This window comes from Curtobacterium sp. MCBA15_005 (assembly GCF_001864855.1).
In the GTDB taxonomy this organism is placed as follows: Bacteria; Actinomycetota; Actinomycetes; order Actinomycetales; family Microbacteriaceae; genus Curtobacterium; species Curtobacterium flaccumfaciens.
Genome location: NZ_MJGL01000003.1, coordinates 260,162 through 317,147, shown reverse-complemented (window position 1 = coordinate 317,147; position 56,986 = coordinate 260,162). Strand labels below are relative to the sequence as shown.

Annotated in this window: 54 protein-coding genes (2 of these 54 cut by a window edge); 21 read left to right on the top strand and 33 right to left on the bottom strand. The window is 72.7% G+C overall.

The window, feature by feature from the left end; all coding sequences use genetic code 11:
• The 3 genes in view from BIU89_RS02740 to BIU89_RS02730 are tightly spaced (each overlapping or abutting the next) and all read right to left on the bottom strand, a layout consistent with a single transcriptional unit that may run on beyond the window.
• A protein-coding gene (locus BIU89_RS02740; RefSeq protein WP_083404122.1) for a DUF6804 family protein crosses the window boundary here: on the bottom strand, nucleotides 1-390 show its 5' portion. 42 nt of this gene lie to the left of the window's left edge; only the first 390 of its 432 coding nucleotides appear in the window; it begins with the start codon at nucleotides 388-390; its stop codon lies beyond the left edge, outside the window.
• Entirely contained in the window at nucleotides 390-974 is a 585-nt protein-coding gene (locus BIU89_RS02735) for a GDSL-type esterase/lipase family protein (RefSeq protein WP_071244688.1), read from the bottom strand. Before BIU89_RS02735 ends, BIU89_RS02740 begins: the two co-directional genes overlap by 1 nt.
• Nucleotides 971-2,503: an SDR family oxidoreductase gene (locus tag BIU89_RS02730; protein WP_083404121.1), complete on the bottom strand. Its 1,533-nt coding sequence runs from the start codon at nucleotides 2,501-2,503 to the stop codon at nucleotides 971-973. Before BIU89_RS02730 ends, BIU89_RS02735 begins: the two co-directional genes overlap by 4 nt.
• Nucleotides 2,504-2,546: 43 nt before the next feature.
• Here BIU89_RS02730 and deoC point away from each other — a divergent pair, with 43 nt between their 5' ends.
• From deoC to BIU89_RS02715, 3 genes are all read left to right on the top strand, one after another.
• Entirely contained in the window at nucleotides 2,547-3,278 is a 732-nt protein-coding gene (gene deoC, locus BIU89_RS02725) for a deoxyribose-phosphate aldolase (protein WP_083404120.1), read from the top strand.
• Nucleotides 3,279-3,425: 147 nt separating this feature from the next.
• Nucleotides 3,426-4,379 (top strand): ROK family protein, encoded by a 954-nt coding sequence (locus BIU89_RS02720; protein ID WP_071244902.1) that lies wholly within the window; start codon nucleotides 3,426-3,428, stop codon nucleotides 4,377-4,379.
• Nucleotides 4,380-4,574: 195 nt separating this feature from the next.
• Nucleotides 4,575-5,174, top strand: coding sequence for a type IV toxin-antitoxin system AbiEi family antitoxin (locus BIU89_RS02715; RefSeq protein ID WP_071244686.1), 600 nt, complete (start codon nucleotides 4,575-4,577; stop codon nucleotides 5,172-5,174).
• A gap of 686 nt (nucleotides 5,175-5,860) precedes the next feature.
• On the opposite strand, the gene BIU89_RS02710 is transcribed toward BIU89_RS02715, so the two are convergent.
• From BIU89_RS02710 to ybaK, 17 genes are all read right to left on the bottom strand, one after another.
• Entirely contained in the window at nucleotides 5,861-8,185 is a 2,325-nt protein-coding gene (locus BIU89_RS02710) for a RelA/SpoT family protein (RefSeq protein WP_231495664.1), read from the bottom strand.
• A gap of 69 nt (nucleotides 8,186-8,254) precedes the next feature.
• On the bottom strand, nucleotides 8,255-8,602 hold the full coding sequence (locus BIU89_RS02705) for a rhodanese-like domain-containing protein (protein ID WP_027465606.1): 348 nt from the start codon (nucleotides 8,600-8,602) through the stop codon (nucleotides 8,255-8,257).
• Nucleotides 8,602-9,606, bottom strand: a complete 1,005-nt coding sequence (gene secF / locus BIU89_RS02700) for a protein translocase subunit SecF (RefSeq protein WP_027465605.1) — start codon at nucleotides 9,604-9,606, stop codon at nucleotides 8,602-8,604. The genes BIU89_RS02705 and secF overlap by 1 nt, the downstream gene beginning before the upstream one ends.
• Nucleotides 9,606-11,357 (bottom strand): protein translocase subunit SecD, encoded by a 1,752-nt coding sequence (secD, locus tag BIU89_RS02695; protein ID WP_071244685.1) that lies wholly within the window; start codon nucleotides 11,355-11,357, stop codon nucleotides 9,606-9,608. Before secD ends, secF begins: the two co-directional genes overlap by 1 nt.
• A gap of 91 nt (nucleotides 11,358-11,448) precedes the next feature.
• A complete protein-coding gene (locus tag BIU89_RS02690; protein WP_051596726.1) occupies nucleotides 11,449-11,850 on the bottom strand; it encodes a preprotein translocase subunit YajC in 402 nt (133 codons plus the stop codon).
• A gap of 90 nt (nucleotides 11,851-11,940) precedes the next feature.
• A complete protein-coding gene (ruvB, locus tag BIU89_RS02685) occupies nucleotides 11,941-12,984 on the bottom strand; it encodes a Holliday junction branch migration DNA helicase RuvB (RefSeq protein WP_027465603.1) in 1,044 nt (347 codons plus the stop codon).
• Entirely contained in the window at nucleotides 12,981-13,601 is a 621-nt protein-coding gene (gene ruvA, locus BIU89_RS02680) for a Holliday junction branch migration protein RuvA (RefSeq protein WP_071244684.1), read from the bottom strand. Before ruvA ends, ruvB begins: the two co-directional genes overlap by 4 nt.
• Complete coding sequence (gene ruvC / locus BIU89_RS02675) at nucleotides 13,598-14,245, bottom strand: crossover junction endodeoxyribonuclease RuvC (protein ID WP_035808297.1); 648 nt, start codon at nucleotides 14,243-14,245, stop codon at nucleotides 13,598-13,600. The genes ruvA and ruvC overlap by 4 nt, the downstream gene beginning before the upstream one ends.
• A 2-nt stretch (nucleotides 14,246-14,247) precedes the next feature.
• On the bottom strand, nucleotides 14,248-15,015 hold the full coding sequence (locus tag BIU89_RS02670) for a YebC/PmpR family DNA-binding transcriptional regulator (RefSeq protein ID WP_017887357.1): 768 nt from the start codon (nucleotides 15,013-15,015) through the stop codon (nucleotides 14,248-14,250).
• A gap of 119 nt (nucleotides 15,016-15,134) precedes the next feature.
• A complete protein-coding gene (gene pdxT, locus BIU89_RS02665) occupies nucleotides 15,135-15,746 on the bottom strand; it encodes a pyridoxal 5'-phosphate synthase glutaminase subunit PdxT (protein ID WP_071244683.1) in 612 nt (203 codons plus the stop codon).
• Entirely contained in the window at nucleotides 15,736-16,656 is a 921-nt protein-coding gene (gene pdxS / locus BIU89_RS02660; RefSeq protein WP_027465600.1) for a pyridoxal 5'-phosphate synthase lyase subunit PdxS, read from the bottom strand. Before pdxS ends, pdxT begins: the two co-directional genes overlap by 11 nt.
• A 13-nt stretch (nucleotides 16,657-16,669) precedes the next feature.
• Nucleotides 16,670-17,323 (bottom strand): HIT family protein, encoded by a 654-nt coding sequence (locus BIU89_RS02655; RefSeq protein WP_083404118.1) that lies wholly within the window; start codon nucleotides 17,321-17,323, stop codon nucleotides 16,670-16,672.
• On the bottom strand, nucleotides 17,323-19,344 hold the full coding sequence (gene thrS / locus BIU89_RS02650; RefSeq protein WP_083404117.1) for a threonine--tRNA ligase: 2,022 nt from the start codon (nucleotides 19,342-19,344) through the stop codon (nucleotides 17,323-17,325). The genes BIU89_RS02655 and thrS overlap by 1 nt, the downstream gene beginning before the upstream one ends.
• 124 nt (nucleotides 19,345-19,468) lie before the next feature.
• A complete protein-coding gene (locus BIU89_RS18855) occupies nucleotides 19,469-20,011 on the bottom strand; it encodes an adenine phosphoribosyltransferase (RefSeq protein ID WP_017887364.1) in 543 nt (180 codons plus the stop codon).
• Between the two features lie 170 nt (nucleotides 20,012-20,181).
• Nucleotides 20,182-20,415: a hypothetical protein gene (locus tag BIU89_RS18850; protein ID WP_146238520.1), complete on the bottom strand. Its 234-nt coding sequence runs from the start codon at nucleotides 20,413-20,415 to the stop codon at nucleotides 20,182-20,184.
• A 615-nt stretch (nucleotides 20,416-21,030) separates the two neighbouring features.
• A complete protein-coding gene (locus tag BIU89_RS02635; RefSeq protein ID WP_071244682.1) occupies nucleotides 21,031-23,637 on the bottom strand; it encodes an ATP-dependent Clp protease ATP-binding subunit in 2,607 nt (868 codons plus the stop codon).
• Between the two features lie 96 nt (nucleotides 23,638-23,733).
• Entirely contained in the window at nucleotides 23,734-24,219 is a 486-nt protein-coding gene (ybaK, locus tag BIU89_RS02630; RefSeq protein ID WP_071244681.1) for a Cys-tRNA(Pro) deacylase, read from the bottom strand.
• Nucleotides 24,220-24,285: 66 nt separating this feature from the next.
• Between ybaK and BIU89_RS02625 the strand changes: the two genes are divergently transcribed.
• Together BIU89_RS02625 and BIU89_RS02620 are read left to right on the top strand one after the other, a co-directional pair.
• Complete coding sequence (locus tag BIU89_RS02625) at nucleotides 24,286-24,579, top strand: hypothetical protein (protein ID WP_071244680.1); 294 nt, start codon at nucleotides 24,286-24,288, stop codon at nucleotides 24,577-24,579.
• Nucleotides 24,580-24,640: 61 nt separating this feature from the next.
• Nucleotides 24,641-25,378 carry a YidC/Oxa1 family membrane protein insertase gene (locus tag BIU89_RS02620; RefSeq protein WP_071244679.1) on the top strand — a complete coding sequence of 246 codons (738 nt, stop codon included), beginning with the start codon at nucleotides 24,641-24,643 and terminating at the stop codon, nucleotides 25,376-25,378.
• On the opposite strand, the gene BIU89_RS02615 is transcribed toward BIU89_RS02620, so the two are convergent.
• Nucleotides 25,375-25,590: a hypothetical protein gene (locus BIU89_RS02615; RefSeq protein WP_027465592.1), complete on the bottom strand. Its 216-nt coding sequence runs from the start codon at nucleotides 25,588-25,590 to the stop codon at nucleotides 25,375-25,377. The genes BIU89_RS02620 and BIU89_RS02615 overlap by 4 nt on opposite strands.
• A 93-nt stretch (nucleotides 25,591-25,683) precedes the next feature.
• Between BIU89_RS02615 and BIU89_RS02610 the strand changes: the two genes are divergently transcribed.
• A complete protein-coding gene (locus BIU89_RS02610) occupies nucleotides 25,684-26,613 on the top strand; it encodes a hypothetical protein (RefSeq protein ID WP_071244678.1) in 930 nt (309 codons plus the stop codon).
• A 229-nt stretch (nucleotides 26,614-26,842) separates the two neighbouring features.
• Nucleotides 26,843-28,204: an MFS transporter gene (locus tag BIU89_RS02605; protein ID WP_071244677.1), complete on the top strand. Its 1,362-nt coding sequence runs from the start codon at nucleotides 26,843-26,845 to the stop codon at nucleotides 28,202-28,204.
• A 589-nt stretch (nucleotides 28,205-28,793) separates the two neighbouring features.
• Here BIU89_RS02605 and BIU89_RS02600 read toward each other — a convergent pair.
• Complete coding sequence (locus BIU89_RS02600) at nucleotides 28,794-30,842, bottom strand: MSCRAMM family protein (RefSeq protein WP_071244676.1); 2,049 nt, start codon at nucleotides 30,840-30,842, stop codon at nucleotides 28,794-28,796.
• A gap of 241 nt (nucleotides 30,843-31,083) precedes the next feature.
• Nucleotides 31,084-31,563, bottom strand: coding sequence for an NUDIX domain-containing protein (locus BIU89_RS02595; RefSeq protein WP_071244675.1), 480 nt, complete (start codon nucleotides 31,561-31,563; stop codon nucleotides 31,084-31,086).
• 176 nt (nucleotides 31,564-31,739) lie between these two features.
• On the opposite strand from BIU89_RS02595, the gene BIU89_RS02590 reads away from it, so the two are divergent.
• Entirely contained in the window at nucleotides 31,740-32,609 is an 870-nt protein-coding gene (locus BIU89_RS02590) for a universal stress protein (protein WP_071244674.1), read from the top strand.
• On the opposite strand, the gene BIU89_RS02585 is transcribed toward BIU89_RS02590, so the two are convergent.
• From BIU89_RS02585 to BIU89_RS02575, 3 genes are all read right to left on the bottom strand, one after another.
• Nucleotides 32,566-33,546, bottom strand: a complete 981-nt coding sequence (locus BIU89_RS02585; protein WP_217642810.1) for an SGNH/GDSL hydrolase family protein — start codon at nucleotides 33,544-33,546, stop codon at nucleotides 32,566-32,568. The genes BIU89_RS02590 and BIU89_RS02585 overlap by 44 nt on opposite strands.
• A 148-nt stretch (nucleotides 33,547-33,694) precedes the next feature.
• A complete protein-coding gene (locus BIU89_RS02580; protein WP_027465587.1) occupies nucleotides 33,695-34,051 on the bottom strand; it encodes a PRC-barrel domain-containing protein in 357 nt (118 codons plus the stop codon).
• 50 nt (nucleotides 34,052-34,101) lie between these two features.
• Nucleotides 34,102-35,085: a glycosyltransferase family 9 protein gene (locus BIU89_RS02575; RefSeq protein WP_071244672.1), complete on the bottom strand. Its 984-nt coding sequence runs from the start codon at nucleotides 35,083-35,085 to the stop codon at nucleotides 34,102-34,104.
• A gap of 100 nt (nucleotides 35,086-35,185) precedes the next feature.
• On the opposite strand from BIU89_RS02575, the gene BIU89_RS02570 reads away from it, so the two are divergent.
• The 7 genes from BIU89_RS02570 to BIU89_RS02540 all read left to right on the top strand — a co-directional run bounded on the left by BIU89_RS02570 (nucleotide 35,186) and on the right by BIU89_RS02540 (nucleotide 42,050).
• On the top strand, nucleotides 35,186-35,743 hold the full coding sequence (locus BIU89_RS02570) for a D-glycero-alpha-D-manno-heptose-1,7-bisphosphate 7-phosphatase (protein ID WP_071244671.1): 558 nt from the start codon (nucleotides 35,186-35,188) through the stop codon (nucleotides 35,741-35,743).
• Complete coding sequence (locus BIU89_RS02565; RefSeq protein WP_071244670.1) at nucleotides 35,740-36,819, top strand: glycosyltransferase family 9 protein; 1,080 nt, start codon at nucleotides 35,740-35,742, stop codon at nucleotides 36,817-36,819. Before BIU89_RS02570 ends, BIU89_RS02565 begins: the two co-directional genes overlap by 4 nt.
• 87 nt (nucleotides 36,820-36,906) lie before the next feature.
• Nucleotides 36,907-37,908: a glycosyltransferase gene (locus BIU89_RS02560; protein ID WP_071244669.1), complete on the top strand. Its 1,002-nt coding sequence runs from the start codon at nucleotides 36,907-36,909 to the stop codon at nucleotides 37,906-37,908.
• Nucleotides 37,905-39,233 (top strand): glycosyltransferase, encoded by a 1,329-nt coding sequence (locus BIU89_RS02555; protein ID WP_071244668.1) that lies wholly within the window; start codon nucleotides 37,905-37,907, stop codon nucleotides 39,231-39,233. The genes BIU89_RS02560 and BIU89_RS02555 overlap by 4 nt, the downstream gene beginning before the upstream one ends.
• Nucleotides 39,230-39,853 (top strand): D-sedoheptulose-7-phosphate isomerase, encoded by a 624-nt coding sequence (locus tag BIU89_RS02550; protein ID WP_035808290.1) that lies wholly within the window; start codon nucleotides 39,230-39,232, stop codon nucleotides 39,851-39,853. Before BIU89_RS02555 ends, BIU89_RS02550 begins: the two co-directional genes overlap by 4 nt.
• Complete coding sequence (locus BIU89_RS02545; protein ID WP_232536471.1) at nucleotides 39,850-41,283, top strand: PfkB family carbohydrate kinase; 1,434 nt, start codon at nucleotides 39,850-39,852, stop codon at nucleotides 41,281-41,283. The genes BIU89_RS02550 and BIU89_RS02545 overlap by 4 nt, the downstream gene beginning before the upstream one ends.
• 62 nt (nucleotides 41,284-41,345) lie before the next feature.
• Nucleotides 41,346-42,050, top strand: coding sequence for an SDR family oxidoreductase (locus tag BIU89_RS02540; RefSeq protein ID WP_027465581.1), 705 nt, complete (start codon nucleotides 41,346-41,348; stop codon nucleotides 42,048-42,050).
• Between the two features lie 779 nt (nucleotides 42,051-42,829).
• Here the strand turns inward: BIU89_RS02540 and BIU89_RS02535 are convergent.
• A complete protein-coding gene (locus BIU89_RS02535) occupies nucleotides 42,830-43,918 on the bottom strand; it encodes a glycosyltransferase family 9 protein (RefSeq protein WP_071244667.1) in 1,089 nt (362 codons plus the stop codon).
• A 134-nt stretch (nucleotides 43,919-44,052) separates the two neighbouring features.
• On the opposite strand from BIU89_RS02535, the gene BIU89_RS02530 reads away from it, so the two are divergent.
• The 6 genes from BIU89_RS02530 to BIU89_RS02505 all read left to right on the top strand — a co-directional run bounded on the left by BIU89_RS02530 (nucleotide 44,053) and on the right by BIU89_RS02505 (nucleotide 50,657).
• A complete protein-coding gene (locus tag BIU89_RS02530) occupies nucleotides 44,053-45,579 on the top strand; it encodes an aldehyde dehydrogenase family protein (RefSeq protein ID WP_071244666.1) in 1,527 nt (508 codons plus the stop codon).
• Complete coding sequence (rfaE2, locus tag BIU89_RS02525) at nucleotides 45,576-47,069, top strand: D-glycero-beta-D-manno-heptose 1-phosphate adenylyltransferase (protein WP_071244665.1); 1,494 nt, start codon at nucleotides 45,576-45,578, stop codon at nucleotides 47,067-47,069. Before BIU89_RS02530 ends, rfaE2 begins: the two co-directional genes overlap by 4 nt.
• Nucleotides 47,066-47,950: a glycosyltransferase family 2 protein gene (locus BIU89_RS02520; RefSeq protein WP_071244664.1), complete on the top strand. Its 885-nt coding sequence runs from the start codon at nucleotides 47,066-47,068 to the stop codon at nucleotides 47,948-47,950. The genes rfaE2 and BIU89_RS02520 overlap by 4 nt, the downstream gene beginning before the upstream one ends.
• Nucleotides 47,951-48,043: 93 nt before the next feature.
• Nucleotides 48,044-48,754 (top strand): DedA family protein, encoded by a 711-nt coding sequence (locus tag BIU89_RS02515; protein WP_071244900.1) that lies wholly within the window; start codon nucleotides 48,044-48,046, stop codon nucleotides 48,752-48,754.
• Complete coding sequence (locus tag BIU89_RS02510) at nucleotides 48,751-49,998, top strand: sensor histidine kinase (RefSeq protein ID WP_071244663.1); 1,248 nt, start codon at nucleotides 48,751-48,753, stop codon at nucleotides 49,996-49,998. The genes BIU89_RS02515 and BIU89_RS02510 overlap by 4 nt, the downstream gene beginning before the upstream one ends.
• The gene (locus tag BIU89_RS02505) at nucleotides 49,995-50,657 is read left to right on the top strand and encodes a response regulator (RefSeq protein WP_071244662.1); all 663 of its coding nucleotides are present in this window, start codon (nucleotides 49,995-49,997) and stop codon (nucleotides 50,655-50,657) included. The genes BIU89_RS02510 and BIU89_RS02505 overlap by 4 nt, the downstream gene beginning before the upstream one ends.
• Before the next feature lie 86 nt (nucleotides 50,658-50,743).
• On the opposite strand, the gene BIU89_RS02500 is transcribed toward BIU89_RS02505, so the two are convergent.
• The 6 genes from BIU89_RS02500 to BIU89_RS02475 all read right to left on the bottom strand — a co-directional run.
• Complete coding sequence (locus tag BIU89_RS02500) at nucleotides 50,744-51,247, bottom strand: Dps family protein (RefSeq protein ID WP_071244661.1); 504 nt, start codon at nucleotides 51,245-51,247, stop codon at nucleotides 50,744-50,746.
• A gap of 123 nt (nucleotides 51,248-51,370) precedes the next feature.
• Nucleotides 51,371-51,793, bottom strand: a complete 423-nt coding sequence (locus BIU89_RS02495) for an SIP domain-containing protein (protein WP_071244660.1) — start codon at nucleotides 51,791-51,793, stop codon at nucleotides 51,371-51,373.
• A gap of 29 nt (nucleotides 51,794-51,822) precedes the next feature.
• Complete coding sequence (locus tag BIU89_RS02490) at nucleotides 51,823-52,467, bottom strand: TetR/AcrR family transcriptional regulator (protein ID WP_071244659.1); 645 nt, start codon at nucleotides 52,465-52,467, stop codon at nucleotides 51,823-51,825.
• Nucleotides 52,464-54,560: a CocE/NonD family hydrolase gene (locus BIU89_RS02485; RefSeq protein WP_071244658.1), complete on the bottom strand. Its 2,097-nt coding sequence runs from the start codon at nucleotides 54,558-54,560 to the stop codon at nucleotides 52,464-52,466. Before BIU89_RS02485 ends, BIU89_RS02490 begins: the two co-directional genes overlap by 4 nt.
• Entirely contained in the window at nucleotides 54,557-56,344 is a 1,788-nt protein-coding gene (locus tag BIU89_RS02480; RefSeq protein ID WP_071244657.1) for a dipeptide ABC transporter ATP-binding protein, read from the bottom strand. Before BIU89_RS02480 ends, BIU89_RS02485 begins: the two co-directional genes overlap by 4 nt.
• Nucleotides 56,341-56,986 carry the 3' portion of an ABC transporter permease gene (locus BIU89_RS02475; RefSeq protein ID WP_071244656.1) on the bottom strand. Its footprint extends 242 nt past the window's final position, so 646 of the gene's 888 nt are visible here — the last part of the coding sequence; its start codon lies beyond the right edge, outside the window; it ends in the stop codon at nucleotides 56,341-56,343. Before BIU89_RS02475 ends, BIU89_RS02480 begins: the two co-directional genes overlap by 4 nt.

The window sequence follows — 56,986 nt, the reverse complement described above, 5'->3', positions numbered from 1 at the left end:
CACCACGATGAAGAGCGCGGCGGCGACCAGTTGCAGGGCCGCCCACACCTGTCCGGGGATCGGCACCGTGACGAGCGGGTTCCAGCAGACGGCGACGGCGGCCATGAGGAGGGCTGCCCACCAGACCTTCCCGCGCACGCTGAAGACGAGCACGATCAGCGCGAGCACCGTGACGCCCCAGCGGGCGAAGACGAAGCCCGACGAGTCGACGATGGCGACGCAGGCCAGCAGCACGATCGCCGCGATCATCGACGGTGCCAGCGCCGGGCGGGTGAAGGGCGGCGTGGCACGGGCACCGCTGGCCGGTGCGGCCGGTGCGGGTCGAGGGGACCCTGCGGGCACGCCGTGCTGGGACGACCCCACCGGGGGCCGCCCCTTGCGTGCGGCCATCAGTCCGAGGAACCGTCGAGGTCGATCGCCTGGATCGACCGCGACATCGGCGGCAGGTCGCGGACGCGCTCGAGCGCCGGCACCAGTTCACCGACCAGCGCGCGGTAGCCCTCTTCGGTCAGGTGCAGGCCGTCCTCGGTGAAGCGCGCGTCCAGGTGGTCGCCGTCGGCCAGGGCGGGCCAGGCGTCGAGGTACTGCGCGTGGCAGGTGGCGACGAACTGCCGGAGGTGCCGGTTGGCCTGCTCGATCTTCGTGGCGTACTCGGCCTGCCGGGGCAGGATCGACACGAGCAGCAGCCGTACGCCCGGCAGCTCGCGGCGGAGCGTGACGAGGATGGTCTCGACGTTGCGGACCACGTGCTCGGCGCTGGCGCGGTGGTTGCCGAAGTCGTTCGTGCCGATGAGCAGCACGATCACCTCGGGCTGCTCGGCGACGACGGCGTCGAGGCGCGTCAGCACGCCGTCGGTCGTGTCGCCGCCGATGCCCTGGTTCAGGGTGTGCTCGTCGGGGAGCCACGTGTCCCAGTCACCCTGTTCGGTGATGCTGTCCCCCAGGAAGAGGACGGGGCTGCGGTCGTCGGTCATGCTGCCTCCTCGTGCGCCGGCTCGGGGGTCTCGGTCTGCTGCGTCCGGTTGCGCTGCGTGGACCCGGTGTGGTCGGACTCCCGCTCGGCGGCGGCGGTGATGCGCTCGACCATACCGGGGAAGATGATGCCGTGGAACGGGAGGATGCCGTACCAGTACAGCCGGCCGGCGAGTCCCTGCGGGAAGTAGATCGCCCGCTGGTGGTAGTCGCTGCCGCCGTCGGGGTTCGGTGTGACGGTCATCTCGAGCCACGCACGACCGGGCGACTTGAACTCGGCGCGGAGCCGCAGGTACCGGCCGCGCTCCAGCCGTTCGACGCGCCACCAGTCGAGCGCGTCGCCCTGCTCCAGGCGCTGCTGGTCACGACGCCCGCGGTTCAGGCCGACGCCGCCGGCGATCTTGTCCATCCAGCCGCGGGCGACCCAGGCGAGCGGGAACGAGTACCAGCCGTTGTCGCCACCGATCGACTCGACGACGCGCCAGACGTCCTCGGCGGAGGCACTGGAGTGCCGCTTCCGGTCGTCGACGTAGACCGTGTGCCCGGCCCAGTCGGGGTCGTTCGGCATCGGGTCGGCCGAGGCGCTCGAGAGGGTCGCGCTGCGCCAGCTCGTCTGGACCTGACCGCTGCGCATCTTGTTGAGCGCGAGGCGGACGGCCCGACGGTACGAGGTGAGCCCGCCCTCGGGCTGCGGCACGACGTCGTCGATGTCGTGCTCGCGCTGCACGCACTCGAACTGCAGCGACTCGATGATCGGCGTCGCGAGCTTGCGCGGGATCGGGGTGACGGCGTTGAACCAGTGTGCGGCGAGGCGCGGGGTGAGCACCGGCAGGACCGTGATCGGGCGCTGGGGCAGCTTCGCCTCGACCGCGTAGCCGTTCAGCATCTGGCCGTACCGCAGGACGTCGGGGCCGCCGATGTCGAAGGTGCGGTTGACGTCGGCGGGGACGTCGAGCGCGGCCACCAGGTAGTACAGGACGTCGCGGACCGCGATCGGCTGGATGTGGTTGCGGACCCAGCGCGGCGCGGGCATCCACGGCAGGACGTCGGTCAGGTGCCGGATCATCTCGAACGAGGTGCTGCCCGAGCCGATCACGACCCCGGCCTGGTACGCCACCGTCGGCACGCCCGAGCCGAGGAGGATCTCCCCCACCTCCTTGCGGCTGCGGAGGTGCTTCGACAGCTCACCGTCCGGGTGCAGCCCGCCCAGGTAGACGAACCGGCTGACGCCGGCCACCTTCGCCTCGCGCGCCATGGTCTCGGCGGCCTCGCGCTCGGCCGACTCGAAGTCGCCGTCGGCCCCCATCGCGTGGGCCAGGTAGTAGACCGCCTCGATCCCGTCGACGGCGGCGCGCACCGCCTCGGCGTCCTGGAGATCGCCCTCCGCGACGTCGACCTCACTGCTCCACGGGACGTCCTGGAGCTTCCGGGGGTTGCGCACGAACACCCGGACGGAGTGGCCGGCTTCGAGGAGACGAGGGACGAGACGACCACCTATGTACCCGGTGGCGCCGGTGACGAGGACCTGCATGCCCTGCACGCTACGCGGCACGCCTGACGGGTAGGCTTACCGGGTGGACAACGCAGCCTTCCCCGTCACCGTCGATGCCGTCCGCGGCCTCATCGACCACGCGATCCTGAAGCCCGAACTCACCCGTGCGGACGTCGACGCCCAGCTCGACGAAGCCGCCGCCCACCGCGTCTTCAGCGTCTGCGTCCGTCCGAGCGACGTCGCCCACGCCGTCGAACGCCTCACGGGCACCGGTGTCGGCGTCGGCACCGTGATCGGCTTCCCGCACGGCACCACGTCCACCGCGGCGAAGGTCGCCGAGTCGCTGCAGGCCCTGGCCGACGGCGCGTTCGAGCTCGACATGGTGCAGAACATCGGCGCCGCGAAGTCGGGTGACTGGCAGCGCGTCGAGCAGGACGTCCGCGCGGTCGTCGACGCCGCAGGCGACACCGTCGTCAAGGTGATCCTCGAGACCGCGTTCCTGACCGACGACGAGATCGTCGCGGCCTCGCGTGCGGCACAGACCGCCGGCGCGGCCTTCGTGAAGACCTCGACCGGGTTCGCCGGCGGCGGCGCGACGGCCGAGCACATCGCCCTCATGCGCCGCACGGTCGGTGCCGACACCGGCGTGAAGGCCTCCGGCGGCGTCCGCGGGCTCGACACCCTGCTCGAGATGGTCGAGGCTGGCGCGAACCGCATCGGCACGAGCGCCTCGGCCCGCATCCTCGACGAGGTCGCGCACCGCGCGGAGACGGGTGCTGCCTCGGCGCTCGGCGACGACACGACGTCCTACTGAACCCACGGGCTGAGCCGACCTGGCTGAGCCCACCGGGCTGAGCCCACGCGCCCAGCACGACCCACCACGACCAGGCCGGTGCCCACCGGACGCGACGACGCGTCGGTGACCCGCACCGTGCCTCCAGACCGCCGCATCGGAGCGCGCATGTCCAGCACCGCACCCCAGTCCCCCGCCCTCGCCCTGGCCGTCGACCTCGGCGGCACGAAGGTCGAGGCCGCGCTCGTCACCGACCAGGGCGTCGTGCTGCCGGCGACCCGGTTCCGCAGCCCCACCGGGCCCCAGCGCACCTCGGACGAGCTGCAGGCCGCCGTCGACGAGGTCGTCACGGCCGCGCTCGGCGCGCTGCCGGCCGACGCGACGCTCGTGGGTGTCGGCGTCGGTTCCGCCGGGCCCGTCGACGAGGAGCACGGCCTCGTCTCCCCGCTCAACATGCCGGTCTGGCGTGGCCACCCGCTGCGCGACCGGATCGCGGCGCTCGTGCCGTACGACGTCCCGGTGACGCTCCGCATGGACGGCCTGGCGATCACCCTCGCCGAGCACTGGGTCGGCGCGGCCCAGGGGTACGAGCACGTCATGGGCATGATCGTCTCCACCGGCGTCGGCGGCGGGCTCATCCTGCACGGTCGCACCGTCAGCGGACCGACGGGCAACGCCGGCCACATCGGGCACGTCGAGTGCGGCGGCTACGACGACCCCTGCGCCTGCGGGGGCACCGGTTGCCTCGAGGCGATCGCCAGCGGCCCGAAGACCGTGGCCTGGGCACGTCGTCAGGGCTTCGCGGGCACGACCGGTGAGGGGCTCTCGGCCGCCTACGCCGCCGGCGACGAGATCGCCGTCGCCGCGGTGCAGCGGAGCGGCCGTGCCCTCGGGCAGGCCATCGCCGCCGCCACGAGCCTGGTCGACCTCGAGATCGTCGCCATCGGCGGCGGGTTCTCGCACGTCACGCCGGACCTGTTCGAGTACGCCCGGCAGGCCGTGGCCGAGCGTGTCGAGTTCGGGTTCGTCACGAAGGTGCAGATCGTGCCGACCGGGTTGTCCCAGGACGGTCCACTCATCGGTGCCGCTGCGCTCGTGCACCGCGCCGACGTCCTGCGCTGAACGCGCGCGTCCCGTCCGGCCGGGCCCGATCCGGCGCGCGGGCGCGGCTGGTCGCGTCGTCGACGCGGCCCACGCCGTGGACGTGACCGGCGACGGCCTGGAGGCGCGGTGCGGGCCCGCCACGAGCCTCCCGGCCGGTCGGTGGCTTGTCCACAGGCCTGTCGGTCGCCCGCGCAGGTCGGGCAGGATGTGCGGGTGCCCCGCCCGCGACTGCTGACCAGTGACGACTGGCCGGAACCCGAGCTGCGTGCGGCGGTCCTGGCCGGCGAGCTGGTCGCCGTCGGTCCCTGCTGGGCCTCCCCCACCGAACCGCAGACGCCGTGGTTGCGCGCCGCCGCTGCCGCATGGGTCCTGCGGGACGCGCGCCTGATCGCCTGTACTCTGACCGCCGCGTGGATCTGGGGTGCGGTGTCCCGGCCGCCGGCGCCGCTCGAGGCCTGCATCCCGCCGCAGGTGCGGGTGCACGTCGGGCCGGACGTCCGCCTGCGAGAGGTCCGGATCGACGTCGCCGACACCGTCGAGCTCTCGCGGCTGCGGGTCACGCTGCCGGCGCGGACCGCGGTCGACCTGCTCCGGACGCCGGGGCCGACGGCCGGTGCTTTCGGGGTGGCCGAGGCGACGGCCGTGCAGGGGCTGCTCGCGATCGGGGCGGTCACGGCTGCCGAGTTGCAGGGGCGCCTGAGGTCGCTCGGAACGATCCCGATGGTGCGGCAGGCTGAGCGGCGGTTGTGGGGGCTGCCGGGGTTGCCGGGGCTGCAGGGGCTGCAGGACGCGGCCGGCAGCGCTGGCGGCTAGTGCGTCGTGCGCGCGTTCGCCGAGCGGTCAGGACACCCCGCTCACGTCCGCCGAGTGGTCGCGGACTGTCGGTTGGCCGGGCCCCGGCCGACGGTTTGTGACCGGTCGACGGTGCCCGTGCGACGTGTCGTGACCGGCGGACGGGCCTGAGTCACGGGAGGCGCGGGGCGGGGCTGCCGTGGGCCTCCGGTCGGGCGCGTGGGGGCGTAGCGGCGGTCAAGACGCCCCGCTCGCTTCCGCCGAGTGGTCGCGAACCGTCGGTTGGCCGCGCCGCGGCCGACGGTTCGTGACCTGTCGACGGTGCCCGTGCGACGGGTGGTGACCGGTCGACAGGCGGGAGGCGCGGGAGGCGCGGGGCGGGGCTGCCACGGGCCTCCGGTCGGGCGCGTGGGGGTGGTCAGGACACCCCGCTCGCGTCCGCCGAGTGGTCGCGAACCGTCGGTTGGCCGGGCCGCGGCCGACGGTTCGTGACCTGTCGACGGTGCCCGTGCGACGAGTCGTGACCGGTCGACGGGCCTGAGTCACGGGAGGCGCGGGGCGGGGCTGCCGTGGGCCTCCGGTCGGGCGCGTGGGGGCGGTCAGGACACCCCGCTCGCGTCTGCTGAGTGGTCGCGAACTGTCGGTTGGCCGGCTCGCAGCCAACGGTTCGTGACCGGTCGACGGACGGGCCGCGCGGGGCCCTGCCGCTAGCCGGCGCTGACGCGGTAGACGTCGTAGACGGCGTCGATGCGTCGCACCGCGTTCAGCACGCGGTCGAGGTGGATGGTGTCGCCCATCTCGAACACGAACCGGCTGAGCGCGAGACGGTCGGACGAGGTCGACACCGTCGCGGACAGGATGTTCACGTGGTGGTCGGTCAGCACCCGGGTGACATCGCTGAGCAGGCCTGACCGATCGAGCGCCTCGATCTGGATCTGCACCAGGAACACCGACTTCGACGACGGGGCCCACTCGACCTCGATCATCCGGTCGGGTTCGTTCATGAGCGACTTCACGTTGGTGCACGACGACTGGTGCACGGAGACGCCCTGGCCACGGGTGATGAAACCCACGATCTGGTCGCCGGGCACCGGTGTGCAGCACTTCGCGAGCTTCACGAGGATGTCGGGCGCACCGCGGACGAGCACGCCACTGTCGCTCGTGCGCAGCTGACGACTGGTGACCTGGCGCGGGAACGCGAGTTCGGGCTCGTCCGTCTCGGTCTCGGTCTGGACGTTGCCGAGGACCTTCTCGATGACCGACTGCGTCGAGACGTGGCCCTCGCCGATGGCGGCGTACAGGGCGGAGACGTCCTCGTACCGCATCGACGAGGCGACCTCGGCGATGCTGTCCTGGCTCATGATGCGCTGGAGCGGCAGGTTCTGCTTGCGCATCGCCCGGGCGATGGCGTCACGACCCTGCTCGATCGCCTCTTCGCGGCGCTCCTTGGTGAACCACTGCTTGATCTTGTTGCGCGCGCGGGGACTGCGGACGAACTGCAGCCAGTCCTGCGAGGGGCCGGAGTCGGGGTTCTTCGACGTGAAGATCTCGACGACGTCGCCGCTGGACAGCTGGCTCTCGAGCGGGACGAGGCGGCCGTTGACCTTCGCACCCATCGTGCGGTGGCCGATCTCGGTGTGCACCGCGTAGGCGAAGTCGACCGGGGTGGCTCCGGCGGGGAGACCGATGACCTTGCCCTGCGGCGTGAAGACGTAGGTCTCCTTGGCGCCGATCTCGTAGCGCAGGGAGTCGAGGAACTCGCCCGGGTCGCTGGTCTCGGCCTGCCAGTCGGTGATGTGGGCGAGCCACGCCATGTCCTGGTCGTCCGTGGTCGACGAGGTCCCGGCGTCACGGCCGGCAGCGCGCTGCTTGTACTTCCAGTGGGCGGCGACACCGAACTCGGCGCGCTGGTGCATCTCGTGTGTGCGGATCTGGATCTCGACCGCACGACCCTGCGGGCCGAGCACCGTGGTGTGCAACGACTGGTACAGGTTGAACTTGGGGGTTGCGATGTAGTCCTTGAACCGACCGGGCAGCGGGGTCCACCGTGCGTGCACCGAGCCGAGCATGGCGTAGCAGTCGCGGACGGTCGGCACGAGCACGCGGATGCCGACGAGGTCGTAGATCTCGTCGAACTCGCGACCCCGCACGATCATCTTCTGGTAGATCGAGTAGTACTGCTTCGGCCGGCCCATGACGTCGCCACGGACCTTGGCGGCCTTCAGGTCCTTCTTCAGGGTCCCGATGACGTTCTGGACGAACTGCTCGCGCTTCGGCTGGCGTTCCTTGACCAGGCTGTCGATCTCGACGTAGAGCTTCGGGTGCAGGACCGCGAACGACAGGTCCTCGAGCTCGAGCTTGATCATCTGGATGCCGAGCCGGTGCGCGAGCGGCGCGTAGATCTCGAGCGTCTCCTTCGCCTTGCGCGTGGCGGAGGCGGACTCGACGAAGCCCCACGTGCGGGCGTTGTGCAGGCGGTCGGCGAGCTTGATGACGAGGACGCGGATGTCCTTCGACATGGCGATGACCATCTTGCGGACGGTCTCGGCCTGCGCGCTGTCGCCGTACTTGACCTTGTCGAGCTTGGTGACGCCGTCGACGAGCATCGCGATCTCGTCGCCGAAGTCGGCCCGCAGCTGGTCGAGCTGGTAATCGGTGTCCTCGACCGTGTCGTGCAGGAGCGCCGCCGCGATGGTGATCGTCCCGATGCCGAGGTCGGCCAGGATCTGCGCGACCGCGACGGGATGCGTGATGTACGGCTCACCGGACTTGCGCTTCTGACCGTCGTGTGCGCGCTCGGCGACCGAGTACGCACGCTCGATGAGCGTCACGTCGGCCTTGGGGTGGTGCGAGCGGACCGTGCGGATCAGCGTGTCCACCGCGCCGGCCGGCTGGGCCCGCGAGAACAGGCGCGGCAGCAGTGAGCGGAGGGAACCGAGGTTGCCGGTGGTGTTCGGACCGATCGGGCTCGAGGGCCGCGGGGCGGAACCCGGGCGGCTCGGCGCGGACGGCTCTTCGCGGGTGTCCGTCATGATGCGCCTCCCAGGACTCGGTCCGAGAGCTCGATCCGAGCTCGATCCGACAAGACTACGCGTCCCCGGTCAGTGCCCGTGACGTGGTTCGCCCTGGGCGTCGCGCTCCACCGGCGCCCCCGCCTGCTCCCACGCGAGCATGCCGCCGGAGAGGTTGACGGCCGGCACGCCCGACTGTTCGAGCGCCGCGACGATGCGCGATGACCGGCCGCCGGAGTGGCAGACGATGATGGCCGGCTGGTCGCCGCCGTCGATCTCCTGCCAGCGGTCCACGAACTCCGACATCGGCACGAGCGTGGCCTGGGGAGCGTGGACCTCGTCCCACTCCCCCTGCTCACGGACGTCGAACAGGCGGGCTCCGGCGTCGAGGCGGCGCTGCGCCTCGGCGACGTCGATCTCCTGGATCTCGATGGGCATCAGACGCTCGCCTCTGCCGCGTCGACCTCACGCCGGCGCTTCTCGGCCGCCGCGGTCTTCTTGGCGTCGGACTCCTTGATCTTCGGCTCGTTCTCGCGCAGCTGCGCGTACATCGGCGACGCGATGAAGATCGTCGAGTAGGTGCCGACGATGATGCCGATGAACAGTGCGAGCGAGATGTCGCGCAGGGTGCCGGCGCCGAGCACGTACGACCCGATGAAGAGGATCGCCGCGACCGGCAGCAGTGCCACGACCGAGGTGTTGATCGACCGGACGAGGGTCTGGTTCACCGCGAGGTTGACCGACTGCTTGAACGTCCGGATGGATTCCTGGGCGGTGTTCTCACGCACCTTGTCGAAGACCACCACGGTGTCGTAGAGCGAGTACCCGAGGATCGTCAGGAACCCGATGACCGCCGCGGGCGTGACCTCGAGTCCGACGATGCCGTACACGCCGGCCGTGATGAGCAGGTCGTGCAGCAGCGCCGCCATCGCGGACAGCGACATCTTCCAGGTGCGGAAGTACAGCGTCATGAAGACCGCGGCGAGGGCGAGGAAGATCACGAGACCACGGATGGCCTGCGCGAGCACGTCGGCACCCCACGTCGCGCCGATGAAGGTCGCGGCGACCTGGCTCTCCGGGACGTCGTAGGCCTTCGCCAGGGCATCCTGCACCTCGGTCGTCTGCCGGTCGGTGAGCTGCCCGGTCTGCACGCGGATGCCGTGCGTGCCGAGCTGCGAGACGCGCGGGATCGACTCCGGGACGACGCCCTCGACGGTCTCGGTGGCGAGGTTCTGGTCGAGCGTCTTGACGTCGGAGATCGTGAACTCCGAGCCACCGGTGAACTCGATGCCGAGCTGGTACCCGCCACGGAGCCACGGGGTGACGAGCGAGATCACGATCATCACGAGGGCGATCAGGTACCAGGTCTTCCGGCGCCCGATGATGTCGTACGACCGCTTCCCCGTGTAGAGGTCGCTGCCGAACTGGCTGAAGCTGGCCATCAGTCGTCCTTCCCGTCCGGCGTCGAGCCGTTTTCGCCGGAGGCCTGCTGGGCCTTCCGCTCCGCGATCGTCTGTCGGCGCTGTGCCTCACCGGCACTGCGCTGGCGCTTGCCGTCCACGACGGGTGCGCGGAACTGGGCGCGCCCTCGGTAGACGGCACCGAGTGCTGCCGGGTCGAGACCACTGAACCGGTGCCCCTCGCCGAAGAACCGGCTGCGGGCGATGAGCTGCATCATCGGGTGGGTGAAGAGCGCGACCACCACGATGTCGATCAGGGTCGTGAGGAGCAGCGTGAACGCGAAGCCCTTCACGTCGGCGACCGCGAGCACGTAGAGCGTGACGGCGGCGAGGAAGTTCACCGCGTCCGACGCCAGGATCGTGCGGAGAGCACGCTTCCAGCCGGACTCGACCGCGCTCTCGAGGGCACGGCCGTCGCGGAGTTCGTCACGGATGCGCTCGAAGTAGACGATGAACGAGTCCGCCGTGATGCCGATCGCGACGATCAGGCCCGCCACACCCGCCAAGGACAGGCGGTAGTCGACGCGCCACGACATGATCGCGATCACCAGGTAGGTGAGGACCGCGGCGATCCCGAGCGACAGCACGGTGACGAACGCCAGGGCCCGGTACTGGATGACCGAGTAGATGATCACCAGGATCAGCCCGATCAGACCGGCGACGAGGCCACCGATGAGCTGCGCGGTGCCGAGCGTCGCCGAGATGTTCTCGTTCGACTGCACCTGGAAGTTGATCGGCAGCGCACCGTACTTGAGCTGGTCCGCCAGGGTCTTCGACGACTCGGCCGTGAACGAGCCGGTGATCTGCGCCTTGCCGTTCGTGATCGCGGAGTTCGTCGTCGGTGCGGTGATGACCGAACCGTCGAGCACGATCGCGAACTGGTTCTGCGGCTGCTGGAGCGAGACGAGACGGTTCGTGACGGTGCGGAAGTCCTTCGAACCTTCGCCGTTGAACGTCAGGTTGACTGCCCACTGGCCGGTCGACGTGCCCTGCGAGTCGGTGGCGAGACCCGAGGTGGCGTTGCTGATGTCGGCACCGGAGACCTCGACCGGTCCGAGGATGTACTTCCCCGCGCCGTCCTGGTCACAGGTGACCAGGGGCTCGTCGTCGGGCGCCGTGGTGACGTCGTCCGGAGCAGCGCAGTTGTAGTTGGTGTACAGGTCCTGCAGCTTCGGCGTGACCCAGTTCAGGTCGCTCGCGTTCGTCGGCTTCGCGCTCGGGGTCGCGGCGAGCGAGGCCGGCGGCGAGTACGGCGTGGCCGATGCGGTGCCCTTGCCGTCGTCACCGACGGCGGAGTTCGTCGCGGCCTCGGTGAAGAGCACCGGACGGAAGGTCAGCTTCGCGGCTGCCTCGATGCGGTCGATCGTGGCCTTGTCGGGACGACCCGGGATCGAGACGACGATGTTGTTCGCGCCCTGGGTGTTGATCTCGGACTCGGAGACACCGGTGGCGTCGATGCGCTGGCGGATGATGTTCACCGCCTGCTGCAGCTGCTGCGAGGTGACGGAGTCGCCCTCGGTGTTCTGCGCCGCGAGGGTCAGCTGCGTGCCGCCCTGCAGGTCCAGAGCCAGCTCCGGCACCCAGCTCGCGCCCTGGTACCACTTGTCGGTGTCGTCCTTCGAAGAGCCGGCGAGGATCGACGCGGCGGTGTTCACGCCGGCGAGGATCGCCATCAGGATCACCAACCAGGTGAGCGAGCGCAGCGCCTTCTTGACGGGTGTCGATCGTGCCACCGGTCGTCTCGTCTTTCTGTTCAGGACCGTCGACACACCGTGCGACGGCAGAGGGAAGCCGCCGGGTCAGACGACCCGGCGGCCGAGGGCGTCAGTCGTCGGACTTGCGCTTCGTGGCGTCGGTCTCGTCGACACGGTCGGTGTCGACCCGCTCGCCGTAGACCGGCTCACCGTTGAGCTCGGCCACCGGCTTCGGCTCGTCCTCGGTGGTCGTGGTGGTCTCGACGTCGGACGCGTTGTCGTCGACGACGCGCGACAGGGTCTGACGGTGCACGGTGACGATGGTCCCCGGCGCGATCTCGACGTCAGCGGTGACCTTCTCCTCGTTCACGGAGAGGAGCGTGCCGTAGAGGCCGAAGGACAGCATGACCTTGGCGCCCGGGACCATTTTGTCCACGAGTTCGGCCTGCTGCTTCTTGCGCTTGCGGCTGTTGTAGAACATGAAGGCCGCGAACGCCACGACGATGACGATGAGGATGACTTCTTGACCCATGATGCGTTGCCTTCTCTGGTTGCTCGGTTTCGGGCCGTAGCAGTCTAGGGCACGCCGGTGTCCGTGGCATGTCACCCGACTGATCGGCGGTCAGGCGGTGGGTTCCGGGTCGTCGAAGAGCCCCGGCTGCCCGCCGTCGCCCTGCCCCGGGGTGAGGCCGAGGTGTCGCCAGGCCCGCGGTGTCGCGATGCGCCCGCGGGGGGTGCGGGTCACGAGTCCGACGCGGACGAGGAACGGTTCGACGACCGACTCGATGGTCTCGGATTCCTCGCCGACCGAGACCGCGAGGGTGTTCAGGCCGACCGGGCCCCCGTCGAACCTGGTCAGCATGGTCTCGACGACGGCTCGGTCGAGCCGGTCCAGGCCGAGTTCGTCGACGTCGTACAGGTCGAGCGCGCCCTGGACCGCGGCCATGCCGTCGGTGGTGCGGTGCACGAGGGCGTAGTCGCGCACCCGGCGGAGCAGGCGGTTCGCGATGCGCGGGGTGCCACGGGAGCGTCCGGCGATCTCGCGCAGGGCGGTCCGGTCGATGTCGAGTTCGAGCAGGTGGGCCGCACGGATCAGGACCTGCTCGAGCTCGTCCTTCTCGTAGAACTCGAGGTGGGCGGTGAACCCGAAGCGGTCGCGCAGCGGGTTCGGCAGCAGGCCGGCCCGGGTGGTGGCCCCGACGAGCGTGAACGGCGCGAGGTCGAGCGGGATGCTCGTGGCACCGGCACCCTTGCCCACCATCACGTCGATGCGGAAGTCCTCCATCGCCAGGTAGAGCATCTCTTCTGCCGAGCGGGCCATGCGGTGGATCTCGTCGATGAACAGCACTTCGCCCGGGACCAGGGACGACAGCACGGCGGCGAGGTCACCGGCGTGCTGGATGGCCGGGCCGCTCGACATGCGCAGCGGTCGCCCCGTCTCGTGCGCGACGATCATCGCGAGCGTGGTCTTGCCGAGGCCGGGAGGACCCGCCATCAGGATGTGGTCGGGCGTGCGCTCCTGCATGCCGGCGGCCTTGAGGAGCAGGTCGAGCTGCCCGCGGACCTTGCGCTGCCCGACGAACTCGTCGAGCGAGCGCGGACGGAGCGCACCTTCGAACGCGAGTTCTTCCTGCGACTCGGCGCCGGCGGACGTGATGCCGCTCACCGGCCGGCTGCCGCGGGTCGGAGCGCACCGAGGGCGGCGCGGAGCAGGGCCTGGGTGCCCATCGCGGCGGCACCGGGCTCGTTGGCGACGGCGTCGTCGACCGCGGTCTGCGCCGCGTCTTCGCGCCAGCCGAGGCCGATGAGCGCCGAGACGACGTCGACCGCGGCGGGGTGGACTGCGGTCCCCCGTGCGGCGGCGACCACGGCAGCCTGCTCGAAGGCCACGAGCTTGCCGGAGAGCGCGACGATGATGAGCTTGGCGGTCTTCGGGCCGATGCCGGAGACCTTGCGGAACGCGCCATCGTCCTCGTTCGCGACGGCGTTCGCGATCTGTGCAGGGTCCATGTGGGCCAGGACGCCCATCGCGGACTTTGGGCCGACGCCGGAGACCCCGCGGAGCAGGTCGAACACCTGCAGCGCGTCGGTCGACTCGAAGCCGAAGAGCAGGTGCTCGTCCTCGCGCACGATCATGGCGGTCCGCACGAACACCTCGGACCCGTGGCGCATCGTCAGCGCGTGCGCGGGGGTCACGGTGACGGCGTACCCGAGTCCCCCGACCTCGATCACCACGGCCGAGCCGGCGATGTCGATGCAGGTGCCCCGGAGACTCGCGATCATGCTCCGAGCCTAGGGCCGCCCACCGACGACGCCGACCTGCCACGCTGCGGGCGGGCCGCGGCGGCGGCCGCGCGGGCCAGCGGCGAGTCGACGGTGCCGCCCTGCGCGTCCCGCCAGGCGCGCTGTGCGGGGGTGAGGTTCGTGGCACGCGAGCCGGCGGCATCGGGTGATCCGAGCCTCCAGGCATGGCACACGGCCAACGCGAGCGCGTCGGCGGCGTCGGCCGGCTTCGGGGCCTCGTCGAGCCCGAGCACGCGCGCGATCATGGTCTGCACCTGACGCTTGTCGGCGTTGCCGTAGCCGGTGACGGCGGCCTTGACCTCGGACGGCGTGTGCAGCCCGACGGGCAGGCCGCGGGCCGCCGCGGCGTGCAGCGCCAGGCCGGCCGCCTGCGCGGTCCCCATCACGGTCCGGACGTTCGCCTGCGCGAACACCCGCTCGACGGCCACCGCATCGGGGTGGTGTTCGTCGATCTCGGCGGCGATGCCGTCGGCGATGCGGAGCAGCCGCTGTTCGAGCGGCATGTCCGGCGGGGTGCGCACGACCGTCACGTGGACGAGTCGTGCCCGCCGGTTCGGTGCGACCTCGACGACGCCGACGCCGCACCGGGTGAGCCCGGGGTCCACCCCGAGCACACGGAGCACGGCTACTCGCCCTCGTCCTCGTCGAGCTCGGCCTGGACGTCCGCGGGGATGTCGAAGTTCGAGTAGACGTTCTGCACGTCGTCGGAGTCCTCGAGCGCGTCGATCAGGCGGAACACCTTGCGGGCGGTCTCGGCGTCGACCGGGACCTTGAGGCCGGGGACGAACTCGGCGTCGGCGGAGTCGTAGTCGATGCCGGCGTCCTGCAGTGCGGTGCGGGCGGCGACCAGGTCGCTCGCCTCGGTGATGATCTCGAAGCCGCCGCCCTGGTCGATGACGTCCTCGACCCCGGCGTCCAGCACCGCGGTCATCACGGTGTCCTCGTCGAGGCCGTCGGTCTTCGTGACCGAGATGACGCCCTTGCGCGAGAAGTTGTAGGCGACGCTGCCCGGGTCGGCCATGGTGCCGCCGTTGCGCGACATCGCGGTCCGGACCTCGGCCGCGGCACGGTTCTTGTTGTCCGTGAGGCACTCGATGAGCATCGCGACGCCGTTGGGGCCGTAGCCCTCGTACATGATCGTCGTGTACTCGATGGTCTCGCCCGTGAGACCCGCACCGCGCTTGACGGCGCGGTCGATGTTGTCGTTGGGGACCGAGGTCTTCTTCGCCTTCTGCACGGCGTCGACCAGGGTCGGGTTGCCGGACATGTCGGCACCGCCCATCTTCGCGGCGACCTCGATGTTCTTGATCAGCTTGGCGAACGACTTGGCACGGCGCTGGTCGATGACCGCCTTCTTGTGCTTGGTCGTTGCCCACTTGGAATGCCCGGACACGGTTCTCCTTGCGTCTTGCGGAAAGTCCCGCTCAGTTTAGCGGCCCTGTGGGCCGAACACCGGCCTGGAGGCGCGGCGCGGCTTCCGTCCCGTCGGTGCGGCGGGTGGGCGGTCACGCCTCAGGCGCTGCGCACCAGGTCGAGGAACCGGCGGTGGAAGCGGTCCTCGCCGGCGACCTCGGGGTGGAACGCGCTGGCGATGACGTTGCCCTGCTGCACCGCCACGACCTGCCCGTCCGGCAGCGCACCGAGGACGTGGACGTCGTCGCCGCGCTGCTCCACGACGGGGGCCCGGATGAACACCGCGTGCACCGGGGCCTCGCCGAGGTCGGGCATCGGGATGTCGATCTCGAACGAGTCGTTCTGCGTTCCGAACGCGTTGCGGCGCACGGTGGTGTCGAGCACGTCGAGGGTCCGCTGCCCGTTGATGCCGTCGGTGATCCGCGACGACAGCATGATCATGCCGGCGCAGGTGCCGTAGGTGGGCAGGCCACCGCGGATCGCGTCGGCGAGGGGCTCGGCGACGCCGAACGCGCGGGACAGCTTGTCCATCACACTGGACTCGCCCCCGGGGATCACGACACCGTCGAGGGTCTCGATCTCCTCCGGGCGACGGAGCGGCACCACGTCGGCGCCGAGCTCGGTCAGCGAGGCGATGTGCTCGCGGAAGTCACCCTGCAGCGCCAGGACCCCGATGCGGGGCCGAGCGCCGCTCGTCGGACTACCAGCCACGCTCGGCGAGGCGGTGCGGTGCGGGGACGTCGGCGACGTTGATGCCGACCATCGCCTCGCCCAGACCACGGGAGACCTCGGCGATGACCCGGGGGTCGTCGTGGAAGGTCGTCGCCTTGACGATCGCGGCGGCACGGGCCGCCGGGTCGCCGGACTTGAAGATGCCGGACCCGACGAAGACACCGTCGGCGCCGAGCTGCATCATCATCGCGGCGTCGGCCGGGGTGGCGACACCACCGGCGGTGAACAGGACGACGGGGAGCTTGCCGGTGCGGGCGACTTCCTGCACGACGTCGATCGGTGCCTGGAGCTCCTTGGCGGCGACGTAGAGCTCGTCGTCACGCAGGTTGCGGAGCGCCGCGATCTCCTTGGTGATGGTGCGGATGTGCTTGGTGGCCTCGGACACGTCGCCCGTGCCGGCCTCGCCCTTGGAACGGATCATGGCCGCACCCTCGGTGATGCGACGGAGCGCCTCGCCCAGGTTGGTGGCACCGCAGACGAAGGGGGTGGTGAACTTCCACTTGTCGATGTGGTTCACGTAGTCGGCCGGCGACAGCACCTCGGACTCGTCGATGTAGTCGACACCGAGCTCCTGCAGCACCTGCGCCTCGACGAAGTGGCCGATGCGGGCCTTCGCCATGACGGGGATCGACACCGCGGCGATGATCTCCTCGATCATCGAGGGGTCGGACATGCGGGCGACGCCGCCCTGCGCACGGATGTCGGCGGGGACGCGCTCGAGGGCCATGACGGCGGTCGCACCGGCTTCTTCCGCGATGCGGGCCTGCTCGGCGTCGACGACGTCCATGATCACGCCGCCCTTGAGCATCTCGGCGAGTCCGCGCTTGACGCGGTCGGAGCCGGTGATCGAGGTGCCAGGGGTGCCGGAGGTGCTGGTGCTGTCGCTCATGATGCCGACCAGTCTAGTGCGCCCGGGGCCACCCGTCGGCGACGAGTCGACGGGTCTCGCCGAGCAACTGCGACATGGACTTGGTCCGGGCAATGATCGGGAAGAAGTTCGCGTCCGACTGCCACCGCGGGACGATGTGCTGGTGCAGGTGTGCGGCCACGCCGGCACCGGCGACCTCGCCCTGGTTCATGCCGATGTTGAAGCCGTCGCAGTGCGACACCTCGCGCAGGACCCGCATGGCGGTCTGGGTCAGCTCGCCGATCTCGCGCAGCTCGTCCGGCGTGGCCTCGTCGTAGAGCGGGACGTGACGGTACGGGCAGACGAGCAGGTGCCCGTTGTTGTACGGGAACAGGTTGAGCAGCACGTAGGCGTGCTCGCCGCGGGCCACGATCAGGGCGTCCTCGTCGGACATCCGCGGGGCTTCGCAGAACGGGCAGTCGTCGTCGTGCCCGCGACCTCGGCCTTCGCGGCCGGCGTCGATGTAGGCCATCCGGTGCGGGTTCCAGAGCCGCTGGAACGCGTCCGGGACGGCTGCGCCGGTGGCCGCGTCGCGGATCACCAGCGGATCGGTGTCCGCGCCCTCGGTGTCCGCGGCCGCGGTGGGGCCGGCCACGTCGTCGACGTGACCGGTCCCACCGGCCTGCTCCGGGCCTCCCGACGGTGTCATCAGACCTGCGCGCGCTCGCGGATCGCGGTGAGGATGCGGTCCACGGCCTCGTCGACGGGCACCGCGTTGTCCTGGCGGCCGTCGCGGAAGCGGAAGCTGACGGCGCCGGCGTCGCGGTCGTCGCCACCGGCGATGAGCTGGAACGGCACCTTCGCCTTGGTGTGCGTGCGGATCTTCTTCTGCATGCGGTCGTCCGAGTGGTCGACCTCGGCGCGGACGCCGTGGGCACGGAGCTTCGCGATGACCTCGTCGAGGTAGTCGCCGTACTCGGCCGCGACCGGGATGCCGACGACCTGGACGGGCGACAGCCACGCCGGGAACGCGCCCGCGTAGTGCTCGGTGAGGACCCCGAAGAAGCGCTCGATCGAGCCGAACAGCGCGCGGTGGATCATCACCGGACGCTGGCGCGAGCCGTCGGCCGCGGTGTAGTCGATGCCGAAGCGCTCGGGCAGGTTGAAGTCGAGCTGCACGGTCGACATCTGCCACGTGCGGCCGATGGCGTCGCGGGCCTGCACCGAGATCTTCGGGCCGTAGAACGCCGCACCGGCTGGGTCCGGCACCAGCTCGAGGCCGGACTCCTCGGCGACCTGGCGCAGGGTCTCCGTCGCGACGTCCCAGACCTCGTCGTCACCGACGTACTTCTCCGGGTCCTTCGTCGACAGCTCGAGGTAGAAGTCGTCGAGGCCGTAGTCGCGCAGGAGCGAGAGCACGAACGCGAGGGTCGTGGTCAGCTCCTCCTTCATCTTCTCCTGCGTGGTGAAGATGTGCGCGTCGTCCTGGGTCAGGCCGCGCACGCGCGTGAGGCCGTGGATGACGCCGGACTTCTCGTTGCGGTACACCGTGCCGAACTCGAACATCCGGAGCGGCAGGTCGCGGTAGGAGCGGGGCTGCGACCGGTAAGCCAGGATGTGCATCGGGCAGTTCATCGGCTTGAGGTAGTAGTCGGCGCCCTGCCGGGTGACGTTGCCGTCCTCGTCCTTGGCCTCGTCCATGTGCATGGCCGGGAACATGCCGTCCTTGTACCAGCCGAGGTGCCCGGAGGTCTCGAACAGGTCGCCCTTGGTGATGTGGGGCGTGTAGACGAACGAGTAGCCGTTCTCCTCGTGCCGACGGCGCGAGTAGTCCTCCATCTCGCGGCGGATGATGCCGCCCTTCGGGTGGAAGATCGCCAGGCCGGAACCGATCTCGTCGGGGAACGAGAACAGGTCGAGTTCGGCGCCGAGCTTGCGGTGGTCGCGCTTGGCGGCTTCCTCGAGGCGCACCAGGTACGCCTTGAGCTGGTCCTTGTCGGGCCAGGCGGTGCCGTAAATGCGCTGCAGCTGCGGGTTCTTCTCGGAGCCGCGCCAGTACGCGGCGGCGACGCGCATGAGCTTGGCGGCGTTGCCGATCCAGCGGGTGTGCGGGACGTGCGGGCCGCGGCAGAGGTCCTGCCAGAGCACCTCGCCCGACTTCGGGTCGACGTTCTCGTACACGGTCAGCTCGCCGGCGCCGACCTCGACGCTCTCGCCGGAGTCGCCGTCGGACGCCGCACCCTTGAGGCCGATGAGCTCCTGCTTGTAGGGCTCCCCCGCCATCAGCTCGCGTGCCTGCTCGTCGGTGACGACCACGCGACGGAAGCGCTGGGCCTGCTTGACGATGCGGTCCATGCCCTTCTCGATCGCCTTGAGGTCTTCGGGGGTGAAGGGCTCGGCGACGTCGAAGTCGTAGTAGAAGCCGTCGGTGACGGGCGGCCCGATGCCGAGCTTGGCGTCCGGGTTGATCTGCTGCACGGCCTGCGCCAGCACGTGGGCGGCCGAGTGCCGGAGGATGTCGAGCCCGTCCTGCTCCTGCAGGGTGACGGCCTCGGCGGTCTCGCCGGCCTGCACGTCCGCCGCGAGGTCCTTCAGCACACCGTCGACGCGGATCGCGACGACGCCGCGCTCACCGTCGAAGAGCTCGGTGCCGGTCGTGGTCGTCGTCGCGGTCCGGGGCTCGGGTGCCTGGGGAAGCTCGGCGGGCGCGGGTGCGACTGACTCGGTCACGATGATGGGACTCCTCGATCGAAATGGTGCGTCAAGACTAGTGCGAGACGTGCTCGCGTGCGGACGCCGGGGATGCGCCTGTGGAGAGAACGGATGGGCGCCCCGGCCGGGCGGTTGCCCGCGCTCAGGCCGGGACGGCGCCGAGCGTCGCGACGGGCAGCCGCGGCTCGAGACGCTCGCGCCCGTTCAGGCCGTCGAGCTCGAGCAGGGCGGCGAAGCCGATGGCCTGGTACCCGGCGCGCTCGAGCAGCGTGATGGTGGCGGCGCCGGTCCCGCCGGTGGCCAGGACGTCGTCGACGACGAGCACCCGGGTGCCGGCGGGCAGCTGACCCGGCCGCAGTTCGAGTTCGGCCTCGCCGTACTCGAGCGCGTACTGCTCGCTGAGGACCTCGCCGGGGAGCTTGCCCGCCTTGCGCACGGTGAGCACGCCGACCTGGTGCTGGGCGGCGATGCCCCCGGCCAGTGCGAAGCCCCGGGCCTCGATGCCGGCGACCGCGTCGAACCCGGCTCCGACCGCGAACGGTGCCGCGAGTGCTTCGCACACGCGGCCGAACGCGACGGCGTCGGAGAACACCGGCGTCACGTCACGGAAGAGCACCCCCGGCTTCGGGAAGTCCGGGACGAGGGCGGTGAGGCGTTCGACGAGTGCAGCTGCGGTTTCGGTCACCCGCCAACGGTACGGGAGGCCCGGGGTGCGTCCGGACGCCCCGCACGGTGCGAGGGGTGCCCGGCATGGTGCGAGGTTCCGGACGTGGTGCCACCCCGAGGGGCGGCCACCGAGTAGGGAACCTCGACCATGCGTGCGAGCGTGTGGCGCCGCCGACGCAGCGCCGTGGGTCAGCGCCACATCCGCATGGCGGCACCCTGGGTGATCCAGTCGGCCTCGCGCTGCTGGCGTTCGCGCTCGAGGCGGGCCAGCGTGGCGAGGTCGACCTCGGGCCGCTCCTTGCGGGTGCGTCGGCTCCAGATGATGAGCGACATCCCGACCCGGAGTGCGATGCGGTCGGCGAGTGAGACCCGGCGGCGCACCGCGCGGGTATCGGGTGGACGGGTGGTGGTCTTCGTGGACACGGTGTTCCCCTTCAGGGCACGGCAGAGCTGCCCGGGTGTCGGGCAGGACGAATCCGCCCGGGTTGCGGGCAGCAGGAATTGAATACGTGAGAATGCACTCCGGGATGGTCCGGAAATGTTCGGACAACGATCGCGGAATGCTCGTCGACACCGAGAGCGTCGCACTGTCCACCGACATTCTTCCGGCGTCGTCCGCGCAGATCGGACGGCACGCATCGACGAGTCGACGAGCCGTTCAGCAGACGAACGAACCGGTGCTGCGCGAGCCTGATCGGCTCAGCGCACGGTGCCCGGAGGCACAGGTGTCAGGAGAGTGGGACGCCCCGGGTCAGCGGACGCGGAACGGGGTACCGACGCGTCCACGGATTCCACGGAACGGAGTGGTCGTTGTGATCATCATGGGTCGGCCCCCTTTCGGTCTCGAGCTGGCGGAGTCGTCCGGGTCGAATGTTCGACCGTTCGCGACGAGTGAACACTATCGGCACCGCAATTCGGAGCGCAACCCCTTTTCCGGAAAACATCCGGAATTGCATTCCCGAACACCGCGGCGGTCCGTGCAGGCCGAAGGCCCGGTACCGAATCGGTACCGGGCCCTCGTGTGTGCGTGCGACCGGACTAGACCGCCGCGTGCTCCGCGACGCTCGCCGTCAGGGCATCGCCCTCGACGTCGATCCGCACGGTGTCACCCGCGGTGACCCCGCCCTCGACCACCAGGGTCGCGATGCGGTCGTCGACCTCGCGCTGGATGAGCCGACGGAGCGGGCGGGCACCGTACTCCGGCTCGTACCCTTGCTCGGCGAGCCAGTCGACCGCCGCGTCGGAGACCGACAGGAGCATGTCCTGTGCGACCAGCCGGAGCGCCGTGTCCTGCAGCAGCAGCGACACGATCGACGCGATCTGGGATCGGTCGAGCTTGCGGAACAGCACGATCTCGTCGATGCGGTTGATGAACTCGGGCCGCATCGCCTCGCGCAGCTTGCCCATGACGCGGGCCCGCAGGTCGTCTTCCGCGTAGCCGTGCGTCGCGCCGACCGGGGAGAACCCGAGCGCTCCCGAGCGGGAGGCCAGGAACTCCGAGCCGATGTTCGACGTCATGATGACGACGGTGTTCCGGAAGTCGACCGTCCGCCCCTGCCCGTCGGTGAGCCGGCCGTCGTCGAGGACCTGCAGCAGCAGGTTGAAGACGTCCGGGTGGGCCTTCTCGACCTCGTCGAGCAGGATCACCGAGTACGGGTTGCGGCGGACTCGCTCGGTGAGCTGGCCGGCCTCGTCGTGGCCGACGTACCCGGGAGGGGCACCGACCAGGCGGGACACGGTGTGGCGTTCGCCGAACTCGCTCATGTCGAAGCGGAGCATCGCGGACTCGTCACCGAACAGCGACGACGCCAGGGCCTTCGCGAGTTCGGTCTTGCCGACGCCCGTCGGGCCGAGGAACAGGAAGCTGCCCACCGGACGACGCGGGTCGCCCATGCCGGTCCGGCTGCGTCGTACCGCCTTCGCGATCGCCCGCACGGCGTCGTCCTGGCCGACGACTCGGTCGTGCAGCTCGGACTCGAGCGCGGCGAGCCGCGTCTTGTCGGCCGAGCCGAGGCGGGTCACCGGGATCCCGGTGGCACGCGACACGACGGCGGCGATGTCGGCCTCCGTGATCGAGGTGTCCGCGGACTCCTGACGGGAGGGGCGGCTGGCGTCCGCCGACGAGGCGGCGGTGATCCGGGCCTCCAGTCCGACGATCTCGTCGCGCAGGTCGGACGCTTCCTCGTAGTGCTCCTCGGCGACCGCGCGGTCCTTGCGGGCCGTCAGGTCGGTGACCTGGGCACGCAGCGCCTCGACGTCGACGTCGCCCGACAGGGCGAGGCGACGGCGTGCACCGGCCTGGTCGATGAGGTCGATGGCCTTGTCCGGCAGGTGCCGGTCGGTCACGTAGCGGTGCGAGAGCTCGACGGCGGCGCGGAGCGCCTCGGGCGTGTAGGCGACGCCGTGGTGCTCCTCGTAGCGCGGGGCGAGGCCGGTCAGGATCGCGACGGCGTCCTCGACGTTCGGCTCCCCCACCGTGACGGGCTGGAACCGGCGCTCGAGCGCGGCGTCCTTCTCGATCCGGCGGTACTCGTTGAGCGTCGTCGCGCCGACCAGGTGCAGGTCGCCGCGGGCGAGCCGGGGTTTGAGGATGTTGCCGGCGTCCATCGAGCCGCCTTCTCCGCCGCCACCGGCGCCGACGACGGTGTGGAGCTCGTCGACGAAGACGATGAGCTCGTCGGCGTGCGCCGCGATCTCGTCCATCGCCTTGGTGAGGCGCTCCTCGAAGTCGCCGCGGTAGCGGGTGCCGGAGAGCATGCCGGGCAGGTCGAGCGCGACGACCCGCTTGCCCTGCAACAGGGCGGGGACGTCACCGTCGACGATCCGCTGGGCGAGGCCCTCGACGATCGCGGTCTTGCCGACGCCGGGCTCACCGATCAGCACCGGGTTGTTCTTGGTGCGGCGGAGCAGGATCTCGACGGTCTGCTCGATCTCGTCGGCGCGGCCGATCACCGGGTCGACGTGCCCGTCACGGGCGCGCTCGGTCAGGTCGGTGCCGAACTGGTCGAGCGTCGGGGTGTCGCTGTCGGTGGCCTGGTCGGCGCCGACGGCATCGGGTGTTCCGGGCATGGGGCGCCCCTCTCGTGCTGCTGCCGCGGCCTGCTGGGCGTAGTCCTGCATGAGCTGCGGGGTGATCCCGGCGCTGGCGAGCAGCTGGCCGGTCACGGTCTCCTGGTCCATCACGAGCGCGAAGAAGACGTGCTCGGGGTCGGTGTAGGTGCTGCCGAAGCCCCGCGCTGCCTGCGTCGCCTCGACGAGGATGCGCTGGGCGGTGCCGGTCAGTGCCGGGCGGCCGGTCTGCTCGGCCAGTGGCTCGTGCGCCATCGGCAGGCGCTGCTCGATCTCCTCGGCGAGTCGCCGGGGGTCGACCCCGGCGGAACGCACGACGGCGTCGAACGGTTCGGTGCGGACGAGCACGTGCAGGATGTGCAGTGCGTCGATCTCGCGCTGCCCCTGCGCGACCGCGTACTCGGCGGTGTGCTGGAGCAGCTCGTGGGTCCGGCGGCTGAGCAGCCGGGTGATGTCGACCGGTCGACCGAACGCGCGGACGCGCTGCTGGTCACCGGTGCGCTGTGCCGCGAGCAGGCGGGCGAGGAACTCGTCGAACGAGTCATTGCTACCGGTCGGGCCGAACGTCTCTGGCAAAGGGACCTCCTGGGGAACTTGAGTGCCTTCGACTCAATGCAACGCAGGAGGGCCCGGGTCATTCCCGGGTCCGGAAAAAACTTGCGGCGACTCGACTCAGGTCCGCGCGATGGGTGCGGCGACCGCCTCGGTGATCCGCGCGAGGTCCGTCGGTGCCACCTCGACGTCGAATCCGCGACGACCGCCGGACACGAAGATGCTCGCGTACGACAGCGCCGATTCGTCGAGCACGGTGCGGAGCCGGGTCTTCTGGCCGACCGGGCTGATCCCGCCGACCACGTAGCCCGTGCGCTTCTCGGCGAGGGCGGGATCGGCCAGCGTCGCCTTCTTGCCCCCGACGGCCGCGGCGATCGCCTTGAGGTCGAGCCGGTTCGCCACCGGCACGATCGCGACGGCGAGGGTGCCGTCGACGGAGACGACCAGGGTCTTGAAGACCTGCTCCTCGCGCAGCCCGAGGGCGGCGGCCGCCTCTTCTCCGAAGTTGGTGGCGCTCTCGTGGTGCTCGTACACGTGCGGCGTGTACGGGACCCCGGCCGCCTCGAGCGCGACGGTCGCTGGGGTGCTCGGCGAACCTGCGGTCATGCCGTGATCCTCCCCCGCCGCACCTTCCGGTCCTCGACGGCACGCGGGCGTTACGCTGAACGGACCATGACCGCCGTCCTGCTGCTGCTCCGCGCCACCGCCGCGCTGGTGCTCGGCGACCCGGCCGCCGGGGTGCTGCCCCTGCTGGCCGTGGCGGCACTCGGGCTGACCGCGGTCGCCGTGACCGTCGTCGTCGCCCGGCTGCTCGTCGCGGTGCTCGCGGCCGTCCTCGGGGTCGGATCGACATCCGTGTCGGATCGGTCGGCGGTGCCCGACCTGGCCACCCGGATCGGGTGGAGCCACCCCGACGCCGACGGCCACGTCCGCTCACGGGCACCGGGGGTCGCGACCCCGGCCTGACCACCGACCGGTGGCCGGGCCGCTCGCGAACCCCGCTGACCCACCACCGATCGGAACCGTCATGGACCTGTCCACCCTGCCCCTCGTCGGCCCGCTGCTGCACGGCGGCGCGGACCTCGTCACCGCCCTCACCGCGGCGCTCTCCCCCGTCGCCGGCTCGTTCGCCGCGGCGATCGCCGTCGTGCTCCTCACCCTGGCCGTCCGCCTGGTGCTCGTCCCGCTGTCCGTGCTGCAGGTGCGGGCCGAGCGGGACCGCCGGCGCCTCGCACCACAGCTCGCGGCGCTCCGGAAGCGCCACGGCCGCGACACCCAGCGCCTGCAGCGGGCGGTGCAGCAGCTGTACACCGACGAGAAGGTCTCGCCGCTGGCCGGCTGCCTGCCCGTCCTGGCGCAGGCACCCGTGGTGTCGCTCGTCTACGCGCTTTTCACGCACGCCTCGATCGACGGCACCGCGAACGCCCTGCTGGAGGCGACGCTCGTCGGGGTCCCGCTCGGCCACTCGCTCGTCGTCACGCTCACGTCGCCGCTGTGGGTGCACGCCTGGGTGGTGCTGGTCCTGCTGGCGGTGCTGGCGGTCGTCGTCGAGCTCAGCCGCCGGTCGAACGCCCACTGGAACCCGGTGCCGGCGCCGGAACCGGGGGTCCCCGGGGCCGCCGCGACCGCCGCCGTGGGGCGGTACGTGCCGTTCATCACGGTCGTGTTCGCGGCGATCGCACCACTCGCCGCCGCGCTCTACGTCGTGACGAGTGCGGCCTGGACGTACGGGGAACGCGCCGTGCTGCGTCGGGTGGTCCGCTAGCCGCCCTGGCCCTCCTGCTGCGGTCCCTGGTCGACCGGGTCGTACTCGGTGCCGCGGCCCTGCTCCTCGTCGGCGGTCGGCACATGACGTTCCGTGCCAGCGCCGCCGGGGCTGGTCGCGACGTAGTCGGCCTCGCCGGACTGGGTGTCGTGGCTCAGCGGCTCGAGGGTCTCGGCGTCGGCGTCGTGCTGCGGCATGGGGTCGGTGCTCATGCACCACGCCTACTCCCTCGTTCTGGGTGCGCGCGCACGGCTCGGCGGTGCCACGATGGACCTGTCCACGCGACCGGCAGAGCGGGAGTGCGCATGGCCCACGACGACGTGGCAGCGGAACGGGCACGGCTCGAGGCCGTCGCCTGGGGAGCAGGATCGAGCCCGGCGGACGCGGCGCGCGCCCGGATCGCGCTGCAGGACCTGGAACGCGGACGGCGACCCCGTGCGCGTGCGGTCGCGACGGCGCGGGATCCCCTGCCGGGAGGCCCGGAGCCGGTCCGCACGTCCGTCCCGTCCGCGACGCGATCGGGTCCAGGGCCCGTGCCGGTGCCGGTGGCGGTGCCCGTGTCCTCGCCCGCTGGCGCGGCGGTCGTGTCCTTGCCCGCTGGTTCGGCGGCGGTGCCTGCCGGAGCCGACGTGTCGGAGGCGACCGACGGCGGTGGGGGCGACCACGTCGACGACGCGAGGGGCGGCGGCGGGGACGAGCGGATCCTCCAGGCCGAGCCGACCGGACGGACCCGGTGGCGGCGGTGGTTGTGGACGGAGCGGCCACTCGCCTGGATCGCGGGCGGCGCGGCAGCGGCGGTGGGCGTCGCGTTCGCCGCCGGGACGCTCGTCGGGACGGCGCGACCGGACGTCGCCGCAGCGCCGAGCGTCACGCCGACCGCGGGGACGATCACGCTCGAGCAGCTGCTCGACGTCCCGCAGACGTACGCCGACCAGTTGCCGGGGCCGGTCGCTGCGCCGGTGAGTCTCCACACGACGCGACTGGTCTTCACGAACCGCGCGCTCGACGGCGGGACCGCGGAGACACCCTGGAACGTCTGGGCCGGCATCGGGACGGACCGGTCGACGATCTGCCTGGTGGCGACGGCGGACCGCATCGAGTCGTCGACGGCATGCTTCCCGCGGCAGGCGGCGCTGCACGGATCGGTGTCGATGTCCGCGCAGTCCAGGAGCGGCACGTTGACCATCGAGCTGCGCGGCGGTGGGGTCCAGGGCCGGGTGACGAACGAGTACTGAGCGAGCGACCCGGAGCTGAGTGTTTCGTTGGAGCGCTCCGATGTATTTGCTGGATGCCCTCGCGAGAGTCGTTCCATCGTGCAACACTGGATGAGCGCACTCGTCGTGGAGTCGTACCCACATCATCCACATCCGCCAGCGAGCGCGCCCCGCAGACCCTCCCGGTCACCGCCGTCAGAACGATCGGCATCGTCGCGCGCTCCACCGTGCCTCGGAGGAGGTCAGCAGCGTGTCCACCAACACCACCACCTCGGCCGTGTCGACCCACACGCGGCCGATCACCGTCACCAGCCAGTCGATCGTCGGCATCGCCGTGCTCGGACTGGCCACGTTCTTCGCCATCACCACCGAGCTCATGCCCGTCGGGCTGCTCGGCACGATGAGCGCCGACCTCGGCGTGACCGAGGCCACCATGGGCATCGTCATCACCGTGTACGCCGCGGCCGTCGCGCTCCTCGCGCTGCCGCTCACCGCGTTCACCGCGAAGCTGCCCCGCAAGACCGTGCTCGTCGCCACGCTCGTCGGCTACACCGTGTCGAACCTGATGGTCGCGCTCGCACCGTCGTTCGCCGTCGTCTGTGCCGGACGCGTCGTCGGCGGAATCGCGCACGCACTGTTCTTCTCGGTCGCCTCGGCGTACGCCACCCGGATCGTGCCGCCGCGGCTGGCCGGGCGGGCGATCGCGTTCGTGTACTCGGGCAGCTCGCTCGGGTTCGTGCTCGGCGTGCCCGTCGCGACCTGGGTCGCGCAGCACATCGGCTGGCGCCAGGCCGTGTTCTCCGTCGGTGTGGCCGCAGCGGCACTCGCGGTCGTCGCCCTGCTGTTCCTGCCCGCCGTCCGCGGTGCCTCGTCGCCGCACATCGGGTCGCCGAAGGCCTGGGCACGCACCGGACTGCTGTCCGTCGTGATCGCCGACATGCTGCTGTTCGGCGGGCACTACGTCGTCTACACGTACATCGGGCCGTACGCGATCGACGCGGGGCTCGACGCCGGCATGGTGAGCGGGGCACTGCTCGTGCTCGGTGGCACCGGTGTCGTCGGGCTCGGGCTCGCCGGCATGTTCGTCGACCGTGCGCCCCGGCAGACGCTGATCGCCTCGGTCGCCGTGATGGTCGTGGCCTTCGCGACGATGCCGTTCGTGCACGGCTCCCTGATGGGGACGATGGTCGTCGCCGGGGTCTGGATGGCCGCGAACGGCACGACCGGCACGCTCTTCATGGCCGCGGCGATCCGTGCCGGAGGCGTCTCCCCCGACATCGCCGGCGCGCTGGTCAACGGCGCGTCGAACATCGGCATCGCCGGTGGTGCGGCGTTCGGCGGGCAGGCCCTCGGGATCGTCGGGCTGCAGTACCTGCCGTTCGCCGGTGCCGCGGTGCTGGTCGGGGCACTCGGGGTCGTCGTGCTGGCGCGTCGCGGGTTCCCGGTGCACACGCACACGCAGGAGCACCTGTCGACGTCGTCCATCGAGGCCATCACGTCGTCGCTCGCGGTCGTCACCACGTCGGTGCCGGTCGTCGGGCGGGCGATCCAGACGGTCACGGGGTCGATCGGCGTCGTCACGGGTTCGGTGCGGCGGCCGCGGACGCGCTAGGGGCGGCGCGGGCGCGGTCGGCGCGTCGAGTGGTCACGACATGCCGTTGGCGGGGCGTCGAGGGTGCTCGAACTGTTGTCTGCGGGGGCGGCGGGCGACGGTTCGTGACCGCTCGGCGTACCCGCGGCGGCGTGTTGTGCGGCTGCGGGGGACGCGCGCGGTGCCCGGGCCTCGAGTGGTCACGACTTGCCGTCGGCGGGGCGTCGGGGGCGCTCGAACTGTCGTCTGACGGGGCGGCGGGCGACGGTTTGTGACCCCTCGGCGGACCCGGGCGGCGTGTTGTGCGGCGGCGGGGACGCGCGCGGTGCCCGGGCCCCGAGTGGTCACGACATGCTGTTGCCGGGGCGTCGGGGGCGCTCGAACTGTCGTCTGACGGGTCGGCGGGCGACGGTTCGTGACCCCTCGGCGTCCCCGCGGCGCCGTGTTGTGCGGGTGCGGGGGACGCGCGCGGTGCCCGGGCCTCGAGTGGTCACGACATGCTGTCGGCGGGGCGTCGGGGGCGCTCGAACTGTCGTCTGACGGGGCGGCGGGCGACGGTTCGTGACCCCTCGGCGTACCCGCGGCGCCGTGTCCTGCGCCCGCCGCTCGGTCAGTCCTGCAGGTGGTCGGTGCGGCGGCGGTTGCGCACCGCGCGGTAGGTCAGCAGCGCCGCACCGAGCAGCACGAGCACCCCGGCGGCGATGAGTCCCGGGCCGAGGTCCGCGCCCGTGTAGGCGAGCGGTCCCCCGTCCCCCGCATCGCCCTGGCCCGAGACCGGCGCGGAGCCGGAGCCCGACCCGGCGGCGGGGCCGGTCGGGGCCGCCGAAGGAGAACCGCTCGGCGACTCCGACGGCGATGGTGCGGGAGCCGGAGCCGCCGCAGCCCGCACCACGAACGCCAGCGGCGTCGCAGCCCCGGACTCCGGGGTGACGACGGTCGCCGTCTCTGCCCCCTCGACGTCGACCGAGACGGAGTACTCCGTCGTGGGCTCCAGTCCGGTCAGGTCGAACGCACCGTCGTCGTCCGTGACGACCGACACGGGATCGCCGGACTGTGGGTCCGTCGGAGTCGCGACGACCTCGGCGTCGGGAACGGGTTCGCCGTTCGTGTCGACGACCGTGCCGGGCTGGTCGGTGGTGACCTCGGCGGCGGGGGCTGCGGAGGCGAACGGCAGGTCGGACGAAGCACGCTCGCCAGCGACGGCCGGCACACCGGTGTTCGACGTCGCCCCGGTCGCCCCTGGCTCGGGTCGTTCGGTCCGGACGGTGTACGTGCCCGCCGCAGTGGCGAAGACGTACCGACCGTCAGCGTCGGTCTCCGTCGATGCGACCACGCCGCCCGTGCCGTCGACGAGTTCGACCACCGCTCCAGCGGGCACGGGTGAACCGTCGAGCGAGACCACACCGGCGACCGTCGCGACGACGGCGGCCGGGGCTTCGACCTCGTCGGGGACTGCCGGTGCCGCGTCGTCGTCGCCGGTGGTGATGGTCACGGGCGGCTCGTCGGCGACGGACACGTCGAGGTCGGTGTCCGCCGGCAGATCCGAGCCGGTGTAGACGCCGTCGCTGTTCGTCGTCGTGTCGACGAGGACGTCCCCGGAGTCCGGGTCGGTGATGACGACCTCGAGGTTCGAGACCGGTCGGCCGTCCTCGTCGACCACGGTGCCGATGACCGACACGGTGTCCTCCGGCGACGTGAACGCGAAGTCGGCCTGCTGGTCCACGCCGCCCGGCGAGCCGGTCTGCGCGAGGGAGACCCTCGTGGGCTGGTCAGGGCCCTCGGCACCGTCCGGCGGGGTGATCTCGACGCGGTAGTTCGCGATGACCGGCAGCTGCGGGAACGCGTAGGTGCCGTCGGCGTTGGTCGTCGTCGTGTACACGGTGCCGCGCGGAGCGGTGACGCGGACGATCGCCCCGGGGATCGGCGCTCCGTCGACGGTCGCCGTGCCGGTGATCGCAGCGGTGCGGTTGGCGAACCAGGTCTGGTACACCGGGAATCCGCTGCGCTGCTGGTACGTGATCGTCAGGCTGGTGAGCGAGACGGTCGGCGTGAACCAGGCCGTGGCGCCGGCGGTGTCGACCGCGCCGGTGTTGCCCGTCAGGGTCCGGGTGGCTGGGTCCCAGGAGGGCAGGTCCTGCCCGATCGTGCCGTCGGGGTCAGCGGTGCACGACGGCCCTCCGGCGACGGCGGCCGAGCAGGAGTTGTAGGAGCTCACGTACCCGAGCTGCTCCGCGGTCGCGGCGCCGCCACCGGAGACGGTGGCCGAGATGGTCGCCCGATCGGCGTCGACGTCGCCGAGCACGAACGACCAGCTCTGGGCGCCCGGGGTCGGCTCGGCGAACGTGTAGGTGGTCGTCGATGCGCCAGACGTGGGCGAGTCGACGTTCGGCCGCTGGTTCATGTAGGTCTGGCCACGGCTCGTCCCGTAGACCGCGCCCGACGGGGTCGACGCCGACTGCCAGGTCGATGCCCCGCTGACGACGGTCGACTGCCGGGAGTCCGACGTGAAGGTCGTCTCGGGGAACCCGGCGAGCGTCATCGTGCCGGTGTAGGCCCGGCTCGCTCCGCTGAGGGTGAAGGTCCCCCAGTTGCCGACCGGCTCCGCCGACGCACTGGTCGCGCCGCCGATCGAGAGTCCTGCTCCGAGTGCGAGGGCCATCAGTCCAGCCGTGATCGCGCGCCAGCGCCGCATGCGTACTCCCCTGGTGTGGCGCCGGAGAACCCGACACCCCCTCAGACTATCCAGCGGGCGTGGCTCGTGTCCGGGGCACAACACGAGCAAGAAGGTCCCGCCGAGTGGTCACGACCTGCCGCACGCCGATCGCCGAGCGGCCGAGAAGTGTCGCCTGGAGGCCCGCCGGACGACAGTTCGTGACCGCTCGACCGACACGAGCGGCGCGTCAGGAACCGCCAGCACCCCAACCGAGCGCGACCAGGGCGTCGAGCGCTGCGACCTGCCCGGCCACCACCAGCTCCCGCGCCTCGTCGAGGCCGAACCACCGCGCGTCGTCCACCTCGGGCACCTCCACGAACCGCCCCGACCCGCGCGGCAGCTCGAGCCGCACGGTGTTGCTCCGCACGGTGTCGACCGAGAACCCCGACGCCCGTGCCGCGAAGACCCGCACACGTTTGCCCGACGCCTGCCGGAACTCCCCCAGGTCGGTCAGGTCCGCGGCGCTCACCGGTGCGGGCACCCCGATCTCCTCGGCGAACTCGCGCAGCGCGGTGCCGAGCGGCTCCTCGCCCGCCTCGACCAGCCCCTTCGGGATCGACCAGCCACGCGGCCGGTTCCGCCAGAACGGTCCGCCCATGTGCGCGAGGAAGACCTCGGGCCCGGACGGACCGGTCCGGTGCAGCAACAGTCCGGCGCTCACGACCACGCCCCGAGACTACGCAGACCCGGCCGGGAGGCCCGGATCACCACACACGCGCCACGCACCACCCGACGTGCCCGGTTCCACCGCCGGTTCCCCACGTGCGCGCCGGGAGTACCGTGTGGCGCACGGAGCGCCGTGTGACGCCCCCGGAGGACCTGCGATGGAGGAGGCCGATCGGGATGGACGAACGATGGACGACGGTGACGCTGGCCGCGGACGCCGCGATGCCGCACGACGAGGCGCTGCGGTGGATCGCCGCCCGCGCGGACAGCGGGATCGAGCGGATCCGGATCATCGGTGCCGACCCGGCGATCGAGGGCCCCGGACCGGTCGCCGACCGCCTGGCCCAGGCCGCTCGCGCCGCCCTGCCCGGAGCCACCGTCGAGGTGCACCGGCACGCCGGGCCGTTCGCCAGTGCCCTGGTCGAGGAGTCCGACGGCGGTGACCTCCTGGTGATCGGGACCTTCCGGAGCCGACGGGGTTCGACCGCCGGCGGCGACCCGGCGCGGGTCGCGGTCCGTGCGGCCGTACCGACCGTGATCGTCCCCGAGGGTCCGCACCCGATCGACGGCGACGTGGTGCTGGCGGTCGAGGAACCGATCGACGAGCGGGCCGTCTCGATCGCCGTGGCCGAGGCCGTCCGGCTGCACCGACGACTGACGCTGCTCCGGGCGTGGGAGATGCCCGTGCTGACCCGGACCGGACTCACCGACTTCGCCGAGGACCCCCTGCGGTGGCGCGCCCGGAACGCCGAACTGCTGCAGCGGGTCACCGAGGACCTGACCGCGCGGTTCCCGGCGGTGCGGATCCGGCCGCTGCTCGTCGAGGGACACCCGGGGCACGCCATCGCATCGCGCACCCGGCGGGCGTCGCTCGTGGTGCTCGGACGGGGCCACGTGCGGGTGCTGTCCGGCGCGCTCCTGCACGACGTCGTCCGTGAGACGGCGGCACCGGTCTGCGTCGTCCCACCGGCGGCCCACACGGACAGCGCGGGGTCCGGACGGGTCAGCCGGCGAGTTCCCGGATCGCGTCGGCCATCTGGTCGGTGAGGTACGCGACTCCGCGGCCGTTCGGGTGCAGGGCGCCGGCCCGCAGGTCGATGCGTCGCAGGTCGCTCGAGCCGGTCAGGCTGACACCCGCGACGTAGCGCTCGTCCCGCGGGGCGCAGGCCGAGTGGGCCTCGGTGCGTTCGAGGACGTCGACGAACCGCACCCCGGCGGCGTCGGCGGCGGATGCGGACACGGCGTCGAGCTCCTCCTGCACACCGTGCAGGTACGCCACGTCGTCATCGGTGAACGGGAAGGTGTCCGAGGGGAACGACCCCGCGAGCGTGCCGAGGTCGAGCGCCGACCGGAAGCAGCCCTTCGCGGGGGTGTGCTCGGCGTCCGGGAAGATCGCCGGGTACCCGAGGAACACGACGACGGCGTTCGGCGCGGCCCGTTGCACCGCTGCGAGGGTGTCGGCGATCCCGAGCGCGACCCGCGACTGGATCTTCAGGCTGAGCTGGTCCTCACCGTCCTGCACGAGCGTGCTCTTGCACGACGGCGCGTCACGTCCGGAGAACACCGGGCCGTCGGCCGAGATCGCCAGGCACGACGCGGCCGTGCCGAACAGGTCCGCGTCGTTGCCGCCGATGGTCAGGGTCACGAGCCGGGTACGCGAGGACAGCGACTCGATCTGCGGGGGGACGCCCGTGAACTGGTGTCCGGTCGTGACGTCCTCGCTGGTGGCGCCCGCACACGTGACGTCGGTCAGGTCGAGGCCGAACCGCGCCGCGAGCCGGTGCGGGTAGTCACGGGCCGACTGCACGCACGCGCTCGTGGGCAGCCGGGTCCGGTCGCCGAGGCCGTAGCCGGCGGAGTACGAGTCACCGAGGGCGACGTACTCGCTGCCGGGCGGGAGGTCGGCGAGCGGCTCGGCCGGATCGTCCGGCACCGGGTAGGGCTGCGGGACGGGCCACATCGGCGCGGCCGACGCCCGTTCCACCGGCCCCGGTGCCGCGACCCCGGCCACCACCAGCCCGACGACGGCGACCGCCGCCAGGGCGGCGAGCAGCGTCGTACGGGCGGTGCGGAGCAGTTGCGGCCTCCGGGCGGGTGCGGCGGATCGGTCGGTCGGGTGGGGCGGGACGGGCTCAGCGGCGTCCGAGTCGGCGTTCGCCGCCGCTGCCGGTGCGGTACTCCAGCCCGTAGTGCTGGAACAGCTCGGGCTCGGTCGCGGCGTCGAGCTCCCCGTCGGTCGAGATCGACGGGGCGTCCTTGACGAGCTTCTTCGGGAACGTGACCCGCAGGTGCTTCGGGGCGACGGTGGCGCCGAACAGCGGGACGAAGACGAGCTTCTGGAACCCGACCATGCCGGTGGTCAGGGCGCCGAACGCAGGCTCGGACGTGGCGGTGTCGTAGTAGATGCTCTCGAGCGTGCCGACCTTGTCGTCGGCCTCGTCGACGACCGGCAGACCGATCCAGTCACGGATGTTCGCGGCTTCGAACACGAAGGACTCCCTCCGAGCGTCCGGCAGGTCCGGGTGGCTCTCGGTCGACGCTACCGCCCGGCCGCCTGAGCGGTCACCCGGAGCCGGTCCACCGCGGCCAGCACGTCGTCCGCGGTCACGGCCAGGATCGCCGGGTCCGGGTCCTCGGCGAAGACGTCGCCGCGACGGACCGAGGCGTCGGTGAGCACGATGTGCGGGCCGGTCGACGGCGGCCCCCACGCCTCGGGCGGTGCCGGGCCGAACAGCACGACCGAGGGCACCCCGTAGGCGGACGCCAGGTGCGCAGCACCGGTGTCGACCGTGACGACGAGCCGTGCCGCGGCGATCACCGCGGCGAAGGCCTGCAGGTCCAGGGTGCCGGCCAGGACCGCCTCCGGCGCCAGGCCGGCCGCGTCGGCGACGGCACGGGCGCGCACGACGTCGTCCGAGCCTCCTGTCAGGACCACGTCGGCACCGCGCGCCCGGAGCCCGCGCACCACGTCGGCGAAGCGGTCCGTCGGCCAGTGCCGCGCACCGTGGAAGGCGCCCACGTGCACGACGGCCGCGTCGGCGACCACCGGCGGCTCGGCGGGGCGGTCGATGTGGACCTCGGTCGCATCCGCCGGGATGCCGTGCCACGTGAGCAGGTCCGCCCAACGGTCGCGCTCGTGCACGTCGTCCGGCCACTCCGGGCCCTCGTAACCGTGGGTCGGGTCGGCGTGCCCGATGACCCGGCGCGGGGCGAGCGCGGCGACGAGGTCCGAGGACTCCGGGCCGGCGCCGTGCAGGTTGACGGCGATGTCGACGGCACCGTGCGGCACCGCGATCGGGTGGTCGAGACCGTGCTGGGCCAGGTGGACGTCCACCGCCGGCACGAGTTCGACGACCGGCGCCAGCCACGCCGTGGTGGCCAGGGTGATGCGGTGGTCGGGGAACGCGCGACGGAGCGCGTGCAGCGCGGGGACGGCGACGAGCAGGTCGCCGAGCTTGATGGCACGGAGGACGAGCAGTTCCGGGCGTCCGTCGGGGTCGGGCAGGTTCTCGAGGGCGGTCACCGCGGCGACGGTAGACCCGACACGCTGACGGTCCTGCCGGGACCGCGCTCCGCGGCTCTTCCTGGGGCGGCCCCCGGCCGTCGACCGGTAGTCACGGAGCATGGCCCTCGCACCGGACCGCGTCATCCGCGGCCTGCTCCTCGACCGCGACGACACCCTCGTGGTGGACGTCCCGTACAACGCCGACCCGCACCTGGTCGTCCCCGTCCCCGGTGCGCGCCGCGCCGTCGAACGGGCGCGCGCCGCCGGGTTGCAGCTCGGTGTCGTCACGAACCAGTCGGTGATCGCGAAGGGCATGGCCACACGCGAACAGGTCGATGCCACCAACGCCCGGGTCGACGAGCTCGTCGGCCCGTTCGACGTGTGGTGCGTCTGCCCGCACGACGCCGGTGACGACTGCGCGTGCCGGAAACCCCGGCCCGGGATGGTCCTCGACGCCGCCGAGCGGCTCGGCATCCCGCCGGAGTCGATCGTCGTCGTCGGTGACATCGGCGCCGACGTGCAGGCAGCCCGGAACGCCGGCGCGCAGGGGATCCTCGTGCCCACCCCGCGCACCCGCCGTCAGGAGGTCGACGAGGCCGACACCGTCGCCGCGGACCTGGACGAGGCCGTCACCCTGGTGCTCGAGCACGTCGGCAGCGTGGCGGACCGGGCGTGAGCGCCGGTCGGCGCGTCCTCGTCGCCCGACTCGACTCCTTCGGCGACGTCCTGGTCGCCGGGCCCGCGGTCCGCGCGGTCGCCGCCGGTGCCGCGCACGTGACGATGCTGTGCGGTCCGCAGGGGGCGCCGGCCGCCGACCTGCTGCTCGGCATCGACCGGGTGCGGGTGTGGGCGGCACCGTGGGTCACCGAGACCGCACGCCCGATCGACGACGCCCTGCTCGCCGAGTTCCGCGCGCTGGTCGCCGAGGAACAGCCCGACGAGGCCGTCGTCCTGACGTCCTTCCACCAGTCGTCCCTGCCCCTCGCGCTGCTCCTGCGGCTGGCCGGGGTCCCCCGGGTCTCCGGGGCCTCGGTCGACCACCCCGGGTCACTGCTCGACGTGCGGCTGCGCCCCGGCGAGGACCTGCCCGAGGACCTCCCCGAGCCCGAACGCGCGCTGCGGATCGCCGAGGCGGCCGGGTTCCGGCTGCCGCCGGACGACGACGGGAGGCTCGCGGTGCGCCACGACGCCGTCCTGCCTCCGCCCGTGGCCGGCCTCGACCGCTACGTGGTCGTCCACCCCGGAGCCAGCGTCCCCGCACGGTCGTGGCCGGAGTCGCACCACCGTGCGCTCGTCGCCGCCTACGCCGAGCGCGGCGTCCCCGTCGTCGTCACCGGCTCCCCCGGCGAACGCGCACTGACCGCCGCCGTGGCGGGCGACACCGGCATCGACCTCGGCGGCCGCACCAGCCCCGCCGAACTCGCGGCCGTCCTCGCCGGCGCCGAGGTCGTCGTCGTCGGGAACACCGGCCCGGCCCACCTCGCCGCGGCGGTCGGAGCGCCCATCGTGAGCCTGTTCTCGCCCGTCGTCCCCGCCGTGAAGTGGGCGCCGTACGCCCCGCTCGTCGAACTGCTCGGCGACCAGGCCGCACCGTGCCGTCTCAGCCGCGCTCGCGAGTGCCCGGTCCCCGGCCACCCGTGCCTGTCCGGAGTGCGCATCGCGGACGTCCTGGAGGCCCACGGACGGCTCCTCGACCGCGTTTCGCGGACTGATCCGAGAAGTCTGCGGGGCGGCCCAGAAGGCGCTGCGTAGCGTGCGCCACTGCTTCTCCTGCTCCTTCTCCTGCTGCTCCGGCAGCGGCGGGGAGCGAGCCCATCGACACCGACCGGAAGGCCCTGCATGCGGATCCTCGTGTGGCACGTGCACGGCGGCTGGATGGACGCCTTCGTCCGCGGCCCCCACGAGTACCTCATCCCGACCACCCCGGCTCGCGACGCCTGGGGACTCGGCCGCGGTGGGCGCGACTGGCCGGACTCCGCGATCGAGATCGACCCGGCCGACGTCGCCGAGGCCGAGGTCGACGTGGTCGTCCTGCAGCGCACCGAGGAGCTCGACGAAGCCCGTCGTCTGCTCGGTGGTCGCGACGTACCGATCGTCTTCGTGGAGCACAACGCCCCCCGGGTCGACGTGCCGAACAGCCTGCACCCGATGCGCGACCGCGACGACCTGACGATCGCGCACGTGACGCACTGGAACGCCCTGATGTGGGACTGCGGCACCACCCGGACCACCGTCGTCGAGCACGGCGTCGTCGACCCCGGCCCGCTGTACACCGGTGCGCTCGAGCGCCTCGGCGTCGTCATCAACGAACCCGTCCGGCGCAACCGTGTCGTCGGCACCGACCTGCTCCCCCGATTCGCCGAGGTCGCCCCGGTCGACGTCTGGGGCATCGGCACCGAGCGGCTGCCGGAGCTCGGCTTCGGCGACCGCGTGGTCGCGCAGGGCGACGTGCAGGCCGACCCCATGCACGCGGCGCTGGCCGAACGGCGGGCCTACGTGCACCCGAACCGCTGGACCTCGCTCGGCCTGTCGCTCATCGAGTCGATGCACATGGCCATGCCGGTCCTGGTGCTCGCGACGACGGACGCTGCCCGCACGGTCCCGGGTGAGGCCGGGGCGATCGCGACCGACGTCGAGGAGCTGGTGCGGGCCTCCAGGCTGCTGCTGGAGGACCCGGACGAGGCGCGTCGACGGGGACTCGTGGCGCGGGAGGCCGTGCTCGCACGGCACGCGCTCGGTCGTTTCCTGGCCGACTGGGACGACCTGCTCGACGACGCCGTCGCGCGCGGTGTGCGACGGAACCGTGCGGCGGGAGCCGCGCTCGAAGGGAGCCTCGGATGAAGATCGCCATGGTGTCCGAGCACGCGAGTCCGCTCGCCGTGCTCGGCGGGGTCGACGCCGGTGGGCAGAACGTCCACGTCGCCGAACTGTCCGGTGCGCTGGCCGACCGCGGCCACCACGTGACCGTCTACACGCGGCGCGACGACGCGTCGCAACCCGTCCGTGTGCCCCTGCGCCCCGGTGTGGACGTCGTGCACGTCGACGCCGGTCCGGCGCGTGCCGTGCCGAAGGACGAGCTGTTCCCGTTCATGGGGACGTTCGCGTCGGTGCTCGCCGCCGAGTGGTTCCTCGACCGTCCCGACGTGGTGCACGCGCACTTCTGGATGTCCGGCCACGCCGCCCTCGACGCGGTGACGCAGGTGCAGGCCCGGACCGGTGGGGTGCGGATCCCGGTGGTGCAGACCTTCCACGCCCTGGGTGTCGTGAAACGCCGGCACCAGGGAGCCGCGGACACCAGCCCGGCCGAGCGCGAATGGGTCGAACCCGCCGTCGGCCGGAGCGTCGACCAGGTCGTCGCGACGTGCTCGGACGAGGCGTTCGAGCTCAAGGCCCTCGGCGTCCCGCTGCACCGCATCTCCGTCGTGCCGTGCGGCGTCGACGTGTCGCTCTTCCGTCCGGACGGCCCCGTCGAAGAGCGCGACCGTCCGCTCCGGGTGCTCACCGCCTCACGGCTCGTGCAGCGGAAGGGCGTCGGGACGACGATCGCCGCTCTCGCCGCGCTGGTCGAACAGGGCCGTGACGTCGAGCTCGTCGTCGTGGGCGGTGCCGGTGTCGCCGGTGCCGACCTGGTGGACGACCCCGAGTACCAGCGCCTCGACACCCTCGCCCGGTCGCTCGGCGTGCGCGACCACGTGACCTTCCGCGGGCAGCTCGGGCAGCACGACATGCCCGCCGTCTACCGCAGCGCCGACGTCGTCGTCTGCGCCCCCTGGTACGAGCCGTTCGGCATCGTGCCACTCGAGGCGATGGCCTGCGGCCGCCCGGTGGTCGCGTCGAGCGTCGGCGGGCTCATCGACACCGTCGTCGAGGACGCCACCGGCCTGCACGTGCCGCCGCGCGACGAGACCGCGGTCGCCGAGGCCGTCGGCGCACTGCTCGACGACCCGGAGCGCCGCGAGGCGTACGGCCGTGCCGGTCGACAGCGCGCCGAGTCCCGCTACACCTGGCAGAAGGTCGCCGCCGACAGCGAACGCGTCTACGAGCGCCTGCTCGCCGGCGCGACCTCGTCCGCCAGCACCACCGGGCCCGCCGCCGGCCGCTCGCGCACCACCCACGCCGGCCGGGTCACCCGCGCCGCGCAGTCGACGGAGAGGACCGCACGATGACCATCGACCAGCAGACCGGGCTCGAGGACCGCGCCGTCACCGACAGCGCCCGCGTCGTCGTCGACCACGTCGCGGCGTCGGTCCCCGTGATCGCCTCCCTCGTCGACCACCGGGACCACATCGCCGAGTGGGCGGACGACATCGCCGGGCGGCTCGTCGCCGGACGTCGGCTGCTCGCCGCGGGCAACGGCGGCTCGGCTGCCGAGGCGCAGCACCTGACGTCCGAGCTCACCGGCCGTTTCGAGGGCGACCGACCGGCGTACTCGGCCATCTCGCTGCACGCCGAGACCTCGGCGGTGACCGCCATCGGGAACGACTACGGCTACGACCAGGTGTTCGCGCGGCAGGTGTCGGCGCACGCCCGTGCCGGTGACGTCCTCGTGCTGCTGTCGACGAGCGGCAAGAGCCCGAACCTGCTGCGGGCCGCCGAGGCCGCACGTGCCGTGGGCGCCCGCTCCCTCGCGCTGACCGGGTCCGGACCGAACCCGCTCGCCGACCTGGTCGACGACGCGATCTGCATCGAGGGGCCGTCCGCCAACGTGCAGGAGGCGCAGCTCGTCCTGGTGCACGCGCTCTGCAAGGCGATGGAGCCGACGCTGCGTCGCGGGGGCCGTCGATGAGCGGCCCCGCTGCCGTCGCACCGCGTTCCGGCGCCGCCGGTGGCCGTACCGCCGGACCGCGCTTCCGCATCGCCGTCGTCGGGGACACCCTGCTCGACGTCGACGTGTCGGGCACGAGCGAGCGGCTGAGCCCGGACGCCCCCGTCCCCGTGGTGGACGTCGCCACCGACGACCGCCGTGCCGGTGGCGCCGGACTCGTCGCGACGATGCTCGCCCGCGACGGCCACGACGTCACCCTGGTCACCGTCCTGAGCGACGACGGCCGTGCCCAGGAGATCCGTGACCTGCTGCCCGACGTCACGATCGTCGCCGGGCCCTCCGGCGTCCCCACCCCCGTGAAGACCCGCGTGCGCGTCGTCGACCACGCCCTCGTCCGGATCGACGAGGGCTGCGCGACCCCGCCCGTGCCCGAGGCCACCGACGCGATGACCGCCGCCCTCGACGGGGTCGACGCGATCGTCGTCGCCGACTACGGCCGCGGGGTCGCCGCTGCCCCGGCACTCCGTGACGCCCTCACCCGTGCGGCCGAGCGCCTGCCGGTGGTCTGGGACCCGCACCCCAAGGGCGCCGCCCCCGTCCCCGGCACCACCGTCGCCACCCCGAACGCTGCCGAGGCGCGACGCTTCACCGACGTCGAGGGACACGGTGTGCCCTTCGCGACCGTCGCCGCCGCCCGGCTCGTCGAGCAGTGGCAGGCCGGCGCCGTCGCCGTGACGATGGGTGACCGCGGTGCGCTGCTCGCCGACGCCCAGGGCGACAGCCGCTTCGTGCCCGCTCCGTCCGTCAGCGCCGGGGACCCCTGCGGTGCCGGCGACCGGCTCGCCGCGGGCGTCGCCGTCGCACTGGCATCCGGCGCGGACGTCCCCGAGGCCGTCTCCGCCGGCGTGGTCGCCGCGTCCGAGTACCTGGCCGCCGGCGGCGTCACCGCGCTCTTCGCCGACGACGGCCCCGCACCGCTCGCCGTGCCCGGGGCCGACCGGGACGCCATGCGCCTGGTGCACGACGTCCGGAGCGCCGGCGGCACCGTCGTCGCCACCGGAGGCTGCTTCGACCTGCTGCACGCCGGGCACGCCCGCACCCTGTCGGCCGCACGTGCACTCGGCGACTGCCTGGTCGTGTGCCTCAACTCGGACTCGTCGGTCCGCGCACTGAAGGGCCCGGACCGTCCGATCATGACCCAGGACGACCGGGTCGAGCTGCTCCTGGCACTCGACTGCGTCGACGCCGTCGTGGTGTTCGACGAGTCCACCCCCGACGAGGCCCTGCGCCGCTTCCGCCCGGACGTCTGGGCGAAGGGCGGCGACTACACCGCGAGCGAACTGCCCGAGACGGCGACCCTCGCCGAGTGGGGTGGCCGAGTCGTCACCGTGCCGTTCCACCCGGGCCGCTCGACCACCCGGCTCGCCGCCGCGATCGAACGCGTCGGCTGAGCGTCCGCTCGCCGTTCCACACCCGCTCGACCACTTCCCGCACCACTACGCAAAGGACATCCATGCCCGTCCCCACCACCCCCATCGGCCGCGTCCTCGTCACCGGCGGCGCCTCCGGACTCGGAGCCGCCGTCGTGGCCGCCGTCACCGAGGCCGGCGGCACCCCGATCGTCCTCGACCTGCGGATCGACGCCGTCCCCGAGGGCGTCGACGCCGTCGCCGTGGACGTCTCGGACACCGACGCCGTCGAGCAGGCGGTCCGTGACGCCGCCGAGCGGCACGGTGGCCTCGACGCCGTCGTCACCGCCGCGGGTATCGACACCCCCGCCCCGATCGACGCGATCTCGTCCGGCAAGTGGGAGCAGATCGTCGGCGTCAACCTGATCGGCACCGCGTCGACCGTGCGCGCCGCCCTGCCCGCCCTCGAGGCCACGCACGGCCGCGTCGTCACCATCTCCTCGTCGCTCGCCCTGCGCGGCGTCGGCGACGGGACCGCGTACTCGGCGTCGAAGTTCGGCGTCCGCGGGTTCTCGCAGGCGCTGGCCGCCGAGACCGCCGGTCGCATCGGCGTGACCAACATCATCCCCGCCGGGATGCGCACGAACTTCTTCGCCGACCGGACCGAGCAGTACAAGCCGGGACCGGACGCGCAGCTCATCGAGCCGGAGTACGTCGCGAACTCGATCATCTTCGCGTTGTCGCAGCCGGCCGGCTGCGAGATCCGCGAGCTGTCGATCATGCCGGCGACGGAGCCGAGCTGGCCGTAGCCGCTCGCCGCTGACGGACGGGAGGCGCGGTGCCGGCTGGCACCGCGCCTCCCGTGTGTCCGTGTGCCGGGCGCTGGTGCGCGCTTCCGCACCCCGTGCGAGGGCTGGAGCGTCCCACGGAGTGTGGAACCTCGCACCGGGCGCTCGTGGCGCCGTGCGGCGCGGCCTGGAGGCGCGTGCCGGGCTGGCACCGCGCCTCCCGGCCGTCAGGCGGTCGCGTCCGCCGCTCGGTGCGCGCTTCCGCACTCCGTGCGAGGGCAGGAGCGTCGCACGGAGTGTGGAACCTCGCACCGGGCGGTCGTGACGCGCCCCGGCGCGGCCTGGAGGCGCGTGCCGGGCTGGCACCGCGCCTCCCGGCCGTCCGACGGTCGCGTCCACCGCTCGGTGCGCGCTTCCGCACCCCGTGCGAGGCCCGGAGCGTCCCACGGAGCGTGGAACCTCGCACCGGGCGCTCGTGACGCCACATGGGGCGGCCTGGAGGCGCGTGCCGGGCTGGCACCGCGCCTCCCGGCCGTCCGCCGGTCCGTCCACCGCTTGGTGCGCGCTTCCGCACTCCGTGCGAGGCCCGGAGCGTCCCACGGAGTGTGGAACCTCGCACTGGGCGGTCGTGGCGCGCCCCGGCGCGGCCTGGAGGCGCGTGCCGGGCTGGCACCGCGCCTCCCGACCGTCCGACGGTCGCGTCCACCGCTCGGTGCGCGCTTCCGCACTCCGTGCGAGGGCCGGAGCGTCCCACGGAGTGTGGAACCTCGCACCGGGCGCTCGTGGCGCCGCGCGCAGCGTCAGACGGTGCGGAGCAGGTCCTCGACGTCGGCGAGGACGGCCTCCGGCTCGACCTGGTCCACGTACGACGGGTCGTGCTCACACCGCTCGGCGGTCCAGCCGACCTGGGTGACGTCGACGCCGCAGACCGGGCACTGCGTCACGAAGGACAGGTGCACCCGGTGCCGACCGCGGTCGAACGGCCCGGCGTTGATCACGTTGCCGAACCAGAACACGCCGACGGTCGGGGTGCCCACGGCGACGGCGAGGTGCCGTGGGCCGGAGTCGTCGCCGACCATGACGTCGGCGGCGGCCAGGACGTCGGGCAGTTCACGCAGCGGCAGCGACCCGGTGAGGTCGTGCACGCGTCCCCGCAGCTCGGGCGGCAGCGACGCGACGATGGCGGTCGACGCCGGCACGTCCGAGTCGTCACCCACGAGCACCACGTCGTCCCCGGCGGCGAGCCGGGCACGGGCGACCTCGGCGAAGCGGGAGGGGCTCCAGCGGCGACGCGGGTCGGTGGCGCCGGGGTGGATCGCGACGAGTCGTCCCCGGACCCCGAGGCGCTGCCGGACCCCGGCCCGCGCGGCCTCGGGGACGTGCAGTCGGGGATCGAGGGTGACCGGTTCGGCGCCGGCGAGCGAGGCCACCTCGAGCGCCCGGACGACCTCGTGCTGGTAGTAGACGTAGCGGACCCAGCGTTCCAGGACCTCGGCGTCCTCGGTGGCGGTGCCCACGGTGTGACGGGCGCCGAGCCGGAGCAGGAACGGGTTCGAGTTGCGGCCACCGCCGTGCACCTGCACCGCGAGGTCGAAGCGCCCGTGCAGCCGGTCGAAGAACTCCTGCTCGGTCGGTGCGCCCTCGCCGGAGTCCCGGACGCCGGGGACGACGGGGAGCTCCTCGAAGGCGTGGACGGCGTCGGTGCGACCCTCGAGCACCGGCCGCGCCGACGGTGCCCCGAGCAGCGAGATCCGGGCTCCGGGGTACGCGGCGGCCAGGGCCTCGACCGCCGGGAGGGCGAACATCAGGTCGCCCAGTCCCCCACCGCGGAGCACCGCGATCTCGCCGACACCGTCGAACCGTTCTCCGCCCACACCGATCTGTTGCACAGCTCCACGTCTACCGGTCGGACCCGTCCGGACGCCCAGCAGCGCCCCCGGATGGACGAGAAGCGCGATGCCGTGACCGCACACAGCGGAGCACGAGCACCGTGTGAGGCCCCGCCCGCCTCCGGAAGGACCCCATGACGATCGCACCCCCCGCCGCCGACGACCTCGTGGTGACCGACCCCGTGAACGGATCGATCGCGTCCACCGTGCGCCGCTCGACCGAGGACGACGTCCGCAACGCCGTCGCCCGTGCCCGTGCCGCTGCCGGTGCCTGGGCCCGGACCGCGCCGGCCGAGCGCGGTGCACTGCTGCACGCCGCGGCCGAGCACCTCCGTGCGCACGCGCAGGAGCTGGCGGACCTGAACACGCGCGAGACCGGCAAGGTGCCCGGTGACGCCCTCGGTGGGGTCGAGGCCGGCATCGGCACGCTCGTGCAGTACGCCGAGCTCGGGCCGGTGCACCGGGGTGAGGCCCTGCGCGGGCAGTTCGGTGCCGCCGACTGGTCGGTGCCGCACCCGCGCGGGGTGGTGCTCGCCCTGACGCCGTGGAACGACCCGGTCGCCGTGGCCTGCGGGATCCTCGGAGCAGCGATCGTCACGGGCAACACGGTGGTGCACAAGGGCAGCGAACGGTGCCCCGCGACCTTCGCCCGGCTCAACGCGCTGCTCGCCGAGGTCCTGCCGGACGGTGTGCTCATCGGCGTCGACGGCGACGCGACCACCGGCGAGCAGCTCCTGGCGCAGGAGGGCATCGACGTCTACGCGCACGTCGGGTCGACCGCGACCGGTGACCGCCTGAGCGAGGTGGCCGCGACCACCCGCGCCCACGTCATCCGCGAGAACGGCGGCAACGACCCCGTCGTCGTCGACGCCGACGTCGACCCGGAGTGGGCCGCCGCACAGGTCGCCCTCGGCGCCTTCGCGAACACCGGCCAGATCTGCACCAGCGTCGAGCGGGTGTACGTGCACCAGGACGTCGCCGAGCCCTTCGTCGCCGCGCTGGTCGCCGAGGCGGAGCGCCGCACGGCCGCACCCGCAGCCGAGTTCGGGCCGCTCGTGGACGACCGGCTGCGCGGGCTCGTGCAGCACCACGTCGACGACGCGATCGCCCGCGGCGCGGTCGCCCGGACCGGCGGCGTCACGCCCGGCGGGCTCGGGTCGTTCTACCCGGCGACCGTCCTGACCGACTGCGCGGACGACATGCTCGTGCTGACCGAGGAGACCTTCGGCCCGATCGCCCCGGTGCGCGTGGTGTCGGACTTCGCGGAGGGCCTCCGGCTCGCCGCGGCCGACCGCTACGGCCTCGCAGCCACGGTGCTCACGAACGACACCGCACACGCGCTCCGTGCCGCGGCCGAGCTGCCCGTCGGCACCGTCAAGGTGAACGCCGTGTTCGGTGGCGCTCCGGGCGGCAGCGCCCAGCCCCGCGGTGCCTCGGGCGCCGGGTTCGGGTACGGCCCGCACCTGCTCGACGAGATGACGACCACGACCGTGGTGCACCTCGAGGCCGCGCCGCCGCGCCGCACCGTCGAGCCGTCGACGGAAGCAGCCGGCAGCACCGCAGCCACCGGCAGCACCGGCGCCGCAGCAGGCGCCACCGGCCCCGCAGCCGCTGCCGGCGCCACCGCCGGCAGCGCCGACACCGTGGGAGGCACCCGATGACCGCCGACGTCCGGCTGGTCCGTGACCTCGTCGCGACGATCGACGACCGCGAGCCCCTCGTCGTCGTCATCGGCGACTGCATCCTCGACCGCTGGACCGTCGGCGAGGCCGAGCGGGTCTCCCGCGAGGCCCCGGCCCCCGTCGTCCGCGTCACCGAGACCATCGCGGTGCCGGGCGGCGCGGCGAACACGGCCGTGAACGCCCGTGCCCTGGGCGCCCGGGTCCGCATGGTGGGGCTCATCGGTGACGACGAGGCCGGTGACGTCCTGCGCCAGCGACTCGAGGCAGCCGGCGTCGACACGTCGTTCCTGGTCGAGATCCCCGGCGCCCGCACCACGACGAAGTCGCGCGTGGTCGGCGGTGACCGCGTCGTGGTCCGGGTCGACGAGCTGGCCGCGACCCCGACCGCAGAACACGGCGAACGCCTCGCCCGCTCCGTGGCCCGTGCCATCCGGTGCGCCGACGCCGCCGTCGTGTGCGACTACGGCCTGGGCGTCCGCCCCGAGGACGTCGTGCCCATGCTCGACCGTGACCGCCCCGGCGCCGTCGTCGTCGACGCGCACGACCTGACCCGCTGGGCCGCGCTGCACCCCGACCTCGTCACGCCGAACGCCGGTGAGACCGCCGCACTGCTCGGCACGGAGCTCGGCACCGGTGCCGACCGCGTCGGCACCGTCGTCGCAGCCCGTGCCGACGTGCTCGCCCGCAGCGGTGCCCGTGCCGCGGTGGTCACGCTCGACCGCGACGGCACCGTGGTGCTCGAGCCCGGCTCCGACCAGGGGTTCCGCACGCGTGCGACGCCAGCCTCGGAGCAGCAGGCCTCCGGCGCCGGTGACACCTTCTGCGCCGCCGCGACCGTCGCCCTCGCCGTGCAGGCACCCCTGCGCGACGCCGTCGCGGTCGCCCAGGCCGCTGCCGACGTCGTCGTCCGCGAGGCCGGCACGTCCGTCTGCACCGCCGCCGCCCTGCTCGACTCCGTGACCGCGCCGGCGGCGACCGTCGTCGACCACGACGAGCTCGCCACCGCGGTCGAGGCCGCACGGCAGGCCGGCCGACGCGTGGTCTTCACGAACGGCTGCTTCGACGTGGTGCACCGCGGGCACACCACCTACCTGCGCCAGGCCCGTGACCTGGGCGACCTGCTCGTCGTCGCCCTGAACGACGACGACTCGGTGCGCCGGCTGAAGGGTCCGGAGCGGCCGATCAACCCGGCCGAGGACCGCGCCGGCGTGCTCGCCGCGCTGGCCTGCGTCGACCTGGTCACGGTGTTCGCGACGGACACCCCCATCCCGCTCATCGAGCGGCTGCGCCCCGAGGTCTACGTCAAGGGCGGGGACTACTCCCCCGAGATGCTGACCGAGACCGAGGTCGTGCGCGGCTACGGCGGCGAGGTCGTCATGGTCGACTACGTGCCCGAGCACTCCACCAGCGCCGTCGTGCGCCGGATCCGCGAAGCCGCTGCGCGGCCCGAACCGGACCCGGCACCGTGACCGCCCGCTGGTCCGGGTCCTGGGCGAAGGCCCCCGATCCAGCGGACACGAGCACGGTCGACGTCGACGTGCTCATCCCGACCGTCGGCAGGCCGGCCGAGCTCGCCACGACGCTCGCCGGCCTCGCCGCCCAGACCGACGTCGACCTGCGCGTCGTCCTGAGCGACCAGTCCGCGGACGGAGACGCCGCCAGCGCGCCGGCGGTCGCCGCGATGCTCCGCGTCCTGGAGGCGCAGGGCCGGCCCGTCACGCTCCTCACCCACCCGGAACGGCGTGGCCTGGCAGAGCACCGGCAGTTCCTGCTCGACCACGCCGAGGCCGCCGCGGTGCTGTTCCTCGACGACGACGTCTGGCTCGAGCCGGGGTCGATCGCGCGGATGCTCGACGCGCTCCGCACCCTGGGCTGCGGGTTCGTCGGCAGCGCCGTGCAGGGCCTGTCGTACCTGCAGGACCGCCGTCCGCACGAGACCTCGGTGTTCGAGCGGTGGGACGGCCCGGTCGTGCCCGAGGTGGTGCGCCGCGGGACCCCCGGCTTCGACCGCTGGTCGCTGCACAACGCGGCGAACCCGACGCACGTCGCCGCCGACCTCGACCTGCACCCCGGCGAGTGGGTGCCCTACCGCGTCGCGTGGGTCGGCGCCTGCGCGCTGTACGACCGTCGTGCGCTCGAGGAGGTCGGGGGCTTCCGGTTCTGGGACACCCTGCCGCCCGAGCACGCCGGCGAGGACGTCGTCGCGCAGTGGCGGGTGATGGAACGGTTCGGCGGTGCGGGCATCATGCCCTCGGGTGCCGTGCATCTGGAGGCCCCGACCACCGTCGTCGACCGCCGGGTGGACGCGCCCGACGTGGTCTTCGCGGACGGGAACGTCATACCGCGGTAGGGGGTGGTCGAGACCACCGCGGGATGGCCGGCGCGGGCCGGTTCCGTAGCGTCGTCCTCGTCGACGAGTTCCGTCGGCGGGAGGGAGCACCCCGTGTTCGACCAGATCACCCCGCTCGTCGTCGAGCTGGCCGCGAGTCCGCTCGTCTACGTCGTCCTCTTCGCCCTGTGCCTGGTGGACGGCTTCTTCCCGCCGGTGCCGAGCGAGTCCGCCCTGGTCGCGATCGCCGCCGTCGCCGCGACGTCCGGACAGCCCGTGCTCGCCGTGGTGCTCGCCGCCGCCGCCCTCGGAGCGATCGCCGGCGACTCGATCGCGTACTGGATCGGTCGCCGGATCGGGTTCGCCAGGCTGGCCCGGTCGAAGCGACCACGGATCGCAGCGGCCTTCGCGTTCGCTGAGCGGCAGATGCAGCGCCGCTCGGCCAGCCTGATCCTGACCGGGCGCTTCATCCCGGTCGGCCGGGTCGCGGTCAACATGACCGCCGGCGCGACCGGCCTGCCCTACCGCCGGTTCCTCGCGATCAGCGCGATCGCGGGTGTGGCGTGGTCGGCGGTGTCGATCGGGATCGCCCTGGCCGCGTCGAGCGTGCTGCACGAACCGATCGTCGCGGCCCTGGTGTCGATGGTGGTCGCCGCCGGGCTCGGGATCGCGGTCGACCGGGTGCTCGGTACCATCAGCCGCAGGCGCGAAGCCCGCGAGGCCCGCGCTGCCGCCGCTGCCGCTGCCGCTGCCACACCCGCCACCGCCACCGCCACCGCCCCCGAGCCCTGCCTCGTCCGAACCGGAGAGACCGCCCGCCCGTGACCGTCGTCCCGAAGCCCCGACCCACCTGGGTCCGGCCTGCCGTGCAGATCGGCTTCGTCGTCGTCGTGGTGTCCCTGTTCGCCGTCGCCGCACCCGTGACCGCGGTGTTCTACGGCGTCCCCGTGCCGCTCGCGCTGCTCGCGACCGCCGTGCTGTCGGCGAGCATCGGGCTCGCACCGCTCGTCCCCCGCACGGCGTCGGTCGCACACCTCGTCGCGCTCGCCGGCCTCGGGGTCCTGACGGCACCCGGCACCGTCGGACCCTGGCCGGTCTCGGTCACGAGCATCATCGGCCTGAGTGTGCTGCTCGTCGTGCTGGGCGTCCGCACCACCTGGCTGCTCACCGCGGTGGTCTGGGTCGCGGCGACGCTGCTCACCCTGCTGCTCATCGGCGTGACGCCCGACCGGTGGGGGCAGGTCGACGTCTGGGCGACGAGCTTCGTGGTGAGTGCCGGCGACACCCTCGTCGTGGCGGCCGCCGCGGTGGTCATCGGACAGCGCCGGACCGTGCGCGAGGAGCTCGCCGCCGCCCGCCGCGACACCGAGCTCGAGCAGGCCCGACGCCGGACGGTCGAGGAGCGCTCCCGGATCGCCCGTGAGCTCCACGACGTCGTCGCCCACAGCATGTCCGTCGTGCACATGCAGGCCGAGTCCGCCCCGTACCGCGTCGCGGACCTGCCGCCGGAGGCCCGAACCGAGTTCGCCGCGATCGCCGAGACCTCGCGCACGGCCCTGCGGGAGATGCGGCAGTTGCTCGGCACCCTGCGTGGCGACGCCGACGCCGAGCGCGCACCGCAGCCGCGGCTCGCCGACCTGCACGCGCTCGTGCAGGCCACCCGCGCGGCCGGCATCCCCGTCGAGCTCCGACTCGACGAGGGGCTCGACCCAGACCTCGACGACGTCGACCGGCTCGCGCAGCTCACCGTGTACCGGGTCGTGCAGGAGGCGCTCGGCAACGTGGCCCGGCACGCGCCCGGTGCGACCACCGTCGTGACGGTCGGGAGGCACGGGCCGGCCCTCACGGTCGAGGTCGCCAACACCGCGCCACCGGTCGGCAGCGTGCCCGGTGCGCCGCCGGACGACGGCGGCTTCGGTCTGGCGGGCATGCGCGAGCGGGTCGCCGCGCTCCGCGGCACCATCGACCACGGACCGGACCCGGACGGCGGCTTCCGCGTCGCCGTGCGCCTACCCACCCGGCCCGCCGCGACCACGTCGCAGCCGACGGCCGACGGGGCGAGCCGATGACGCGGGTGATGGTGGTCGACGACCAGCAGATGTTCCGTGTCGGACTGCGGGCGATCCTCCAGGCCCAGGACGACGTCGAGGTCGTCGGCGAGGCCGCGAACGGGGCCGAGGCGGTCGTGATGGCGATCCGGCTCCGGCCGGACGTGATCCTGATGGACGTCCGGATGCCGGACCTCGACGGGATCGAGGCGACCCGGCGGATCACCGCGGCGCCCGCGGAGTCGCCCGTCCGCGTGGTGATGCTCACGACGTTCGACATCGACGACTACGTGTTCGACGCGCTCCGTGCCGGGGCGAGCGGGTTCCTGCTCAAGGACGCGAGCGCCGAGGAGCTCGTGCAGGCCGTGCGGACCGTCGCAGCCGGCGACTCCCTGCTCGCACCGAGGGTGACCCGGCACCTCGTCGAGGCCTTCGTCGCCGATCCGCAGCCGACGGCCCCGCGGACCGAGGTGCTCGACGTGCTGACCGACCGGGAGCGCGACGTGTTCCTGCTGATGGCGCGGGGGCGGTCGAACGGTGAGATCGCGGCGGAGCTGTTCATCGCGGAGCAGACCGTGAAGACCCACGTCGGCCGGGTCCTGGCGAAGCTGCAGCTGCGGGACCGGGTACACGCCGTCGTGCTGGCCTACGAGAGCGGGCTGGTCACGCCGTCCGCGTGAGGTGCAGGCCCGAGACGTGACCGCAGACGGACAGGAGGCCCGGTGCCAGCTGGCACCGGGCCTCCTGTCAGAGGTGTGGTCGCGACTCAGGCGGCGAGGTGCGCCTGCAGGAACCAGCGGTCCTTGGTCAGCGCGCGCTCGATCTCGATCGCGACGTCCTGGCTGTTGAGGTCGACCTCGTCGAGGCCGTCGACCGCACGGCGGACCTGCAGCAGCGCGGCGTCGATCTGGGCGATCACCTCGGTGATGGTGACGTCCGAGTTCTGGAAGCCCTGCGACAGCGGCGGCAGGGTGGTGTTCGCGGCGACGGTCGCGATGCGCGAGTCGACCGGCAGGCCGAGGGCGACGATGCGCTCCGCAGCCTTGTCCGCGTAGTCCTGCGCGTGCTCGACGATCTCGTCGAGGAGCTCGTGCACGCCGACGAAGTTGCGGCCACGGACGTGCCAGTGGGCCTGCTTGCCGTTGACGACGAGCGCCTCGAGGTCGATGACGACGGGGGCGAGGAACTGCGCGACCCCGGCTGCGAGCTCCGGCGTGGTCGAGAACGGGGACGTGGTGCTGGGGGTGGTGGTGCTGCTCTGCGTGGTCATGTCGTTTCCTCCTCCGTCGTGGCTGCACCCGCGTGCCTGGCCCTGTCCGGGCCGGCGCGGTGCTGCCGATGGTCACAACCATGCCCGCCTCTCTTGCATGCCGCAAGGAAGAGCAGGCTGCCCTTACCCGCCGTACTCGACCTGGACCTGCTGGCCGGCGTCGGTGAGTTCGAGCTGCACCATCGACCGTGCGCGCTCGATCCACGGGCTGTCCGCGCACCCGATCCAGACCGAGGTGCGGGGCTCGCAGCCCGTCACGCACCACTCGGCGGCCCAGCCGGTCAGGGCGTGTGCGAGGGCTTCGCCGTGGTCCGCGAAGACCAGCGGAGCGACGGCCGAGCTGCGGGCGCTCCGGACCAGCCAGGTCACGGTGACGCGCGGCGGAGCCGGCAGGATGCGGATCTGCTCGTCGAGGGCGACCTCGACGAAGACCTGCCCGTACGCGTTCTCGGGGAGTTCCTCGAGCTGGCGGTGGATCTCGACGAGGTCCTCGGCACCGCCCGCGATGAGGATGCGTTCGCTGGGCTGTCGCCGGGTCCGTGCCATGTGGCAACGGTAAGGGAAGCCTTACCTCATCACAAGGGGGAACGACCGGTTCCGGCGATGTCCACAGCGGGCACACCGAGTTCGTGCGACAGGAACCGCCACATCCAGGACAGGGCGACCGTGTTCGTCAGCCCCGGGACGCCCTGGGCGATCTGCGTCGCGACGCCGTCGCTGTACGCGGCGAGTTGCAGCGCGACGGTGTCGGCGTCGACGTCGACGAACACCCCGGCCTCCACCCCGCGCCGGATGACCCGCACCAGGCACGCCTCCCAGACGCGGATGCGTTCGGCGTACTCGGCCGCGACCTCGGGCCGCCGGACCACCGCGGTCCAGTAGTCGGACCAGATCCGCCAGTGCTGCCGGACCTGCTCGGTGTCGCCGAACAGCGGGGCGACGAGCATCCGCAGCCCCACCAGCACGTCGGGTTCGGCGTCGACCGCTGCGACGATGGCGCCGTAGAAGCGCTCCGTCTCGAGCACCACGACCTCGTTGAGGATCTCCGCGACACTGCCGAAGTGGTACGTCACGGTGCCGACGGAAACGCCGGCCTCGGCCGCGATGTCACGCAGCCCCGTGGCACCGACGCCGTTCCGGACGATCACCGCGCGGGCGGCCTCGACGATCATCGCGCGCCGGACCTCCGGCCGCTGCCGGACCCGTGCCGCCGGGGTCACGCCGACGTCCGAGGGACGTCGTCGACGAAGGTCCGCTCGGTGACGAGCACCTCGGGTTCGTCGGGTCCGCCGTCGCGGGCCCAGGCGCGCACGGTGTTGACGACGTGGAAGGTGTCGGCGTCGGCGGTCACCTCGGAGGTCGTCTCGAGGCGCGCGGCCCACTCCGGCTTCGCCAGCCCGATCGCCCAGCGGGAACTCGCCCGTGCGCTGGTCGGGTCGTCGGAGCGGATCCGGTACGTCTCGCGGGCGTCCTCGGTGAACACGAGGCCGTCCGGGTAGACGCGCCCGCCGCCGTACCCGGGGTCGACGTCGAGCGTCCACTCCCCCGTCTCGACGTCGTGCGTCACCGTGCGCTGCGGCAGCGGGTCGGCCGGCGCGACGCGCTCGATCACGAGGGGCTCGGACCGTTCGGGCTCGGCGAAGACGACCCCGTCGTCGGTCGACCGGGTCCAGGTGGGCAGGGTGACGCTCGAGGCGGTCGGGTCGATCGTCACCGTGGCCTCGACGCCGTGCGGCCACACCCACGGCCAGTACGACGAGGAGACCGCGATGCGCAGCCGGTGTCCGGCGGCGAACCGGTGTCCGGTCGAGACCAGGCGGACGGGCAGTTCGGCGGGCGCCCCGGGCACGAGCACGTCGTCGCGGTCCATGCCGTCGCGCTTCGCGGCGTTCAGCACCCCGCGTGTGACGAGCGTCGACGAGCCGTCCGGTGCGACGTCGCAGAGCCGGACGGTCAGGGTGGCCCGGGGCGCATCGCTCGTGACGGACAACCGCACGAGCACGTTGCCGAGCAGGTCGAACGCCTTGCCGACGGGCAGGTCGAAGGTGACCGACCGGCCGTCCTCGGCGCGCTGGTCCGGCGGCAGATCGGTGGCGTTGCCGAACGGGAAGAACCGACCGGCGTCCACCCCGGTGTGCTGCGGCGACCGCACCACGACCGGTCCGAGGTCACCGCCCCGCAGGGCGGCGAGCGGCAGGACGCGTTCGTGGGTCGCGGCGGAGGGCCACGCCTCGGCACCGATCCAGCGACCGCGGCGACCGGCGTAGTACGGCGCGGGGGCTTCGCCCTCGTTGATCCAGGCCCGCAGTGCGGGGTCGTCCTCGACGCCGGTGTCCACCCCGAGCAGCCAGCGGTCCCACCACCGCAGGGTCTCCTGCAGGAACCCGATCGACGGACCCGGCGCGAGGCCGCGGTCCGGGTACTGGTGCGACCACGGGCCGACGATGCCCTTCACGGGGGCGCTGACGTGGTCGACGAGCCGGAGCACGGCGTCCCGGTACGGGTCCGCCCAGCCACCGACCGCGAGCACCGCGGCGCGGATGCCGTCGTAGTCTTCGGCCGCGCTGCCGTGCCGCCAGTAGTCGTCACGTTCCTGGTGCGCCAGCCACACGGGCGTCATCGGGCGGTTCGCCTCGAGGCGTTCCCGCCAGCGGTCGATCCACCCGGCGCCGACGACCTCGGGCCGGGGCGGCCGGGAGTTGAAGGCGAACATGGTCGCGCCCCAGGCCGCCATGTCGATGCCGAGCACGGCGCCGCCGACGTAGTGCACGTCGTTGTCGTACCGGTCGTCCGTCGAGCAGACCGTCACGATGGCCTTGAGCGCGGCGGGTGCCCGGGCCGCGAGCTGCAGCGCGTTGAAGCCGCCCCACGAGATGCCGAACATGCCGACGGCGCCGGTCGACCACGGCTGCTCGGCGAGCCAGGCGATCACGGCCTCACCGTCGAGCAGCTCCTGCTCGCTGTACTCGTCGTCGAAGAACCCGTCGGACGAACCGGTGCCGCGGATGTCGACCCGCACCGAGGCGTACCCGTGCTGGGCGTACCAGGGGTGCCGCTCCGAGTCGCGTGGTGCGGTCCAGTCGTCGAGCCGGTACGGCAGGTACTCGAGCAGCACCGGCGTCGGGCCGCCGGGGTCACCCGGCTGCGTCGGCGACTGCGACGGTGCCCAGATCCGGGCGTGCAGCCGCACACCGTCGGGCATCGGGATCCACTCGTCGCGGACCGTCACGCCCGCGGGCAGCGAGCCGGGGTCGCCGATGGCGGTGAAGGTGGCGGCGGCGGTGCCGTGGTCGGTGCCGTCGTCGGTGCTCATGCGTCCTCCCAGTTGCGGGTGCGGTGTCCGTCGCCGTGGTCGGTCCAGCCGTCGGCGTGCCGCCAGCGCGGCACGCCGTCACCGACGTCGGGCAGGGTCGTGCTGCCGGGTTCGAGCGTCGCCGCGAGCAGCGTCGACGTGTACGGGTGGTTCGGGCCGGTGAACACCCGCTCGGTCGGTCCGATCTCGACGATCCGACCACCGGTCATCACCGCGACCCGGTCCGCCACGCCCCGCACCACGGCGAGGTCGTGGCTGATGAACAGGCAGGCGAGCCCTCGTTCGCGCTGCAGGTCGGCTAGCAGCGCGAGGATCCCCGCCTGCACCTGCACGTCGAGCGCGGTGGTGATCTCGTCGGCGATCACGAGCGACGGCTCGGCCGCGAGTGCGCGCGCGATCCCGACGCGCTGGCGCTGCCCACCGGACAGCTGCGCGGGCAGGCGGTCGGCGAACTCCGGCCCGAGCCCGACCTGGCTGAGCAGGGCGCCCACGCGCTCGCGCGAGGACGAGCCGCTGAACAGCCGGAGCGGCCGCGCGACGGCGGCACCCACGGTGCGCCGCGGGTTGAGCGACGTGTCCGCGTTCTGGAACACCAGCTGCACGGCGCGCCGCAGGTCGGGCGCGCGACCGGCGATCGGCTCGCGCAGGTCGCCGCGGGTCGTGCCGTCGTCGTACGTGAACGTCCCCGACTCGGCAGGCACCAGGCCGGCCAGCGCCGTCGCGAGCGTCGACTTGCCGCTGCCGGACTCGCCGACGACGGCGAGCGTCTCGTGCGCGGCGATCGTGAACGAGACGCCGTCGACGGCGGCCGGCAGGCCGCGGCCGTAGCGGATCACCAGGTCGTCAGCGGTCACCACGGGGCGGGCGGCGCGCTCGGGAGGCGCGGTGCGGGTGGCCGTGGAGCCGACCGTCCCGGGGACGGTCGCGTCCAGGGCGTCGCGATCCGTCCCTCCCGGCCGTCGCCCGTCCGGCACCGCAGCCAGCAGGGCGCGCGTGTAGTCGTGCTGCGGAGCGGCGAAGAGCGCCGCCGTGGCGGCGTGCTCGACGACCTCGCCGTCGCGCATCACGGCGATCTCGTCCGCCATGGCGGACACCACCCCGAGGTCGTGGCTGACGAGCAGAACGGCCATGCCGAGCTGCCGACCGAGGTCGGCGACCAGGTCGAGGACCGCGGCCTGGGTGACGACGTCGAGGGCGGTGGTCGGCTCGTCGAGGACGAGCACGCGCGGCCGGGCGGCGACGGCCATCGCGATGGCGATGCGCTGCTGCTGGCCGCCGGACAACTGGTGCGGGTACCGACGGACGATCGCGTCGGGGTCCGGCAGCCGGACCAGCCGCACCAGCTCGGCGACGCGTTCGGGGCCGTCGGGCTCGCCGTGGGCGCGGAGGGCCTCGCGGATCTGCTCGCCGACGCGCATCGACGGGGTGAGTGCCTGCCCGGCGTTCTGGGCGACGACCGAGGCGGTGCCGCCGCGGAGCGCCCGGCGGCCGGCCGGCGACAGGGCGAAGACGTCGGCCCCGTCGACGCGGACCGTCCCACCGTCGATCGCCGACCCGGCGCGCAGGTGTGCGAGGAGCGTCCGAGCGACGGTCGACTTGCCGCTGCCGGACTCGCCGACCAGGCCCAGGGTGCGACCGGCCTCGATCGCGAACGAGACACCCCGGACGACGGGGACGCGCCGCTTGCCGGCGGCGTACGAGATGGACAGGTCGTCGACGCGGACGATCGCGTCGGGCACGGTCGTCGTCGCGGCGGACGTCGTGCCGGTGTCGGTGCGGGTCATGCGCTGACTCCCTGCTTGGCACGGTCGACACCGAGCGACTTGCTCAGGCCGTCGGCCGCGAGGTTCAGTCCGATCACCAGCGTTGCGAGTGCCACGATCGGGGCGAGCGTGCCGAGCGGCACCACGGTGAGCGCGGTGCGGTTCTCCTGCACCATCAGGCCCCAGTCCGGCGTGGGTGGGTTCGCGCCGAAGCCCAGGAAGGACAGCGAGGCGACGAGGAGCACGATCCACGAGGCCCGCATCGCGTACTCGACGAGCACGACGTCGAGCACGTTCGGCAGGATCTCGCGGAACACGATCGACAGCGGCCGCTCGCCCCGGGCGCGGGCCGCGGTGACGTAGTCCTGCGTGATCACGGTGCGGGCGGCGCCGCGGACGACACGGGTCACCGCGGGGGCGTAGACGACCGTGACGGCGAGGACGATGACCCAGAGGCCGGCGTCGAAGACCGTCACGACGACCAGGAGCGCGAGGATCGACGGCACGCTGAGCAGGGCGTCGACGACGCGCATGACGACCTCGTCGAACCAGTTGTCGGCGTAGGCCGTGACGCAGCCGAGCACGGTGCCGACCGCGACGGCGATCGTGGTGGCGAGGAAGGTCACGGACAGCGCGTACCGGCCGCCGTTCAGGGTGCGGGAG

Bases quoted from the DNA above. Each gene is read 5' to 3' on its own strand.
- BIU89_RS02735 (WP_071244688.1), bottom strand. From the start codon at position 974: ATGACCGACGACCGCAGCCCCGTCCTCTTCCTGGGGGACAGCATCACC.
- BIU89_RS02730 (WP_083404121.1), bottom strand. From the start codon at position 2,503: ATGCAGGTCCTCGTCACCGGCGCCACCGGGTACATAGGTGGTCGTCTC.
- BIU89_RS02720 (WP_071244902.1), top strand. From the start codon at position 3,426: ATGTCCAGCACCGCACCCCAGTCCCCCGCCCTCGCCCTGGCCGTCGAC.
- BIU89_RS02710 (WP_231495664.1), bottom strand. From the start codon at position 8,185: ATGACGGACACCCGCGAAGAGCCGTCCGCGCCGAGCCGCCCGGGTTCC.
- BIU89_RS02705 (WP_027465606.1), bottom strand. From the start codon at position 8,602: ATGCCCATCGAGATCCAGGAGATCGACGTCGCCGAGGCGCAGCGCCGC.
- secF (WP_027465605.1), bottom strand. From the start codon at position 9,606: ATGGCCAGCTTCAGCCAGTTCGGCAGCGACCTCTACACGGGGAAGCGG.
- BIU89_RS02690 (WP_051596726.1), bottom strand. From the start codon at position 11,850: ATGGGTCAAGAAGTCATCCTCATCGTCATCGTCGTGGCGTTCGCGGCC.
- ruvA (WP_071244684.1), bottom strand. From the start codon at position 13,601: ATGATCGCGAGTCTCCGGGGCACCTGCATCGACATCGCCGGCTCGGCC.
- pdxS (WP_027465600.1), bottom strand. From the start codon at position 16,656: ATGAGCGACAGCACCAGCACCTCCGGCACCCCTGGCACCTCGATCACC.
- BIU89_RS02655 (WP_083404118.1), bottom strand. From the start codon at position 17,323: ATGACACCGTCGGGAGGCCCGGAGCAGGCCGGTGGGACCGGTCACGTC.
- ybaK (WP_071244681.1), bottom strand. From the start codon at position 24,219: ATGACCGCAGGTTCGCCGAGCACCCCAGCGACCGTCGCGCTCGAGGCG.
- BIU89_RS02625 (WP_071244680.1), top strand. From the start codon at position 24,286: ATGACCGCCGTCCTGCTGCTGCTCCGCGCCACCGCCGCGCTGGTGCTC.
- BIU89_RS02620 (WP_071244679.1), top strand. From the start codon at position 24,641: ATGGACCTGTCCACCCTGCCCCTCGTCGGCCCGCTGCTGCACGGCGGC.
- BIU89_RS02615 (WP_027465592.1), bottom strand. From the start codon at position 25,590: ATGAGCACCGACCCCATGCCGCAGCACGACGCCGACGCCGAGACCCTC.
- BIU89_RS02610 (WP_071244678.1), top strand. From the start codon at position 25,684: ATGGCCCACGACGACGTGGCAGCGGAACGGGCACGGCTCGAGGCCGTC.
- BIU89_RS02600 (WP_071244676.1), bottom strand. From the start codon at position 30,842: ATGGCCCTCGCACTCGGAGCAGGACTCTCGATCGGCGGCGCGACCAGT.
- BIU89_RS02590 (WP_071244674.1), top strand. From the start codon at position 31,740: ATGGACGAACGATGGACGACGGTGACGCTGGCCGCGGACGCCGCGATG.
- BIU89_RS02570 (WP_071244671.1), top strand. From the start codon at position 35,186: ATGGCCCTCGCACCGGACCGCGTCATCCGCGGCCTGCTCCTCGACCGC.
- BIU89_RS02560 (WP_071244669.1), top strand. From the start codon at position 36,907: ATGCGGATCCTCGTGTGGCACGTGCACGGCGGCTGGATGGACGCCTTC.
- BIU89_RS02555 (WP_071244668.1), top strand. From the start codon at position 37,905: ATGAAGATCGCCATGGTGTCCGAGCACGCGAGTCCGCTCGCCGTGCTC.
- BIU89_RS02550 (WP_035808290.1), top strand. From the start codon at position 39,230: ATGACCATCGACCAGCAGACCGGGCTCGAGGACCGCGCCGTCACCGAC.
- BIU89_RS02545 (WP_232536471.1), top strand. From the start codon at position 39,850: ATGAGCGGCCCCGCTGCCGTCGCACCGCGTTCCGGCGCCGCCGGTGGC.
- BIU89_RS02540 (WP_027465581.1), top strand. From the start codon at position 41,346: ATGCCCGTCCCCACCACCCCCATCGGCCGCGTCCTCGTCACCGGCGGC.
- BIU89_RS02530 (WP_071244666.1), top strand. From the start codon at position 44,053: ATGACGATCGCACCCCCCGCCGCCGACGACCTCGTGGTGACCGACCCC.
- rfaE2 (WP_071244665.1), top strand. From the start codon at position 45,576: ATGACCGCCGACGTCCGGCTGGTCCGTGACCTCGTCGCGACGATCGAC.
- BIU89_RS02505 (WP_071244662.1), top strand. From the start codon at position 49,995: ATGACGCGGGTGATGGTGGTCGACGACCAGCAGATGTTCCGTGTCGGA.
- BIU89_RS02500 (WP_071244661.1), bottom strand. From the start codon at position 51,247: ATGACCACGCAGAGCAGCACCACCACCCCCAGCACCACGTCCCCGTTC.
- BIU89_RS02495 (WP_071244660.1), bottom strand. From the start codon at position 51,793: ATGGCACGGACCCGGCGACAGCCCAGCGAACGCATCCTCATCGCGGGC.
- BIU89_RS02485 (WP_071244658.1), bottom strand. From the start codon at position 54,560: ATGAGCACCGACGACGGCACCGACCACGGCACCGCCGCCGCCACCTTC.
- BIU89_RS02480 (WP_071244657.1), bottom strand. From the start codon at position 56,344: ATGACCCGCACCGACACCGGCACGACGTCCGCCGCGACGACGACCGTG.